The organism is Mycobacterium neglectum, from assembly GCF_002591975.1.
Taxonomy (GTDB): domain Bacteria; phylum Actinomycetota; class Actinomycetes; order Mycobacteriales; family Mycobacteriaceae; genus Mycobacterium; species Mycobacterium neglectum.
In genome coordinates this window covers 1-56,968 of sequence record NZ_NVQE01000013.1, presented here as the reverse complement: position 1 = coordinate 56,968, position 56,968 = coordinate 1, and the positions used below count along the sequence as shown (strand labels likewise).

51 protein-coding genes, 1 tRNA gene and 2 pseudogenes are annotated in these 56,968 nt (G+C 65.3%); 22 read left to right on the top strand and 32 right to left on the bottom strand.

Features of this window, described 5'->3' with window-relative positions:
- Positions 1 to 246: 246 nt before the first annotated feature.
- Entirely contained in the window at positions 247 to 654 is a 408-nt protein-coding gene (locus tag CSQ99_RS31350; RefSeq protein WP_245908884.1) for a hypothetical protein, read from the bottom strand.
- Here CSQ99_RS31350 and CSQ99_RS31345 point away from each other — a divergent pair.
- Entirely contained in the window at positions 647 to 1,621 is a 975-nt protein-coding gene (locus CSQ99_RS31345) for a hypothetical protein (RefSeq protein WP_245908883.1), read from the top strand. The two genes, CSQ99_RS31350 and CSQ99_RS31345, sit on opposite strands and share 8 nt — an antisense overlap.
- Before the next feature lie 33 nt (positions 1,622 to 1,654).
- Here the strand turns inward: CSQ99_RS31345 and CSQ99_RS12700 are convergent, their stop codons facing one another.
- The 5 genes from CSQ99_RS12700 to CSQ99_RS12680 are packed head-to-tail and all read right to left on the bottom strand — an operon-like array spanning position 1,655 to position 7,398.
- Positions 1,655 to 2,395, bottom strand: a complete 741-nt coding sequence (locus CSQ99_RS12700) for an SDR family NAD(P)-dependent oxidoreductase (RefSeq protein ID WP_099039390.1) — start codon at positions 2,393 to 2,395, stop codon at positions 1,655 to 1,657.
- Between the two features lie 32 nt (positions 2,396 to 2,427).
- Positions 2,428 to 4,035, bottom strand: coding sequence for a dipeptide ABC transporter ATP-binding protein (locus CSQ99_RS12695; RefSeq protein WP_099039389.1), 1,608 nt, complete (start codon positions 4,033 to 4,035; stop codon positions 2,428 to 2,430).
- Positions 4,032 to 4,910 carry an ABC transporter permease gene (locus CSQ99_RS12690; RefSeq protein WP_099039388.1) on the bottom strand — a complete coding sequence of 293 codons (879 nt, stop codon included), beginning with the start codon at positions 4,908 to 4,910 and terminating at the stop codon, positions 4,032 to 4,034. The genes CSQ99_RS12695 and CSQ99_RS12690 overlap by 4 nt, the downstream gene beginning before the upstream one ends.
- Positions 4,907 to 5,875: an ABC transporter permease gene (locus tag CSQ99_RS12685; protein WP_099039387.1), complete on the bottom strand. Its 969-nt coding sequence runs from the start codon at positions 5,873 to 5,875 to the stop codon at positions 4,907 to 4,909. The genes CSQ99_RS12690 and CSQ99_RS12685 overlap by 4 nt, the downstream gene beginning before the upstream one ends.
- A complete protein-coding gene (locus CSQ99_RS12680) occupies positions 5,872 to 7,398 on the bottom strand; it encodes an ABC transporter substrate-binding protein (RefSeq protein ID WP_099039463.1) in 1,527 nt (508 codons plus the stop codon). The genes CSQ99_RS12685 and CSQ99_RS12680 overlap by 4 nt, the downstream gene beginning before the upstream one ends.
- A 139-nt stretch (positions 7,399 to 7,537) precedes the next feature.
- Here CSQ99_RS12680 and CSQ99_RS12675 point away from each other — a divergent pair, with 139 nt between their 5' ends.
- The gene (locus CSQ99_RS12675; protein ID WP_245908882.1) at positions 7,538 to 8,074 is read left to right on the top strand and encodes a hypothetical protein; all 537 of its coding nucleotides are present in this window, start codon (positions 7,538 to 7,540) and stop codon (positions 8,072 to 8,074) included.
- Between the two features lie 57 nt (positions 8,075 to 8,131).
- Entirely contained in the window at positions 8,132 to 8,947 is an 816-nt protein-coding gene (locus CSQ99_RS12670; RefSeq protein WP_099039385.1) for a potassium channel family protein, read from the top strand.
- Between the two features lie 3 nt (positions 8,948 to 8,950).
- Here CSQ99_RS12670 and CSQ99_RS12665 read toward each other — a convergent pair whose 3' ends face one another.
- A complete protein-coding gene (locus tag CSQ99_RS12665) occupies positions 8,951 to 9,712 on the bottom strand; it encodes a 3-oxoacyl-ACP reductase family protein (RefSeq protein WP_099039384.1) in 762 nt (253 codons plus the stop codon).
- Between the two features lie 74 nt (positions 9,713 to 9,786).
- On the opposite strand from CSQ99_RS12665, the gene CSQ99_RS31340 reads away from it, so the two are divergent.
- Entirely contained in the window at positions 9,787 to 10,377 is a 591-nt protein-coding gene (locus CSQ99_RS31340; RefSeq protein WP_245908881.1) for a hypothetical protein, read from the top strand.
- Between the two features lie 64 nt (positions 10,378 to 10,441).
- Here CSQ99_RS31340 and CSQ99_RS12655 read toward each other — a convergent pair whose 3' ends face one another.
- On the bottom strand, positions 10,442 to 11,611 hold the full coding sequence (locus tag CSQ99_RS12655) for an IS3 family transposase (protein WP_082986323.1): 1,170 nt from the start codon (positions 11,609 to 11,611) through the stop codon (positions 10,442 to 10,444).
- Positions 11,612 to 11,675: 64 nt separating this feature from the next.
- Here CSQ99_RS12655 and CSQ99_RS12650 point away from each other — a divergent pair, with 64 nt between their 5' ends.
- The 3 genes from CSQ99_RS12650 (at position 11,676) to CSQ99_RS12640 (ending at position 16,341) form a co-directional block, all read left to right on the top strand.
- Positions 11,676 to 12,746, top strand: coding sequence for an NAD(P)H-dependent amine dehydrogenase family protein (locus tag CSQ99_RS12650; RefSeq protein ID WP_141562661.1), 1,071 nt, complete (start codon positions 11,676 to 11,678; stop codon positions 12,744 to 12,746).
- A gap of 64 nt (positions 12,747 to 12,810) precedes the next feature.
- A complete protein-coding gene (locus CSQ99_RS12645; protein ID WP_099039461.1) occupies positions 12,811 to 14,565 on the top strand; it encodes an Hsp70 family protein in 1,755 nt (584 codons plus the stop codon).
- A 27-nt stretch (positions 14,566 to 14,592) separates the two neighbouring features.
- Positions 14,593 to 16,341: an acyl-CoA dehydrogenase family protein gene (locus CSQ99_RS12640; RefSeq protein WP_099039382.1), complete on the top strand. Its 1,749-nt coding sequence runs from the start codon at positions 14,593 to 14,595 to the stop codon at positions 16,339 to 16,341.
- Here the strand turns inward: CSQ99_RS12640 and CSQ99_RS12635 are convergent.
- Positions 16,338 to 16,637, bottom strand: a complete 300-nt coding sequence (locus CSQ99_RS12635) for a hypothetical protein (protein ID WP_099039460.1) — start codon at positions 16,635 to 16,637, stop codon at positions 16,338 to 16,340. The genes CSQ99_RS12640 and CSQ99_RS12635 overlap by 4 nt on opposite strands.
- The gene (locus CSQ99_RS12630; protein ID WP_099039459.1) at positions 16,634 to 17,263 is read right to left on the bottom strand and encodes a DJ-1/PfpI family protein; all 630 of its coding nucleotides are present in this window, start codon (positions 17,261 to 17,263) and stop codon (positions 16,634 to 16,636) included. Before CSQ99_RS12630 ends, CSQ99_RS12635 begins: the two co-directional genes overlap by 4 nt.
- 93 nt (positions 17,264 to 17,356) lie before the next feature.
- Here CSQ99_RS12630 and CSQ99_RS12625 point away from each other — a divergent pair, with 93 nt between their 5' ends.
- Positions 17,357 to 18,319: a GlxA family transcriptional regulator gene (locus CSQ99_RS12625; RefSeq protein ID WP_099039381.1), complete on the top strand. Its 963-nt coding sequence runs from the start codon at positions 17,357 to 17,359 to the stop codon at positions 18,317 to 18,319.
- A 3-nt stretch (positions 18,320 to 18,322) separates the two neighbouring features.
- Here the strand turns inward: CSQ99_RS12625 and CSQ99_RS12620 are convergent, their stop codons facing one another.
- The gene (locus CSQ99_RS12620) at positions 18,323 to 19,411 is read right to left on the bottom strand and encodes a class I SAM-dependent methyltransferase (RefSeq protein WP_099039380.1); all 1,089 of its coding nucleotides are present in this window, start codon (positions 19,409 to 19,411) and stop codon (positions 18,323 to 18,325) included.
- Between the two features lie 60 nt (positions 19,412 to 19,471).
- The gene (locus CSQ99_RS12615) at positions 19,472 to 20,419 is read right to left on the bottom strand and encodes an SDR family oxidoreductase (RefSeq protein WP_099039458.1); all 948 of its coding nucleotides are present in this window, start codon (positions 20,417 to 20,419) and stop codon (positions 19,472 to 19,474) included.
- A gap of 92 nt (positions 20,420 to 20,511) precedes the next feature.
- On the opposite strand from CSQ99_RS12615, the gene CSQ99_RS12610 reads away from it, so the two are divergent.
- Together CSQ99_RS12610 and CSQ99_RS12605 are read left to right on the top strand one after the other, a co-directional pair.
- Positions 20,512 to 21,177, top strand: coding sequence for a TetR/AcrR family transcriptional regulator (locus CSQ99_RS12610; RefSeq protein WP_245908880.1), 666 nt, complete (start codon positions 20,512 to 20,514; stop codon positions 21,175 to 21,177).
- A gap of 42 nt (positions 21,178 to 21,219) precedes the next feature.
- A complete protein-coding gene (locus CSQ99_RS12605) occupies positions 21,220 to 21,951 on the top strand; it encodes an SHOCT domain-containing protein (protein WP_099039378.1) in 732 nt (243 codons plus the stop codon).
- A gap of 76 nt (positions 21,952 to 22,027) precedes the next feature.
- Here CSQ99_RS12605 and CSQ99_RS12600 read toward each other — a convergent pair whose 3' ends face one another.
- Both CSQ99_RS12600 and CSQ99_RS12595 read right to left on the bottom strand, forming a co-directional pair.
- The gene (locus CSQ99_RS12600) at positions 22,028 to 22,654 is read right to left on the bottom strand and encodes an MBL fold metallo-hydrolase (RefSeq protein WP_099039377.1); all 627 of its coding nucleotides are present in this window, start codon (positions 22,652 to 22,654) and stop codon (positions 22,028 to 22,030) included.
- The gene (locus CSQ99_RS12595; RefSeq protein WP_099039376.1) at positions 22,651 to 23,736 is read right to left on the bottom strand and encodes an S-(hydroxymethyl)mycothiol dehydrogenase; all 1,086 of its coding nucleotides are present in this window, start codon (positions 23,734 to 23,736) and stop codon (positions 22,651 to 22,653) included. The genes CSQ99_RS12600 and CSQ99_RS12595 overlap by 4 nt, the downstream gene beginning before the upstream one ends.
- A gap of 242 nt (positions 23,737 to 23,978) precedes the next feature.
- On the opposite strand from CSQ99_RS12595, the gene CSQ99_RS12590 reads away from it, so the two are divergent.
- The 6 genes from CSQ99_RS12590 to CSQ99_RS12565 all read left to right on the top strand — a co-directional run bounded on the left by CSQ99_RS12590 (position 23,979) and on the right by CSQ99_RS12565 (position 29,718).
- Positions 23,979 to 25,052 carry a class I SAM-dependent methyltransferase gene (locus CSQ99_RS12590; protein WP_099039457.1) on the top strand — a complete coding sequence of 358 codons (1,074 nt, stop codon included), beginning with the start codon at positions 23,979 to 23,981 and terminating at the stop codon, positions 25,050 to 25,052.
- A gap of 84 nt (positions 25,053 to 25,136) precedes the next feature.
- Positions 25,137 to 26,771 (top strand): LuxR family transcriptional regulator, encoded by a 1,635-nt coding sequence (locus CSQ99_RS12585; RefSeq protein WP_099039375.1) that lies wholly within the window; start codon positions 25,137 to 25,139, stop codon positions 26,769 to 26,771.
- 123 nt (positions 26,772 to 26,894) lie between these two features.
- A complete protein-coding gene (locus tag CSQ99_RS12580) occupies positions 26,895 to 27,863 on the top strand; it encodes a homocysteine S-methyltransferase family protein (protein ID WP_099039374.1) in 969 nt (322 codons plus the stop codon).
- Positions 27,864 to 27,873: 10 nt separating this feature from the next.
- Positions 27,874 to 28,698: a serine hydrolase domain-containing protein gene (locus tag CSQ99_RS12575; RefSeq protein ID WP_099039373.1), complete on the top strand. Its 825-nt coding sequence runs from the start codon at positions 27,874 to 27,876 to the stop codon at positions 28,696 to 28,698.
- A gap of 108 nt (positions 28,699 to 28,806) precedes the next feature.
- Positions 28,807 to 29,319, top strand: coding sequence for a DUF3145 domain-containing protein (locus CSQ99_RS12570; RefSeq protein ID WP_099039456.1), 513 nt, complete (start codon positions 28,807 to 28,809; stop codon positions 29,317 to 29,319).
- 102 nt (positions 29,320 to 29,421) lie between these two features.
- Positions 29,422 to 29,718, top strand: coding sequence for a DUF732 domain-containing protein (locus CSQ99_RS12565; protein ID WP_099039372.1), 297 nt, complete (start codon positions 29,422 to 29,424; stop codon positions 29,716 to 29,718).
- Here the strand turns inward: CSQ99_RS12565 and CSQ99_RS12560 are convergent.
- Both CSQ99_RS12560 and CSQ99_RS12555 read right to left on the bottom strand, forming a co-directional pair.
- The gene (locus CSQ99_RS12560) at positions 29,687 to 30,580 is read right to left on the bottom strand and encodes a diacylglycerol kinase (protein WP_342746696.1); all 894 of its coding nucleotides are present in this window, start codon (positions 30,578 to 30,580) and stop codon (positions 29,687 to 29,689) included. The genes CSQ99_RS12565 and CSQ99_RS12560 overlap by 32 nt on opposite strands.
- A 20-nt stretch (positions 30,581 to 30,600) precedes the next feature.
- The gene (locus CSQ99_RS12555) at positions 30,601 to 32,199 is read right to left on the bottom strand and encodes an FAD-binding oxidoreductase (RefSeq protein WP_099039455.1); all 1,599 of its coding nucleotides are present in this window, start codon (positions 32,197 to 32,199) and stop codon (positions 30,601 to 30,603) included.
- Between the two features lie 59 nt (positions 32,200 to 32,258).
- Between CSQ99_RS12555 and CSQ99_RS12550 the strand changes: the two genes are divergently transcribed.
- Both CSQ99_RS12550 and CSQ99_RS12545 read left to right on the top strand, forming a co-directional pair.
- A complete protein-coding gene (locus CSQ99_RS12550) occupies positions 32,259 to 32,840 on the top strand; it encodes a TetR/AcrR family transcriptional regulator (protein ID WP_099039370.1) in 582 nt (193 codons plus the stop codon).
- A complete protein-coding gene (locus CSQ99_RS12545; RefSeq protein ID WP_176560999.1) occupies positions 32,837 to 34,366 on the top strand; it encodes a glycerol-3-phosphate dehydrogenase/oxidase in 1,530 nt (509 codons plus the stop codon). The genes CSQ99_RS12550 and CSQ99_RS12545 overlap by 4 nt, the downstream gene beginning before the upstream one ends.
- Positions 34,367 to 34,442: 76 nt before the next feature.
- Here the strand turns inward: CSQ99_RS12545 and CSQ99_RS12540 are convergent, their stop codons facing one another.
- From CSQ99_RS12540 to aceE, 7 genes are all read right to left on the bottom strand, one after another.
- Entirely contained in the window at positions 34,443 to 35,864 is a 1,422-nt protein-coding gene (locus CSQ99_RS12540) for an acyl-CoA carboxylase subunit beta (protein ID WP_099039369.1), read from the bottom strand.
- Positions 35,865 to 35,893: 29 nt separating this feature from the next.
- The gene (kasB, locus tag CSQ99_RS12535) at positions 35,894 to 37,156 is read right to left on the bottom strand and encodes a 3-oxoacyl-ACP synthase KasB (RefSeq protein ID WP_176560998.1); all 1,263 of its coding nucleotides are present in this window, start codon (positions 37,154 to 37,156) and stop codon (positions 35,894 to 35,896) included.
- Between the two features lie 27 nt (positions 37,157 to 37,183).
- Positions 37,184 to 38,434, bottom strand: a complete 1,251-nt coding sequence (gene kasA, locus CSQ99_RS12530; RefSeq protein WP_099039368.1) for a 3-oxoacyl-ACP synthase KasA — start codon at positions 38,432 to 38,434, stop codon at positions 37,184 to 37,186.
- On the bottom strand, positions 38,431 to 38,733 hold the full coding sequence (gene acpM, locus CSQ99_RS12525) for a meromycolate extension acyl carrier protein AcpM (RefSeq protein WP_099039367.1): 303 nt from the start codon (positions 38,731 to 38,733) through the stop codon (positions 38,431 to 38,433). The genes kasA and acpM overlap by 4 nt, the downstream gene beginning before the upstream one ends.
- 83 nt (positions 38,734 to 38,816) lie before the next feature.
- Positions 38,817 to 39,740, bottom strand: a complete 924-nt coding sequence (locus CSQ99_RS12520; RefSeq protein ID WP_099039366.1) for an ACP S-malonyltransferase — start codon at positions 39,738 to 39,740, stop codon at positions 38,817 to 38,819.
- Positions 39,741 to 39,944: 204 nt separating this feature from the next.
- Entirely contained in the window at positions 39,945 to 41,153 is a 1,209-nt protein-coding gene (locus tag CSQ99_RS12515; protein ID WP_176560997.1) for a PucR family transcriptional regulator, read from the bottom strand.
- A 44-nt stretch (positions 41,154 to 41,197) separates the two neighbouring features.
- On the bottom strand, positions 41,198 to 43,987 hold the full coding sequence (gene aceE, locus CSQ99_RS12510) for a pyruvate dehydrogenase (acetyl-transferring), homodimeric type (RefSeq protein WP_099039365.1): 2,790 nt from the start codon (positions 43,985 to 43,987) through the stop codon (positions 41,198 to 41,200).
- 165 nt (positions 43,988 to 44,152) lie between these two features.
- Between aceE and CSQ99_RS12505 the strand changes: the two genes are divergently transcribed.
- The 4 genes from CSQ99_RS12505 to CSQ99_RS12490 all read left to right on the top strand — a co-directional run bounded on the left by CSQ99_RS12505 (position 44,153) and on the right by CSQ99_RS12490 (position 45,861).
- A complete protein-coding gene (locus CSQ99_RS12505; protein WP_176560996.1) occupies positions 44,153 to 44,728 on the top strand; it encodes a hypothetical protein in 576 nt (191 codons plus the stop codon).
- A 107-nt stretch (positions 44,729 to 44,835) separates the two neighbouring features.
- Complete coding sequence (locus CSQ99_RS12500) at positions 44,836 to 45,264, top strand: DUF3052 domain-containing protein (RefSeq protein ID WP_099039364.1); 429 nt, start codon at positions 44,836 to 44,838, stop codon at positions 45,262 to 45,264.
- 16 nt (positions 45,265 to 45,280) lie between these two features.
- A complete protein-coding gene (locus CSQ99_RS12495) occupies positions 45,281 to 45,745 on the top strand; it encodes a peroxiredoxin (RefSeq protein WP_099039363.1) in 465 nt (154 codons plus the stop codon).
- A 44-nt stretch (positions 45,746 to 45,789) separates the two neighbouring features.
- Positions 45,790 to 45,861, top strand: a tRNA-Val gene (locus CSQ99_RS12490).
- A 410-nt stretch (positions 45,862 to 46,271) separates the two neighbouring features.
- Here the strand turns inward: CSQ99_RS12490 and CSQ99_RS31875 are convergent.
- The 9 genes and pseudogenes from CSQ99_RS31875 to CSQ99_RS12440 all read right to left on the bottom strand — a co-directional run.
- Positions 46,272 to 46,542: pseudogene (locus CSQ99_RS31875) on the bottom strand (hypothetical protein).
- Between the two features lie 799 nt (positions 46,543 to 47,341).
- Complete coding sequence (locus CSQ99_RS12480; protein ID WP_099039362.1) at positions 47,342 to 49,627, bottom strand: heavy metal translocating P-type ATPase; 2,286 nt, start codon at positions 49,625 to 49,627, stop codon at positions 47,342 to 47,344.
- Between the two features lie 48 nt (positions 49,628 to 49,675).
- On the bottom strand, positions 49,676 to 50,686 hold the full coding sequence (locus CSQ99_RS12475) for a hypothetical protein (protein WP_099039361.1): 1,011 nt from the start codon (positions 50,684 to 50,686) through the stop codon (positions 49,676 to 49,678).
- The gene (locus CSQ99_RS12470) at positions 50,683 to 50,919 is read right to left on the bottom strand and encodes a heavy-metal-associated domain-containing protein (protein WP_099039451.1); all 237 of its coding nucleotides are present in this window, start codon (positions 50,917 to 50,919) and stop codon (positions 50,683 to 50,685) included. The genes CSQ99_RS12475 and CSQ99_RS12470 overlap by 4 nt, the downstream gene beginning before the upstream one ends.
- Before the next feature lie 2,297 nt (positions 50,920 to 53,216).
- A pseudogene (locus CSQ99_RS31870) lies at positions 53,217 to 53,330 on the bottom strand (hypothetical protein); the annotation flags it as partial.
- Positions 53,327 to 54,436: a PLP-dependent cysteine synthase family protein gene (locus tag CSQ99_RS12455; protein ID WP_099039360.1), complete on the bottom strand. Its 1,110-nt coding sequence runs from the start codon at positions 54,434 to 54,436 to the stop codon at positions 53,327 to 53,329. The pseudogene CSQ99_RS31870 and the gene CSQ99_RS12455, both read right to left, overlap by 4 nt.
- A gap of 106 nt (positions 54,437 to 54,542) precedes the next feature.
- A complete protein-coding gene (gene lpqS / locus CSQ99_RS12450; RefSeq protein ID WP_099039359.1) occupies positions 54,543 to 54,956 on the bottom strand; it encodes a putative copper homeostasis (lipo)protein LpqS in 414 nt (137 codons plus the stop codon).
- 579 nt (positions 54,957 to 55,535) lie between these two features.
- Positions 55,536 to 55,682: a hypothetical protein gene (locus tag CSQ99_RS30970; protein WP_176560995.1), complete on the bottom strand. Its 147-nt coding sequence runs from the start codon at positions 55,680 to 55,682 to the stop codon at positions 55,536 to 55,538.
- A 454-nt stretch (positions 55,683 to 56,136) separates the two neighbouring features.
- Positions 56,137 to 56,968: L,D-transpeptidase (locus tag CSQ99_RS12440; RefSeq protein WP_141562660.1), on the bottom strand; the 832-nt coding region annotated here is incomplete at its 5' end.

Genomic DNA, 56,968 nt, shown 5'->3' with positions numbered 1-56,968 from the left:
CGTGGGTGCACCCCTCGAATTTTGCTCGAAGCGAGGCGTCGTTGCTGTTCTGGCATCGGGCATCGTTATCTCACTGACCGCCCTTACTGGGGGAATAGCCCCTGCTCTTGCGCAACCCGGTGATGACAGCGCGACCACCACAGTGGTTGCTCCCGCGCCGGAAGCGTCGACTCCCGAGCCCGTGGAGGCGGCCCCGCAGGCCCCCGCCGAGGCACCGGCGCCGACCGTGACCCAAGCTCCTCAGACTCAGCAGGCGCCCGCGCCGGCCGAGGTCGAGACGGCGCCCGAGACGCAGGCACCGGTGCAAGCACCGTCGACGACTGTCGCTCCTCCGGTGACGACCGTCACGCCGGCTGAGCCCAGTGAGGCTGACGTGACGACGGCCTCGCAGGCGCCCATCACGACCGCGCCGGGCACCACCGCTGCGCCGACGCCAGAAACGTCGGCCGAGGCCACCACCGCGAGCGAGTCGGCGGAGTCGTCGGCGACGTCCACACCGTCGTCGGATGCCCTCGAGCCGAGCGCGGCGACCAGCGCGACCAGCGCAACGTCGTCGCCCAGCAGCTCCGCGACGTCGACGAGCGAGTCGGCCGAGACGAGCACCAGCGAATCCGAGACGAGCAGCAACGAGTCCGAGACTCCGACGGTGTCCATCACACAGGCGGCTCAGGAGATCGAGACAGTCGAGCCTCAGACGCTGGTTGCTCCCGAGGAGGACGTCCAACTCGCCAGCAAGGCTGCGCCTGTCGACGAAGAGATTCCGGCGCCCGCGCCGGAGCCGGAACTTGCGTCGTTCTCGAACGAGATCCAGACGAGCCTGAAGCTGCCCGGCCTCGACGTGAACACGAGCGCGTCGACGAACTTCGCCGTGGATCCGCCGGTCGAGCTGATCAGCCCGGTGAAGCAATGGCGCCCGGAGTGGGTGCAGTACGACGAGTACTACCGGCCGATCATCATGAACCCGTATCGCGATCCGGTGCGCATCGTCTACATGTACGAGATGACGCCGCGAATCATGGTCGTCCCGCCGCTGGGCAGGATGGTCTTCGAGGCCGCCCAGTACGCGGCGTACAGCTTCACCGCCGCGCTGCTGTCCCCGGTCATCGCGGCTGCCAACGTCGCACAAGCCGTGTCCAACATCGCGGTGGGCAGCTTCTTCGGCGGCGGCTACTACCCAGGTGTCGGGATGGCTCCTCCGCCGCCCCCGCCGCCGGTGATGCGTTACGACAACGTGCCGGTGTTCGTGAACTACAGCAACGCTCGGTACGAGCCGTTCCGGGTCAACCGGATCGTCGACGTCGGAGACGACGCCCAGTTCGGTGAGCGCAAGGTGCTGCTCGACGGTGTCACGCCCGCGTGGGGTGTCTGGAACGAGTCACCTTCCGGCGAAAGGCAATTCGAGGTGCACCGGACCCAGCAGTTCCCGGGTCTTGAGGCGCCCGCCGAGGGTCCGCTGCCGGGTGACTACCGATTGAGGTTGGCGTCCGACGACACGTCGACGGGCGGCTTGTCCGGTCGGGACATCTTCCTGATGGTGTCCGCCGGTGTCATCGGGACGCTGGGCTTCGGCGCAATCGGACTGGCCTTCTTCCTCGGCCGCAGGCGCAACCAGGGGATCTGAGTCCGCTCGCTGACCCGGCGCCGCGGCGCCGGGTCAGCCAGCCCCCTTGCCGTTGTCCACGCGGTACACCGCACCGTGGATCGCGGCAGCGTCGTCGCTGGCAAGGAACGCGATCGCCTTGGCGACGTCGTCTGGCTCCATGAATCCGCGCGGGGATGCGATACGCATGATCAGATCCCAGTCGGCATTCTCGGGTGCGGTGAACTCGGTGGCCTGCGGGGTCGGCATGCCACCCGGGCAGATGGCGTTGACCCGGATCTTCTCCTTGGTGTACTCGACCGCCAGCGCGCGGGTCAGTCCGACCAGCCCGTGCTTGGCGGCGCAGTAGCCGGCGGAATAGACCTCGCCTTCCACACCCGCGATGGACGTGACGTTGACGATGTTGCCGCTGCTCTCCAGGAGATGGGGCAGCGCGGCGCGGCAGAGGTAGAACGGCCCGTTGAGGTTCACCGCGAGATCGCGATCCCACTCCTCGTCGGTCATCGACGTCGTATGACGCATCTGGTGAAAGCCTGCGACGTTCACCAGCACGTCGAGCCGGCCGAACGCCTCGACGGTGTGGGCCACGGCATCACGGCACGCCTCGGACGTACTGATGTCCACCGACGCGTACTTGCCGTCGGGCACCGTCTCGAACACCGCCGCCAGCTCGTCGGCCCTGCGGGCGATTCCGAAAACTTTCGCACCACGGTCGGCGAAGACCTGCGCCACGTGGGCGCCCAATCCTGACGATGCGCCGGTGATCAATGCGACCTTGCCGCTGAGCTGAGTCATGGCGACACCTTCTCATGCGGCGCGTTGAGCGCCTACGTCGAGACCCGTGGTCGCTCCGGCGGAACGGCGGCCAGCAGTGCGCGCGTGTACTCGTCCCGTGGTGCGGCGAACAACTCCGCTGCGGGCCGGTATTCGACCGCCTCGCCGTCGCGCATGACCAGCACGTCGTGGCTCACCTGCTGCACGACGGCGAGGTCGTGCGCGATGAACAGATACGTCAACCCCATGTCGCGCTGCAGCGTCGCGAGCAGGTCGAGCACCCGCGCCTGCACCGAAACATCCAACGACGCAGTCGCTTCGTCGAGGATCAGCAGCTCGGGCTCTCCCGCCAGGGCCCGCGCGATGCTGACCCGCTGGCGCTCACCGCCGGACAGCTCATGCGGGTACCGGGACGCGAACGACGTTGGCAGACCGACGAGTTCGAGCAGCTCGTCGACCCGTGCCCTGCGGGCGCCCTTACCGTCCACCACCCGATGCACGCGCAACGGTTCGTCGATGGCCGCGCCGATTCGAGCGCGGGGATTGAGGGTGGAGAACGGATCCTGGAACACCAGGCTGATTCGCCTGCGCAGGATCTTCTCCGCGGACCCGCGCACACCGATGACGTCGGAGGTCCCCAAGGTCGCGGCGCCGGCGTCGGGTTTGACGAGGCCGGTGAGAGCGGCGGCCACTGTCGACTTGCCCGACCCCGACTCGCCGACGAGGCCGAGCGTGGTGCCACGCCTGATCCGAAACGACAGATTCTTGACGGCGTGCACGACCGTCTTGCCGACCGGGGTGTTCACGTCGAACCGCACATCGAGGCCGTCGACGTCGAGCAGAGTCTCGGCGTCGGCCCCGGGCGCCGGGGGACCGGTGGCACCCACGAGCGGACGAGCCGTCAACAGTTCGCGGGTGTAGGCGTGCTGCGGGCGATCGAAGACATCGACGACGGGCGCCTGCTCCACGGCGTCACCGCGCTGCAGCACCGTCACGTCGTCTGCGACCTGGCCGATGACGCCGAGGTCGTGGCTGATCCATACCACCGCGGTGCCGAAGTCGCGCTGCAGATCTGAGACCAGCTCGATGATCTGCGCCTGGGTCGTCACGTCCAGCGCCGTGGTCGGCTCGTCGGCGACCAACAGCTCTGGGTCGCACGCCATCGCGATGGCGATCATCACGCGCTGCTTCTGCCCGCCGGACAGCTGATGGGGGTATGCGTGCAGACGCGTCGCCGCATCCGGTAGCCCGACCGCCTGCAACAACTCCAGCGCCCGGCTCCGCGCCTGCCTGCGTGTCATATGACGATGCGTCTCAAGGGATTCGGTGATTTGTCGATCGAGGGTCAGCAGTGGATTGAGCGATGTTCCCGGATCCTGGAAGACGAACCCGATCCGGCCGCCGTGCACGCTGCGCAGGAGTCGGCCCGACGCGCCGACGAGTTGAACGCCGCCGGAAAGAGTGCTGGTGCCTGCAACCGAGGCGCCCGGGGCATCCAGCAGGCCGGTGGCTGCCAGCACCGTCATCGACTTGCCGGATCCCGACTCGCCCACGATGCCCAGCGTCTGTTCCGGTGCCACGTCGAACGAGATGCCCTGCACGATCTCGCGTTTACCGATGCGTACCCGCAGATCGCGCACACTCAGGGTGGGATCGCTCACCGTTGTCTCCGCGCCTCGATCATCGTGCGCTGCTTGGGATCCAGCACGTCACGTAGTCCGTCGCCCAACAGGTTGAACGCGAGCACGGTCACGAAGATCGCGGCGCCGGGGAACACCGCCATCCACCACGCCATCGTGACGAAGCCCTGGGAGTCGAAGATCATCCGGCCCAGCGATGGCTGCGGCGGCTGAATGCCCAGCCCGAGGAACGACAGCGCCGCTTCGGCCAGGATCGCGAAGGCCAGCGACAGCGAGGTCTGCACCACCAGCGGCCCTGCGATGTTCGGCACGATGTGCCGGCCGAGGATGTAAAGGTGGCCGGTGCCCATGCTGCGTGACACCGAAACATACGGCTCGACACGCACACTCAGCGTGCTCGCGCGTGCGACGCGGGCGAAGATCGGCGTGTAGACGATGCCGATCGCGAGGATCGTCGTCGTCATACCGGGTCCGAGGATGGCGACCACTGCGAGCGCGAGCAGGAGCACGGGGAACGCGAACATGACATCGACGACCCGCATGAAGACCGTGTCCAGCCACCCGCCGCGATAACCGGAGACCACTCCGATCGTCACGCCGACGACGACGGCGAACGCCACGCTGATGACAGCCACCCGAAGCGATGCCTGCGTCGCGACCAGCACGCGGGAGAACACGTCGCGGCCCAACTCATCGGTGCCGAACCAGTGTGCGCCGCTGGGGCCCTGCAGCGCGTCGGGCACGTTGACGTCGTTCACCCCAAACGGCGCGATCCAATTCGCGGTCAGCGCGACGATCGTGACGACGACCAGGATCCCTCCGCTGACCGCCGTGACCGGATTCCCCAGCAGCAGACGCCACGAGGACACCCGGGCGTTCGTATCGGCGGTGGTCATGACAGCCGGATCCTCGGGTCGACGACGGCGTACAGCGCATCCACGATCAGGTTGATGAGGAGGAACAGTGCGGCGATGAGCAGCACCGCGCCCTGGATCACCGCGTAATCCCTTGCGGCCACTGCGTTGTAGACAAGGCGGCCAAGACCCGGCCACGCGAACACCACCTCGACCACGATGACGCCGCCCAGGATCGTCGCCAGTTGGATGCCGGTGATGGTCAGCACCGGGATCAACGCGTTGCGCACGGTGTGGCGGAACGTCACCACTCGCGGTGACAGTCCCTTCGAACGGGCGGTGCGCACGTACCCCATCGAGGCGACCTCCAGCACCGCCGAGCGCACATACCGCGTCATGATCGCCCCCGCGACCAGGCCCACCGTCAACGCGGGCAACACGATGTGGCGTAGCCATCCACCCGGATTGTCCAGCAAGGGTTGATATCCCGACGTCGGAAGCCAGCCGAGCGTCGTCGAAAACAATGCGATCAGCAGGATGCCCATCCAGAAGTCCGGCACCGACACCCCGAACTGGCTGGCGACCCGGATGATCGCGTCGCTGACCCGGCCCTCGTGCAGCGCCGACCAGATGCCCGCAGGCAGAGCGATCAGCAGGGCGATGACGATGCCGACCACGGCCAGCGACACCGTTGCGGGCAGTCGCTCCAGCAGGATCACCGTGACCGGATCGCCGTTACGGAAACTGACGCCGAGATCGCCGGTCAGCGCCGAACCGATATAGCTGAAGAACTGTTCGACGATCGGCTTGTCGAGCCCACTTGCCGACCGCAATGCGTCGTACGCCTGCGGGGTGTAGCGCGTACCCAACGCGATGCGTACGGGATCACCCGGCACAAGGTGCACCAAAGCGAACACCACGATGAGCACACCGATCAGGACGACCGCCGAGTAAGCCAGCCTGCGCGCCAAGAAGCGCGCGATCGGGTGAGTCACCAACCGGGTCACTGTGTCTGGCCTTGCTCGAGCGTCGCGGTGCGGAATCGGACGGCGCCGTCGCGACGCGACTCGAAGCCGGACAGGCCCGTCGTCCACGCCTGGATCACCGACGGGTTGTAGAGGTAGATGTAGCTCACCTGGTCGGCGATGATCGTCGCCGCCTGCGCGTAAAGGTCCGCGCGCGCTTGACGATTCGTCTCGACCCGGCCGGCGTCGAGGAGTTGATCGACGTCGGGGTTGGAGAACTTCTGCGCATTGCTGGTGCCGCCGGTGTGGTGCTGCGCGTAGTAGAAGTCGTCGGGGTCGATGTTGCCCAGCCAGCCCATCATGAGCATGTCGAAGTTGCCGGTGTTCTGCTCGTCCAGCCAGGTGGCGAAGTCGACGGTGCGGATGTTCACCGTGATCCCCAGCGGCGCGAGGTTGTCCGCGATGACCTGCGCGGCCGTCACCGTCTCCGGATATTCACTGGTGACCAGCATGTCGAGATCGGTGCCCGTCACCCCCGACTCCTGCAACAGACTTTTCGCCTTCTCGACGTCGTAGCCGTAGCGGTGGTAATCGGTGTACCAGGGATTGCCTTCGGGGATCGCGAGCTGATTCGTCGCGGCGGTGCCATAGCTCGTCGACGCGACGATCGCGTCGCGGTCGATGCCGTAGGCGATGGCCTGTCGCACCCGCACGTCGTCCCACGGCTGGCGTTCCTCGTTGAGCGCGAGATACCAGTAGTCGTTGCTCGCGGTGACGGCCAAGTCCATCGAGTCGTCGTCGCGCAGCTGTGCCACCCGCTGTGGGGGAATCGAGTCGGTCCAGTCGACCTCGCCTGCCTGCAGCGCCGACAGCGCCGTCGTCGGCTCGGAGATGAACCGGAACGTCACGCCCGAGACCTTCGGTGGGCCGCCCCAGTACGACGGATTGGCCTTGAGCGTGATGGAATCTCCGCTCTTCTGGCCGGCGAAGGAGAACGGCCCCGTGCCGATCGGGTGCGTGGTGATCTCACCGCTTTCGACGTTGCGGCGCTGCACGATCGCCATGCCCTTGAAGCCGCCGATGTTGGTCAACAGATTCGGCGTCGGTTGCGTGAGCCGGATCACGACGGTCATCGGGTCGGGCGCGCTGATGTCGGCGACGGCACTGAACTTGTCGCTGTTGGTCAGCTGCTCGTCGATGATGCGGCGATACGAGTACACGACGTCGTCTGCGGTGAAGGGGCTGCCGTCATGGAAGGTGACGCCCGGCCGCAGGCGGAAAGTCCAGTTGAGCTGATCTGGGCTGACGGTCCACGACTCGGCCAGTGCCGGCGTCATCTCGAGGTCGGCATCGGGCTCGACAAGAGTGTCGTAGACGTTCTCGAGCACTTCGAACGAGAAGTAGGCGCTGGTCTTGTGGGGGTCGAGTTGGTCGGGCTCACCGGCGATCGCGGCGATGAGATTGCCGGATGACTCGCCGCCGAGGTCGACCCCTTCGCCGGTTGAACAGGCGGTAAGGGCCGAAAAAACCGCGACGACAGCGACCAGCGCCGCCGCTCTTCTCATCGCCATCACCCCGAACGCCTCTACCCGCTGTCCGTGGTGCTTGAAACGCCGGGCGTGGTCAAAGGGGTGACGCACTCGCCTGCGCACTGGAATACTGCACGGGATTCGACGTCTGCTGCCAGGTGAAGGGGTGCATATCGTGAGGTTCTTCAAAGGGCTGGTACTGGCCCTCCTCGGGATTGCCACCGTGTTCGGCCTCTCCGGACCCAGTCATGCGCAGGGCCCGGCCGCCAGGGCGCCGGGGACGCCGGAAGGCGTTTATGACGTCAACATCGACGGGCAGGCTCAGAGCACATGGGAGATCTGGCCGATCTGCGTGCCCACCGTCGGAGATCTACGCGACCCGCTGTTGACACCGGTCGCGTGCATTCTGAAGGTGGGGCCATCCAATTTGGCCGGCCGTGACGCGCGCATGACTGACGGTCAGTGGCAATTCGTCTACAACGACGCCAAGCGCACCTGTCCCGACGGCAGCACAGCCCCTCAACAGATGATCTTCCGATTCGACGGTTATTCGTTGACCGGCCAGATGAAGGTTCTGCACGGCGACGAGTGCGGCGACGCACCCGCGATGGTCGTTGCTCCCCTCACCATGAAGTTCAACCGGCCGCTGGCGATTCCCGTCACTCAGTACCCGCTGCAATGCGAGCCGGGCGGTCTGCGCCGCTGCTTCTGAGTTGCCACGAGGTCGGCCAAGTTAGCTCGCCGGCCCGGGCGGGTATGGGAAGCGGTGATGCCGCCCCATCCCGCCGATCCCTCTTACCACGTACCCAACCGCCGGCTGGATCGGTGGGAGCATCGCGCCGAGTGGCCTCTGGCCGGCATTGCCGTGGTCTTCCTGGCGGTGTACTCGGTCCAGGTGCTGGCCCGTCCGCCCGAACACGTAAATCGATTGCTCGATTCGGTCAACGCTGGGTTGTATCTGGCGTTCGTCGTCGACTACCTGGTCCGCCTGTGTCTGGCAAAGCAACGCGTCCGGTGGTTTTTCGGACACCTCGTCGACCTGGCGATCGTTGTGCTTCCGTTCCTGCGGCCCCTACGTCTGTTGCGACTGGTCGTGCTCTTCAAGGTGCTGCAACGAGCGGTCGGAGATGCCATTCGCGGCCGCGTCATCATCTACACGGCGTCTAGTGCGATCCTGCTGATCTACGTAGCGTCGCTGGCGGTCCTCGAGGCTGAACGGCAGGATCCGCGATCCGATATCACCTCGCTGGGCCAGGCGGTGTGGTGGGCGATTACTACCGTCACCACGGTCGGATATGGCGATCTGTCGCCCGTCACCGTCACGGGTCGAGTGATTGCGGCTCTGCTCATGATCGGCGGCATCAGCCTGCTTGGTGTCGTCACCGCGACGCTGGCATCGTGGATCGTGCAGCGGGTGGCCGAAGAAGATGAGGCGAATCAAGCCGCGACCTCGGCGCAGATCGAGGACCTGCGCGCGGAGATCAAACAGCTCAGCGACGCCATCCAAAACAATGGCCGCGCGAGGGGTCCCCGCTCTGCCTACAGCGAGCACACTGGTTGGTCGGGCGGTCGGGGCCGGACCTAGCGGCTAGACGGTGAACCCGCCGTCGACGTTCCAGTGGGCACCGGTGATGTATCCGGTATCCGGGCCCGCCAGATAGCTGACCACGCCCGCGATGTCGCTCGGCTGCCCATACCGTCCGCCGGCCATGACTTTCTTTGCCATTTCGGCGAATTCGCCTTGGTCGGGGTTCATGTCGGTGTTGATGGGGCCGGGCTGAATGTTGTTGACCGTGATCCCGCTGGGCCCGAGGTCGCGGGCCAGGCCACGGGTCAATCCCGCGACGGCCGCTTTCGTCATCGCGTACACCGCGAGTCCGGGACCCGGAACCTTGTCGGCGTTGACGCTGCCGATGTTGATGATGCGTCCGCCCTCGCCGAGATGTGCGAGTGCGGCCTGGATCGCGACGAACACCCCGCGGATGTTGACCGCGACCATCTTCTCGAATTGCTCGGGTGCGAATGTCGCTGCGTCGCCCAGAATTGCGATGCCCGCATTGTTGACCAGGATGTCGAGCCCGCCGAGCTTGGCGACGGTCTCCTCGACCGACCGGGTCACCTGTTCGGGGTCGGCGGCGTCGGCCTGGATCGCCACGACCGTCGCACCGTCGGCGGCGACCTCGGCGACGAGTTTCTCGGCCTCGACCGTGGACGCGCCGTAGGTGAATGCGACTGCGGCACCGTCAGCAGCCAATCGCCGCACGATCTCCGCCCCGATTCCGCGCGACGCGCCGGTGACCAGTGCCCGTCGTCCTGCGAGTGGTTTGACGCTTCCGCTTGCTGATGTCATGGCGTGGATAATGCCGCAGAAGCGGTAAACATTCCTGGCGTCGGTTGTCATAGGGGCCAGGCACGCTCTCCCGCATGGACAGTGAGGACGAAACCGCGTCATCAATTGATGACGGCGCTGAGTCGGGTCGTGTCTGGGGTGGGGTCGGGCCGAAGCCGTGGTGGTTCGATGATCCGGAGTTGGCGGCCGCCCGCCAGCGGGTGGTCGACGAGTTTGGAGGCGATGAGCCCGATGCGCCCGTGTCTGACCAGCCGGAGGCGGCGGTATGCGACGAAACCGCGTCATCAATTGATGACGGCGCTGAGTCCGGTCGTGTCTGGGGTGGGGTCGGGCCGAAGCCGTGGTGGTTCGATGATCCGGAGTTGGCGGCCGCCCGCCAGCGGGTGGTCGACGAGTTTGGAGGCGATGAGCCCGACAGGCCGGATTACACCGAGCCCGACCCAGTGCTCAACGACATGCTCTCCGGTGCGAGCGTGCGTGAACTTGGCCAGGCACGCGATGACCTCGCCCGCGCACAGACGCGCTACGCCGAGGCGATTCGTTCAGCCCGCCACTGCGGGCTCTCGTGGGGCGAAATCGGCACCCTGCTCGGTGTTCCGAGGCAGCTTCTGCACCGTCGGTTCGCCCGGCGGCTAGGGTCTGGGCGGGGGGCGATTGAAAGGTAATGGATACCGCGTGATTGTTGACTCTCAGAAGAAGCTGATCTGTACCCGCCGTTTCGAGCCGTGATCATGCGAGTAGAGGGATCGAATAGGTGGACGTCCAGAGCGTTTCGAACTCTGCAGGGCTGATGTTACCGAGGTAGCTGTGTCGGCGTTCGACGTTGTAGAAGTTGTCGATGTAATCGGCCATGGCGGCGGCCAATTCGATGGTTGTTGCCCATATGCGGGTGTTGAGCAACTCGACCTGCAGCCTGGCCCAGAATGACTCCATCGCGGCGTTATCGAAGCAGTCACCCACGGTCCCGAACGAGCCGAGTAAGCCCCATCGCTGCATGTTCTCCCCGAAACTCCACGAAGTGAATTGGGTACCGTGATCGGCATGTAGAATCGTTGGGCCCCAACGGTTCCTGTTGGCGACAGCCATGTTAACTGCGTTGTTGACCAGTGCGGTATCAGCCGACGTCGCGAACGTGCGGGCCACGATCATGCGCGAGAAGCAGTCCAGGATCGCACAGCAGTACACCTTGCCATCACGAGCGGGGTGCTCGGTGATGTCGGTGCACCACAGTTGGTTGGGCATCTCGGCGTTGAAGCGCCGATTCACCAGGTCAACAGGGGTGTCAACTCCGATCAGATTCGGTTTTCGCCGCCCTTGGCGGGGCAGCCCATACAGATCGCGTTCGGACATTATCGAGTTGACCAGCTTGTGGTTGACGTTCATCTCGTAGTCAGCGAGCAGCGCGGCGCGGACCCTTTTGCGCCCGTAGGTGCCGCGAGAACGTAGGTGGATCTCGGTGATCGTGTCGGCCACAATCAGCCGGCGCACCTCACGGTCCGGAACCGGGCGGCGCCGGTGATATTGCAGCAAGGACCGCGCCAATCCTGTTATCCGACAGGCAGAGCGAGCTGAGTGTCCTCGCGCGATCAGCCCTTCAGCGATCGCGCGTCGGCGTTTTGGGGGCACCACCGCCTGCTCATCGAACAATTCGCACGCATCGCGGGTCAAGGTCAGCTCAGCCTCGAGCTGCCTGATGCGCTTGTGCGCCGCGGCGAGTTCGTCGGCCTCCACGCTCGGGGTGCCCTCGATGACTCCCGCGTCGACCAAGGCTTGATGTTTCCATCGGAACAGGGTCGCCTGACAAATCCCGGTCTCGACCGCAACGGCGGCCACCGGCTCACCCGATCGCAGCCGTGCAACGATTTGCCGGCGCACTGACGAAGAGTACTGACGGGGCATGTGACCTCCTGCTGATCACTCTTCCCTCGACTCTCATAACAGTGGACCTACGACACGGGTACAGATCAAGCGGATCGTCATCTGGGGCACCGGCTTCGTCGGCAAGATGGTGATCGCCGAGATCATCAAGCACCCGTTGTTCGAATTGGTCGGCGTTGGAGTGAGCAATCCCGACAAAGTGGGCCGGGACGTCGGTGAGATCTGCGAACTCGGCACCACCCTGGGAATCACGGCCACTGACGACATCGACGCCCTCATCGCGCTCAAGCCCGACGCGCTGGTGCACTACGGACCGACGGCCGCGCACGCCGAGGAGAACATCGCCCTGATCACCCGGTTCCTGCGGGCCGGGATCGACGTCAGCTCGACGGCCATGACGCCGTGGGTGTGGCCGACGATGCACCTCAACCCGCCGAACTGGATCGAACCCATCACCGAGGCCTGTGAGCTGGGCGAGGCGTCGTGCTTCACCACGGGCATCGACCCCGGCTTCGCCAACGATCTGTTCCCGTTGACGCTGATGGGCCTGTGCTCGGAGGTCCGCACCGTTCGAGCATCCGAACTGCTGGACTACACCAATTACACCGGCGACTACGAGCGTGAGATGGGCATCGGCAGGCCGCCCGAGAAAAAGGCAATGCTCGAAACCCCGGACATCCTGGTGTTCGCCTGGGGCGGAACAGTTCCGATGATCGCGCATGCGGCGGGCATCATGCTCGACGAGATCACCACCACATACGACAAGTGGGTGACACCCAACGAGCGCAAGTCCGCCAAGGGCGTCATCCCCGCAGGACACGTCGCGGCCGTCCGGTTCACCATCAACGGCCGGTACCAGGGCGAGACCCGGATCCAGCTCGAGCACGTCAACCGGATCGGCGACGACGCCGCCCCTGACTGGCCGACGGGCAACCAGAACGACGTCTACCGCGTCGACATCGAGGGCACGCCGAGCATCTTCCAGGAGACCGCGTTCAGATTCACCGACGGCTCGGGGCGCGACGCGGCCGCCGCCGGCTGCCTCTCCACCGGTCTGCGCGCGCTCAATGCGGTGCCTGCCATCAACGAGCTGTCGCCGGGCTGGGTCACCGCATTGGATCTACCACTGATTCCGGGGGTCGGGACCATCCGCTGAGTAACACTTCGGCCGTCGGATCAGATGGACATCTCCGATAGCTTTTAGATCTAGACGGGAAATGATGTCTGACGGGGTAGGGCTCTCGATAGGGGCCACACGCCTGGCCGCGGTAGCCGTCGGCCGGGCGGCCGTGACGCGCACCTCGGTGCTGACGCGCTTTCCCCACCGGCCGCCCGAGGTCGGCGTTCCGAGCGAGAATCCCAACCTCAACGAGCGCGGACTGATCCTCACCGACTTTGTCGATCGCGTCGGCGACCCGGTCGGCATCGTTGCCGCCGACGGCTCGATGCACCAGGCCGACGGAGTGCTCGCCGACGCGTTGCGCGCACTGCTCCTCACGCTCACGGGGGGCAGGCGGCCTGCCGAGCCGGTCGCGGTGTCATACCCGGCGCACTGGCCCCAGGCGGCCGTCGAGGGCCTGCGCAGCGCGTTGGCCGCGGTGCCGGAGTTCAGCGACCCAGGTCCCGTGACTCTGGTCTCCGATGCCACCGCGGCGTTGACGGCGTTGCGGGACGACCCGGGTGTGCCGACCCGCGGTGTCATCGCGCTATGTGACTTCGGCGGCAGCGGGACGAGCGTCACGCTCGTCGACGCCGACGCCGGTTACGCGCCGCTCGCCCCGACCGTTCGCCACACCGATCTCTCCGGCGATCTCGTCGACCAGGCATTGCTCACCCACGTGATCAACGACCTGTCCGCCGCCGGAAGCATCGACCTGTCCGGGACGTCGGCGATCGGATCGCTCACCGCGCTGCGGGGCCAGTGCCGCGGCGCCAAGGAGCGGTTGTCCACCGAGAGTGTCACCTCGCTGATGGCGGATGTCCCCGGGCATCGCGGCGAGGTGCGGCTGACTCGTAACGAGCTCGACGACGCGATCAGGCAACCTGTGGCCGACTTCGCGGGAGTACTTCAAGACACGTTGCAGCGCAATGGTGTTCGCGAGCTGGCGGTAGTGGCATCGGTGGGCGGGGGAGCGCGAATCCCGATCATCACGACGACGTTGTCCGAACGCTTCCGGGTACCGGTCATCACGAACGGCCAGCCAGAGTTGACCGCGGCGATCGGCGGCGGCGTGACGGCCGTGCGAGGAACGGTCGAGGACGGGCAGACCGCGATGGCCGCCGCGGCGTCTTCGGCTGCCGCGGCGACGGCGATGGCACCCGAACTGGCTGCGCCTGCCGACGAGGTGGCACCGTCGGGAAAGTTCGGCGCACTGGCATGGTCGGACGCGAACGACGTTCCAGACGTCGCGCAGGCCGATCCGTACGACTACGACCCGCCCGCCGACCCCGACGACCTCCGGCCGCAGATCGACTTCCAGCGTGACCCGCAGGACGACGAGCGCGCAGCGCGGTCGCTGCCGTGGTACCGCCGACCCCAGGTCGCCATGGCGGCAGGCGTACTCGTGGTGCTGATTGCACTGGCGGCGGCGCTGATGTTCGTCCTACGCTCCGGCGACACCCCGCCGGCTCCCGCGTCGACCACCGCCCCGCCGCCACCGACCACCAGCGCAGCGGAGCCTCCGCCGTCGGCACCGCAAGCTCCGCCACCGGAGACCGGCACGCAGGAGCCGCCCCCGGTGACCGAGACGGTCACGGCGCCACCGCCCGAGCCGCAGCCGACCACTCCGCCGCCGTCCGAACCGCCACCGACGAGTCCGCCCCCGCCGACCACCGAACCGCCACCGCCGACGACGACTGCGCCGCCGCCGAGCAGTGCGCCGCCGCCACCGACCATCCCGACGCTGCCCTACGAAACCATTCCGGGTCTGCCGTTCGTCCCGAACCCGATCCAACCGCCACAACCGGCGCCCTAGGTTCGGCGGCAGTCCTAGGCTGGCGCCATGACGACCCAGACCGACGGCTTGCTCTTCGACCCGAACACCTACGACCCAGCCCAGTTCGATGCCGAGACGCGCCGGTTACTGCGCGCGACCATCGATTGGTTCGAAGGTCAGGGCAAGAAGCGCATCCTCGACGACGATCTGGCCGCGCAATGGCCCGGCGATTTCGTCGACTTCGTCAAGCGCGAGAAGTTGTTCGCGACGTTCCTCACGCCTTCGGAGTTCGCCGCGGGCAATCCGGACAAGCGCTGGGACGCCGCACGCAACGCCGCCCTCTCGGAAATCCTCGGTTTTTATGGGTTGACGTACTGGTACACCGAACAGGTCACCATCCTCGGTCTGGGGCCCATCTGGCAGAGCGAGAACAAGGACGCCAAGCTGAGGGCCGCCGACGATCTGGAGGCCGGAGAAGTGATGGCCTTCGGGCTGTCCGAACGTACACGCGGCGCCGACGTCTACAACACCGACATGGTGCTGGCGCCGGCGAGCGAGGAGGACCGCGCCAACGGCATCCTCTACCGCGCGACGGGGGAGAAGTACTACATCGGCAACGGCAACGTCGCCAGCATGGTGTCGGTGTTCGGCCGGCGTGGGGACGTCCAGGGTCAGGACGCTTACATCTGGTTCGCCGCCGACAGCCGGCACGAGAACTACCACCTGATCGACAATGTCGTGCACATGCAGATCTACGTCAGCACCTTCCGGCTCGAGGATTATCCGGTGCGCGAGGAAGACATTCTGCACACCGGCGTGGAAGCCTTTGCCGCGGCACTGAATACGGTCAATGTCGGCAAGTTCAACCTGTGCTCCTGCTCGATCGGCATGACCGAGCACGCCTTCTACGAGGCGATCACCCACGCACAGAACCGCATCCTGTACGGCAACCCGGTCACCGAATTCACCCATGTACGAACCAACTTCGTCGACGCATACTCCCGGCTGATCGCGATGAAACTGTTCAGCCAGCGCTCGGTGGACTACTTCCGGGCCGCGAGCCTGGAGGACCGGCGCTACCTGCTGTTCAACCCGATGACCAAGGCCAAGGTCACCATGGAGGGCGAAACCGTGCTGCGGGCTCTGCACGACGTGATCGCCGCCAAGGGATACGAGAAGAACACGATGTTCCGCGAAGTCGCACAGTTCATCGGCACCCTGCCGCGACTCGAGGGCACGGTGCACGTGAACGTCGGATTGGTGTTGAAGTTCATGCCGAACTACATGCTCAATCCCAAGGAGTACCCCGAGATCCCGATGCGCAACGACGCCGCGGACGACACCTTCTTCTGGAATCAGGGACCGACCCGCGGTGCCGGCAAGGTGCAGTTCGCGGACTGGACGCCGGTCTATGAAGAGCATGCCGACGTCCCCAATGTCGCGGTGTTCTACGACCAGGCCAAGGCGTTCCGGGAGTTTCTTCTCACCGCAGCACCCGACGCCGACCAGCAGAAGGACCTGGACTTCCTGCTCAACGTCGGGCACCTGTTCTCACTGATCGTGTACGGGCAGCTGATTCTGGAGCAGGCCGCGCTGACGGGGCTGGATTCCGACATGGTCGACCAGATCTTCGACTTCCAGGTGCGCGACTTCAATATGTATGCCGTTGCGCTGCACGGTAAGCCGACGGCGACGACGGCCCAGCAGGACTGGGCGCTGGGCGCAATCCGCAATCCGCTGCCCGACGCCGAACGGTTCCACCGCGTCTGGGAACGTGTGAAGGCCTACGACGGCGCCTACGAGATGGCGCCCTAGCGACGGCGCTCGCCCGTCACCGCCGAGCGCGGCAGGCGGCCGGCACGGGAATGCCCGGTGAGCCGGTCGCCATCGACGACGACGTCGAAGTCGAGGTTGAGCCGCATCGGCTTGGCCACCGACTGGCGCCACGTGATCCGTTGCCCGTCAACGACGATGCCCTGTAGCGGTACGGTTTCGTCCTTACCGGTCGCCGATCCCGCGAGGGTGCCGTCCTGCTCGGTGAACGTATAGGCCACGGCCAGCGACCCGATCGGCGTCTTGATCGTGACGTCCCAGTCTCCGAGGATGCTCATCGCGTCCACACCGTTCCGCGCCGTTCGTAGGCGAACAGGTCCTCGACCGCGAGCGCGACGTGTGCGCCGTAGGTGCGTTCGAGGAGGTGCAGCCCGAGGTCCAGGCCGGATGTCACCGCCCCTGACGTCACGAGATCGCCGTCATCGACGACGCGCGCATTCACCGCGTTCACGCCGGTGGCCTCGAGTAGATCCATGCCGAGATGGTGGGTGACCGCGTTGCGGCCCTCCAGCAGACCCGCCATTGCCAGTGCGAGTGACCCACCGCAGACGGTGGCGACGGTGACGTCGGGATTCTCCATGGCCTTGCGCAGCAGGGGGATCGCCGCCGATTCGGCGAACCGCGCGAGCAGCACGGGAATGGTGTCGATCTCGTCGGGGTCACCCTCGATCGGACCCGAGGCGCCGGGCACGACGACGAAGCCGGGTTTGGCTGGGTCGAGTTGCGCGGTGGCGCGCAGCACCATGTGCAGGGTCCCGCTCACCACGTCCCTCGGCCCCTCGGCCGACACCAGTTCGACCTCGAGGTCGCCTCCGGCCGCATCGCTGCCCGCGGCGAGCACTTCGAACGGTGCGGTGGCATCGAGCGGGTCAAAGCCGTCGAACAACACGATTTGTGCGTACATACGGTCATCGTCGACAAGTCGTGAGCGGCAGAACAGTGGCAAGATCGCCACCTCACGCTGAAATATTGCCATCGGTCCTGTTATGGTCCCCGAATGCACGTCGTCGCGGTCCTGGCACTTCCCGACACCATCGCGTTCGACCTGGCGACACCGGTCGAGGCGTTCGGCAGGGCGCGGTTGCCCTCTGGTGCACCGGGATACCGCATCGTGGTGTGCGGAACGCAACCGGAGGTCTCGGCAGGTCCGTTCCGCATCGTCACCGCCCACGGCCTCGAGGCGCTGGCCGAGGCGGACACCATCGTCATCCCCGGCCGCAACGATCCCACCGTCGAAACCCCCGACGAGGTGCTGGCGGCATTGACGGCCGCCCACGCCCGCGGAGTGCGGATCGCGTCGATCTGCTCAGGTGCTTTCACCCTGGCCGACACCGGATTGCTGAACGGTAAGCGCGCAACGACACATTGGATCGCCGCCGAGTTGTTCCGTGCGCGCTTCCCCGCCGTCGATCTGGACGCCGACGTCCTCTACGTCGACGAGGGGCAGGTGCTGACATCGGCGGGCGCATCGGCCGGATTGGACCTCTGCCTGCACATGATCGTCCGCGATTACGGTGCGTCGGTGGCCGCCGACGCGGCACGCCTTGCCGTCGCGCCCCTGCACCGCAGTGGGGGACAGGCGCAGTTCATCCTCCGAAACCAGGCCGCTGTCAAGCACATTGCCGAGCGCACCGAACTCGACGACGTGCTCGCATGGATCGAACAGGAGGCACATCGGGACGTGACACTGCACGACATCGCCGCCCGTGCCTCGGTGAGCGCACGAACCCTGAACCGACGTTTCCAGGCCGAGACGGGGCAGACGCCGATGCAGTGGCTGACCGGCGTACGCGTCCGGCATGCGCAGCAGTTGCTCGAGAGCACCGGGTACGGCGTCGAAAAGATCGGTCGTGAGGTCGGATTCACCTCTCCGGCCAACTTCCGCGAACAGTTCCGCCGGCTGACCGGAGTTGCACCGCTGAACTATCGCAACACGTTTCGTGAGCGAATGGCGGGTTGATCGCTACGACTTCGATTGCTTCTTGACCAGCACCACATGCGCCATCGGGATCTGAGTCTGCTCCGGAGTGGCCGCCAACCGGCTGGCCACCCCGGCCTCGAGCTGATCGAAGAACGTCGCCCGGCGCGGGTCATCGTGGCCGCCGTCGAGCGCGCTCGCAAAGGTGGGGAATGCCGCAGCTCGGCAGAACATTGCCCACTGTGCACCGAAAGCGTCTGCATCCCTGTCGGTTTGGTACTGCTTGAAGAAGCGGTCTTCGGCGTTGAACAGCTCGAGTTGCTCGATCTCGAGACCCTCGAACCGCCCAGAGGGGGCGAAGCACGCACGGAAGTCGGCCGCGCTGCGTCCGGCGATCGGTAGGATCATCCGATGCTGTTCGTCCTCGGTGATCACGCCTGCCGCGGTGAGCTCACTCACCGCGTCGTACATGCTGTCCAGGAGCGGGTGGTACCCGAAATCGCCTGACTCGTCGACACCGGGCGTCATCACCACTATCCGCCCGCCTGGCGCCAACTCCCGGCCGCGAAACGCGACGAACTCATGCCAGTCGTGTGCGGCCTGACGTGCATATTCGGCGCGAACGCGTCCGTCGCTGCTATACGCGACGTGGATGTGATCGGGAATTGGTGCGGGTACGCGGCTGAGCCATTGGATCGCCCATGAACTCCAGCCCAGGTTGACACTGTTGGAGGGCAGGATCTGGGCGTAGAACGAGCGCCCAACGGCCGAGGCAAACGTTGCCGCATCTTTGCGAAGGTAACTGTCCGGGTCGTCGGTGAGTGTCTGAAACATCGCCGTGAAATCGTTGTCGGGCAGGTCGGTGTGTACGACCAGGATTGAATGGTCTTGCCGAGTTCGCTTGCGCAGCAACGTAATGGCGGCGCCCATCGGAAGCAGGGAGTTATGGCCGGTGGATGCCCCGTAATCAGCGATGACGATCGGTTGCGGCGGCTTCGGAAGCGGAACCGCGTCGGCTGCCTTCTCGAAAATCGCCATCGCCGCGGGGAGCCCGGCGGCCTGAAGCCGGGAGCTGGCCGTGTAGGAGCCGCTCTCCATCGGCTCGGGCCGCACGACGATGCTTGACTCAGGCATCGCGACCTCCGGGACGTGCGGGCAACGGCAGAAATATCGTCAGCTACGACGGTAGTCCCCTTACGCCGGATAGGTCACCGAAGTCAGCCGCTCTGAGATCTCCCATAGCCTGCGACCGTCGGCCTCGTTGCTCGCGCGGGCCAGGATCTTGGCGTCCGTGACGCCGCCACCTGCGAGCTCGAGGAATCCCCGCGGTCCGTAGAACGCAGCGCCGTTGGCCTCAGGGGCGGTCGCGCCATACAGCGTGGGCAGAATGCCTTCGTCGATGTCCTGCCACATGAACGGCACGGCCTGCCTGCTGGTCCGGTAGAAGCGCTCCAGCAGGGTTGGGCTCGCCTTGCCGTGTGAGGGGCCGCTCAGCTGCAAATTCGTCTTGCACAAACCGGGATGTGCGGCGTTCGAGAGGATGCCCCACCCCGCCTGCTTGCTCCTGCGGTCCAACTCGATCGCGAACATCAGGTTCGCGGACTTGGACTGCGCATAAGCCAGAGTGGCGTTGTACCGCTTCTCCCACTGCAGATCGTCGAACTTGATGCCGCCGAACCGCGCCGCGGAGCTGCTCAGTGTTGTCACCCGTGCACCGTCGGCTGCGCGCAGCAGCGGCAGAAGGTGCCCGGTCAGTGCGAAGTGACCGAGATGGTTACCGCCGAACTGCAACTCGAATCCGTCGGCGGTCGTTTCTCGCTGCGGCGGCTGCATGATGCCTGCATTGTTGATGAGGAGATCGATCGGTCGTCCCTCGGCATTGAGTTCCTCGCCGAGAGCTTTGACGCTGGCCAGCGACGACAGGTCGAGCGCCTTGATGGTCAGCTTCGCGTCGGGAACCGTTGCACGGATCTGCTCGACCGCCGCCTCGCCCTTCGCGCGGTTGCGGATCGCCATGATGACATCGGCGCCTGCGGCGGCCAAGCGGGTAGCGGTGCCGAGACCGAGGCCGGAATTGGCGCCCGTGACGACCGCGAGCCTTCCGGACTGATCGGGGATCGTCACTTCGCGGACGTTCACCATGAAATTCTCCTCTGAGTCGGGTGGATAACCGAACAATAACGAACCATTGGTCTGATAACAAGAGCCCGTTGGTCTGATACTGTCAAGGTTTTGTGACGTCGTTTCAGCGTGCCCGCCGTCCCGAGCAGATGGCGGCCCGGCGCCTGGCGATCATGAACGTGGCACGCGAAATGCTCGCCGAGAAGACGGTCGGCGACATCAGCCTGCGGGAGCTCTCGGATCGGGTGGGGCTGGCCAAGTCCAACGTCCTGCGGTATTTCGACAGCCGTGAGGCCATCTTCCTCGAGGTGCTCGACGAGGAATTCGCTATGTGGCTCAGCGACATTGAAGACCGTCTAGGCCGGCCCCGAGCCAGAAAGCCGGGCTACGCCAACGAGATCCGGGTCGCGACGGTGGTCGCCGATTCGGTGGTAACGCGCCCGCTATTGGGCGAGCTGCTCGGGTCGATGGCGTCGGTGCTGGAGCGCAATATCTCGCATGAGTTCGCCCGCGACTTCAAGGCGCGGGCGATGCAGCGGATCGCAGCGCTGGCCCAACTGGTGGACAGACATCTGCCCTGGCTGCCTACGGAGTTCACCGCATTCTTCGCCGAGGGGTCGCTCATGCTGACCGCTGGCGCGTATCCGTTCTCGGTACCCACCGAACCCGTGCGGGCCGCGATTGCGGAGATCGGGCTTCCCGATCCGGGCCAAAGATTCGGCGAAGGACTGCGATTTGGTCTGCAGACCTGGCTGATTGGCGCGGCGGCGCAAGCTTAGGCATACCAGACTTTCAGCCCGAGGCGTGACACACTTTCGGCCATGAAGCGCGCGCCACGGATCCTCATCGTGGTTTCCATTCTCACGTTGGTCGTGTCGGTTCTTGGCTTCGTCGCCACGCTCGTGCTGAACACCTTCGTACTCGACAAGTTCAACGCCTACGGTGAGCTTCCGATCCCCGGCTCGACCGCCCTGGAGCTCCCCGCGGGCGAGATGACCGTGAGTTTCCACACGGTGACCACGGGCAGGCCGACGAGTGGATTCCCGATCCCGGACCTGAGTTTCGGCATCAAGCCGACCGGCGGACTTTCAGAGCCCACGGTCACCGAAAACATCGGCGGGACAACGTCGGTCAACAGTGACATACGAGTGCGGATCTGGACGGTACAGATTCCGCAAGCAGGTACCTATGAGGTCGAGACCAACGGATCCGTCGACGGTTACATCGCACCGAGGTTGGCATTCGGACACGACAGCTCTCACGGATGGGTGCTGTGGATCTTCGGTGGTCTCTTCGTCTTCGCGCTGTTCGACCTTTTCGCCGCGTTGATCTGGTCGGCGCGGGTGGCCAAGAAGGCGCGACCTCTGGAACCGGACGAGCAGGTCACGAGTGACCCGCCGACCCGGAATCCCGAACCCACGGCCAGCTATACGCCGACCGATCAGGGCGTCCGGCTGGAACAGATCAGGCAGCTGGCCGCGCTGAGGGACTCCGGCGCGCTGACCGAGGACGAGTACACGGCCGAGAAGCGCCGCATCCTCGACGGGAACTAGCTCAGCTGCCCTGCTCGATTGGCAGCTCAGCTGCCCAGCTCGATTGGCAGCTCAGCTGCCCAGCTCGATTGGCAGCTCAGCTGCCGCGTTTGACCCAGTCGTCGTAGTTGACGATCTCATCGCCGATGGTCGTGGTGTCGCCGTGTCCGGTGTAGACCACGGTGTCGCCTGGCAGCTTTCCGAGCCGCTCGGAGATCGAGGACAGAATTGTGGGGAAGTCGGAGTATGACCGGCCGGTCGCGCCGGGGCCACCCTGGAACAGGGTGTCGCCACTGAAAACGGCGTTGAGTTCGGGTGCGTGCCAGCACACCGAACCCGGCGAGTGTCCGGGAGTATGCAGCGCATGCAGTTCGACGCCTGCGACCTGCAGCGTCTCACCGTCGTTGACAGTCCGGAAATCCTTGTCGGGGTGAGTCATTCGCCACAGCACGTCGTCGGCGGGGTGCAGCAGGATGGGTGCGTCCAGCGCCGCCGACAGTTCGGGGGCCACGGTGATGTGGTCGTTGTGCCCGTGCGTACACACCACCGCGACTACATTGCGGCCGCCGACGGCCATCACGATCGGGCCCGCGTCATGGGCGGCATCGAACACCACGACGTCGGTGTCATCTCCGACGAGCCAGATGTTGTTGTCGACTTCCCAGGACCCGCCGTCGAGTTCGAACGTGCCGGAAGTTACGACGCGTGAAATGTTCTCGCTCATAGGATCACCACTGAGCGCAGGACCTCGCCGGCGTGCATCTTGTGGAAGGCCGACTCAATATCCTCCAAGCCGATGCGTTCGGAGACAAAGCGCTCCAGCGGCAGCCGGCCCTGCAGGTAGAGGCTGATCAACGTGGGGAAGTCACGCTCGGGCAGGCAGTCGCCGTACCAGGAGCTCTTCAAGGATCCGCCGCGGGAGAAGAAGTCGATCAGCGGCATCTCCAACGTCATGTCCGGGGTCGGGACACCCACCAGGACAACGGTTCCGGCCAGATCCCGCGCGTAGAACGCCTGCTTCCAGGTCTCGGGGCGACCGACGGCGTCGATCACCACGTCCGCACCGAACCCGTCGGTCAAATCCTGGATGGTGGCCACCGGGTCGAGCTCACCGGCGTTGATGGTGTGGGTGGCGCCAAAGCCGCGCGCCCAGTCCAGCTTCTTGTTGTCGGTGTCCACCGCGATGATGCGCCGCGCACCGACCAGCGCCGCACCGGCGATCGCGGCGTCACCCACACCGCCGCAGCCGATCACCGCCACGGTGTCGTCACGGTTGATCGCGCCGGTGTTGATCGCCGCGCCGATACCGGCCATCACCCCGCACCCCAGCAGGCCGGCCACCGCCGGGTCGGCGGCCGGGTCGACCTTGGTGCACTGACCCTCATGCACCAGCGTCTTGTCGGCGAACGCGCCGATGCCCAACGCCGCAGTCAGCGCGGTGCCATCGGTCAACGTCATCGGCTGCTCGGCGTTATAGGTGTCAAAACACAGGTGCGGGCGCCCGCGCTTACACGCCCGGCACTGCCCGCACACCGCACGCCAGTTCAGGATCACGAAATCGCCGGGCTCCACATTCGTCACACCCGCACCCACCGATTCCACGGTGCCTGCGGCTTCATGACCGAGCAGAAAGGGAAACTCGTCGTTGATCCCGCCCTCGCGATACGTCAGATCGGTATGACACACCCCGCAGGCGATCACGTCGACCACCACCTCGCCCGGACCCGGATCGGGGATCACCACCTCCACCAACTCGACCGGCTCACCCTTCGCCCGCGAAATCACACCCCGCACCCTCTGACTCATGGGGACAACATAGCGTCCTCAATGCAAAGCCGGCACGGTGCTCCCGGACCCTCGCCACTACAGCGTTCACACCACGCGGCTGACGTGAGACACATCAAATTCCCGATATGCGGGCGGTGCGAGTGGACGTAGCGTTGCCCACGTCCAACGTCAAATGAATTCGGTTCGAACCGAGCAGGTTCATCGCCCGTTGTGGTATCGACAGCATCGCAGGAATTACTGACCTAGCAGGGACAATGCCAATGACAACCATCGACCATACAAACGCCGACACCACCGAGGACTTCGCCGACCGCATTGTGGGTGCGATTGACAGCGCCAGCCTGGCCATTCTGCTGTCGATCGGACATCAGACCAAGTTGTTCGACACACTTGCCGAGCTTCCGCCGGCGAGCAGTGCTCAGATCGCCGATGCCGCGGGTCTCAACGAGCGGTATGTCCGGGAGTGGCTCGGCGGGGTCGTAGCGGCGCGGGTCGTCGAATACGACCCAACGGCGCGGACGTACGCGCTGCCGCCGCATCGTGCCGCGGTGCTCACCCGCGCCGCGGGCCCCGACAACCTCTCGCGCGTCGCTCAATTCATTCCGCTGCTGGCCGAGGTCGAGCAGAAGGTGATCGGCTGCTTCCGCTCCGGCGGTGGGCTCTCCTACGGCGAGTATCCGCGCTTCCACACGCTGATGGCCGAGGAGAGCGGGGAGGTGTTCGACGCGGCGCTGGTCGATGTGATCCTCCCGATGGCCGACGGCCTTCCCGAACGGCTACGCGCAGGCGTGGACGTGGCCGACTTCGGCTGCGGCAGTGGACATGCCATCAATGTGATGGCGCAGGCCTTTCCGACCAGCCGGTTCACCGGAATCGACTTCTCCGACGAAGGCCTCGGCGTCGGTCGTGCCGAGGCTGCCCGGTCGGGCCTCACCAATGCGTCGTTCATTGCACGCGACGTCGCAGAATTCGACGGGGTCGACGAGTACGACGTCATCACCGCTTTCGACGCGATACATGACCAGGCCCACCCGGCGCGGGTGCTGGAGAACATCTTCCGCGCGTTGCGGCCCGGAGGGGTCTTCCTGATGGTTGATATCAAAGCGTCGAGCAACCTCGAGGACAACGTCGGCGTGCCTTTCGCCCCGTACCTCTACACCGTTTCGGCGATGCACTGCATGAGCGTGTCGTTGGGACTCGACGGCGATGGCCTCGGAACAGCGTGGGGTAAGCAACTCGCGACGACGATGCTCGCCGACGCCGGCTTCGGAGACGTTGCGGTCCGGGAGATCGAGTCGGATCCGATCAACAATTACTACATCGCGCGCAAGTGAAATGCGAGGTTCGCTCGCAGGGTCTCGAACCGGCGTGGCCAAAAGGCCGATGCCGCCCGCGAGGTGGCATAGCGTGCGATCAGGATGGAAACGCAACTCGACGGACACAACGCTCTGTTGCTGTCGGCGCGCGGCGCGCATCTCCGGCGCGATTGGGCGGCCAGCCATGAAGCCTTCGTCCGGGCAAGTCAGGCCGCCCCGCTCGGCACCGACGATCTCGACGCACTAGCCGCCGCAGCGTGGCGGATTGGCCGGTGCAAGGAATCGCTTCGATATTCGGAGCAGGTGTTCAAACAACTGTCCCGAAGCGATCCGATTGCGGCGGCGGCGAAGGCCGTCGACGTGGCGCTGGCCTGGCTCACCCGCGGCGATCTCAACGTAGGCCAGGGGTGGATGAACCGCGCGCGCCGCCTGCTTGAGGTTGCACCGGACAGCCCGACCGGCGGGTACCTGGCCTATCTCGACGCATACATCGCGACCTGCGTCGGAGACGCCGATGCGCTTGAACGGCAGGTCGAGACCCTGCGAGAGATGTCCGCGCGCCTCGACAGCCCCGCAATGGCATCTCTTTGCGCCGTGGTCGAGGCCCTCGCCGCGATTGGTGAAGCGAGGATGCCCGACGCGTTCGGGCATCTTGACGAGGCAATGCTGCCTGTGGTCGCCGAAGAGCTCCCAATTGAGTGGGCCGGTGACGTCTACTGCCTCGTCCTGCACCACTGCAACCGGGTTGCCGATCTTCCGCGAATGCGGGCATGGACGCAGTCGATGGAGCGATGGTGTGAGGACGTCGCTTCAGTGGTGTACGGCGGGGTATGCGAGATGCACCGTTTGCAGCTGTTGACCGCGACGGAGGATTACCGGTTGGTCGAAGACCGGTTGTTCGTGGCAAGCCGAAAGCTTCAGGACGTCAACCTGTTTGCCGCCGCTGAGGGTTTTTACGAACTCGGCGAGATACGCAGACTGCGTGGCGATGTCGACGGCGCGGTCGCGGCGTTCGCGCAGGCCCGATTGCTAGGCGTCGACCCCCAACCCGGAGAGGCACTGCTGCAGCACAGCCAAGGTGACAGCGAGTCCGCGTGGACCGCTTTACAGGCGTGTTTGGCGTGGCAGGACCGCGTCGGCCGGATGCGCTTGCTGCGCCCTGCGGTCCAGGTGGCATTGGACCGCGGCACCCTCGATGAAGCCGAGAAGCTGTGCCGCGAACTCGAAAGCGGAGCAGAGGCTTTCGGCACTCCCGGCTTCAAAGCCTGGGCGGCACACGCCCGCGGAGCGGTCCTGGTGCGGCGCGGCGACTACGGTCCGGCACTCGAAGTGCTCCAGGTGGCGTTGCGAGAATACCGAACGCAGCAGTGCCGCTATGAGACGGCTCAGGTGTACGAATACCTGGCGACTGTGCATAAAGCTCTGGGAGACAACGAGATTGCGGTGGCAGATGCAGCGACCGCGCAAAGTATCTACACCCAGCTCGGCCTCAAGGTCAGCACCGCCTCGGCTCCGGTGCCAGCCGGCCTGACTCGGCGCGAGATCGAGATTCTCACCGGCATCGCCAGCGGGGCGACCAACAGGCAAGTGGCCGAAGCGCTCTTCATAAGCGACAAGACGGTGGGTCGCCACCTGGCGAACATCTTCGCCAAGCTCGGTGTCTCGTCGCGCACGGCGGCGGTGTCATGGGCGTACGCCAACAACGTCGTGAACCATGTGGGCCGTCCCGCCGAATGACGTGACGGCCTACATGGTTTGCACCACGTTGGGCTCAGAAGACACATCGATCGCCCGATGAGGAGCGACGGCGCGGACGCATAGCGTGACCAGTACATATTGATTTCGGTTCAGGAGACAACCATGACCAGCATTGACACCGCCGAAACCGGTCGGCGAGCACGACTTCCCCAACTGACCGGCGACGCCCTGTTCGTGACGGACGGCGGGCTGGAGACCGAGTTGGTCTTCCACGACGGCATCGACCTTCCGGCCTTCGCCGCGTTCCCACTGCTCGACAACCCGGCGACCCGTGACCGGCTGCGTCGCTATTACGACGGATACCTGGCCATCGCACGCAGGCACGGCGCAGGTTTCGTCATCGAGACACCGACGTGGCGCGCCAATCCCGACTGGGCCGCGCAGCTCGGCTACTCACCAGAACAACTCGACGCGGTCAACCGCGCGGCGGTGGATCTCGCCGAGGAGGTCCGCGCTGCCGCGATGTCCGACGGCCTGACCGCGGTGGTGAGCGGCTGTGTGGGGCCACGCGGCGACGGCTATGACCCGCGAGACGCGATGACTGCTGAGGAGGCCGAGCGCTATCACGCGGTCCAGATCGGGACCTTCGCCGATACGACTGCCGACCAGGTCACCGCAATCACGATGACCAACGCGGCAGAGGGGATCGGTGTCGTGCGGGCCGCGGCCGCGGCAGGCATTCCCGCCGCGGTTTCGTTCACCGTCGAGACCGATGGCCGGCTGCCGACAGGACAGCCGCTACGTGAGGCTATCGAGCAGGTGGACGCCGAAACAAAGAGCGGCGCAGCATATTTCATGGTCAATTGTGCGCATCCGACACATTTTGCGGAGGCGCTCGACCACGACGGTGCTTGGCGGACGCGGCTCGTCGGGCTGCGCGCCAATGCCTCGTCGAGGAGTCACGCCGAACTTGATGAATCCACCGACCTCGACGAGGGCGATCCTGACGACCTCGCGGCCCGGCACGCCGGTCTGCGACACCGATTACCGGCCGTGACGGTGCTCGGTGGATGCTGCGGCACCGATGCCCGCCATGTGGCTGCGATCTGCGCGGCATGGAGCGCCGAATAGGCTGCAATGCGTGGCAGCGCTTGATGCGATCGAAGAGTGGCCGGTCTCAACCGTCGCCGCCGCGGTAATTGGTCCGTCCGGCATTCTGGCTCGGCACGGCGACCTGGAGCACCGGTTCGAGTTGGCGTCGGTGACCAAGCCGCTGGTGGCCAGGGCCGCGCAGGTCGCGGTAGAGGAGGGCGCCGTCGAACTCGACACTGAAGCGGGCCCGCCCGGATCGACCGTGCGCCATCTGCTCGCGCACGCGTCGGGGTACGCGATGCACTCGGCGGACCTGATGGCCGAACCCGGCAAGCGTCGGGTGTATTCGAACTACGGATTCGGGGTCTTGGCCGCGGAGATCGAGCGGGCGTCGGGCATCGAGTTCGCGCGATACCTGACCGAGGCGATCTGCGAGCCGCTCGGCATGTCGGACACCACGCTGGCCGGCGGGGCTGAGGCGGCGGGCTACGGCGCGACGTCGACCGTCGCCGACCTGGTCGCCTTCGCCGGGGACCTGCTGCGGCCCGCGACGGTCTCCCAGCAGATGCACACCGAGGCCACCGAAGTGCAGTTCCCGGGCCTGTCGGGGGTCTTACCCGGATTCGGAACGCAGCGACCGAATGACTGGGGCCTTGGTTTCGAGATCAGGAACGGCAAGTCGCCGCACTGGACGGGCTCGGCGAACTCGGGCGGCACCTACGGGCATTTTGGCCAGTCAGGGACGTTTTTGTGGGTTGATCCGCAGGCGGAACTGGCGCTCGTGGCGCTCACGGACCGCAATTTCGGCGACTGGGCGTATTCGCGCTGGCCCGCGCTCTCTGATGGAGTCCTGAGAGAATTCGACGCAGACTAGCGCAACAGGCGCCTCACAGGGCACAATAGACACGCACGACACAGCTGTAATTCGGAACCGCCAGGTCGCTTGGGGAAGACGTCCCTCGTGGAGCCGAAGGAGCAGCAAATGCGTGCAGCGAACCAATTCGCCGAGGCGGCGACTGGCGTGGTGTACATCCATGCTTCTCCCGCTGCGGTGTCCCCGCATGTCGAGTGGGCGTTGTCGTCGACCCTGTCTGCGCGGGCAAACCTGAAGTGGACGCCGCAGCCCGCCATGCCGGGGCAACTGCGCGCCGTCACCAACTGGATCGGCCCGGTCGGTACCGGGGCCGCCCTGGCCAATGCGCTGCGTTCGTGGTCGGTGCTGCGATTCGAAGTCACCGAGGACCCCAGCGCAGGGGTCGACGGTCACCGCTGGTGCCATACCCCCCAGCTCGGAATGTGGAGCGGCACGATGAGCGCCAACGGCGACGTGATGGTCGGCGAGATGCGGCTGCGGACGCTGATGTCGTCGGGTGCCGACACCCTGGCCGTCGAGCTCGATACGGTGCTGGGCACTGCGTGGGACGAGGCGCTCGAGCCGTATCGCGACGGCGGTGACTCCGCCGAGGTGAGCTGGCTGACCCGCGGAGTCGGGTAGCCGACGCTCGCGCCACAGAAGTTCGCGCGAGAAATTTGCTGATTTGCGCCGTCGGCGCGCAATTGCGGTGAGACTGTCGTCATCCTCAGGAGGCGAGACGACATGATCACGATCCGTATTCTCACCGCAACGGCCTTCGCTGCCGGCGCACTGCTCACCGCTTCAACCGCATCGGCATCACCGGCCACCGATGCTCTTCTGAGCGCTCTGGACGGGCTCGGGCTGCCGATATCGCCGGAAACCGCGATCACGGCAGGCAATCTGGCCTGCGACTCATCGACCAGTGGGCTCGCCCGCGACCTGATCGCGGCGCGGATTGCCGGTGAGTTCGGATTGGATCCGGCGCAGGCGAGCTCGTTCGTCGGTATCAGCCTCGCGGTGTATTGCCCGCTGCGGTAAGGATCTTCAGGGCCCCGGGTACCGCCGACACTTCGGCCGGAAGCGCGCACGCGTACTCACCGTCGGCGTAGGCGTTGATGCCCGGTGAGTCGACGGTGATCGTGCGAGCACGCTCGGTGCGCACTTCATCGAGGTCGATGTGCGTGCCCTTGAACACGGTGGGGAACAACCGGATCAGCTTCGTGCGCGACGCCGACGCCACCATCGTGACGTCGAGCATTCCATCGGTGGGATCCGCGTCCGGACAGATCAGCATGCCGCCGCCATAGCTCTTGGTGTTGCCGAAGGCGGCCAGCGTCAATTCCGTGTCCAGCTCGCGACCGTCGAATGTCAGGCTGAAGGGCAGCAGTCGCAACTTGGACAGCTCGGCGACCATCGCGACGTTGTAGCGCATCCGGCCGTGCGGCCACCGCATCCGGTTGGTCCGGTCGGTGACCAACGAGTCGAACCCTGCGGCCATCACGGTGCCGAACCACTTGTCGGTGCCGTCGACCCCCCTGATGCGCCCCAGGTCGACGGTCTTCACGACGCCGTCGACGATGATGTCGGCGGCCGCCTCGGGATCCTTTGCGGGGATACCGAATTCGCGTGCATGGTCGTTACCGGTGCCCGACGGGATGATGCCGAGCGGGATGTCGGTCTGCGCGAGCACCTGCAGTGCGAGCGAGATGATGCCGTCACCGCCGACAACGACCAGAGCGTCCATGCCGCGCTCGAGGGCGCCGTCGACGAGTCGTCTCGCATGCTCGGCGTCGGTGCCCGCGATGGCGACGACGTCGATGCCGCGCTTGTGTAGCCGCGTGACGGCGCGCTCGGCGGCGTGTGGGGCACTCCCGTGCCCCGATGCCGGATTAGTCAGCATCGTGACGCGGCCGAGCTCTGTCACGGAATCAGCTTGCCGGGGTTGAGAATTCCGGCCGGGTCCAGCGTCGTCTTGACGGCCCGCAACACCTCAACGCCGAGATCGCCGATCTCGTCGCGCATCCACGGACGGTGATCGGCGCCGACGGCGTGGTGGTGGGTGATCGTCGCGCCCGTGCGCATCATGGCCTCCGATGCGGCCGTCTTCGCCTTGTGCCACTGCTCTATCGGATTCCCGCGCTGCCCGGCGACGACGGTGAAGTACAACGAGGCTCCGGTCGGATACACATGCGAAATGTGGCACAGCACCAGTGCCGGTGTGCCGGATTCGCCGAGAGACTTCGTCAGTGCCTCGGTGACCGCCGCCTTGAGTGCGGGAACGTTGGACCAGTTCGTCGCGGTCTCCAGCGTCTCGCACAGCGCACCCGCGGCGAGCAGTGAGTCACGAAGATACGGCGCGTTGAACCGGCCGTGCTCCCAGGCGCGGGCCGGGGCCTCGCCGAGCGAAGTGCCACCGGCGGCCTGCATCACCGCGCGCGTTTCGGCATGACGACTCTCGACATGGGCCTGGCTGCCCTCGAACGCCGTGATCGCCAGGCAGCCGCCAGTGATCTGCTGTTCGCCGATGCGCTCGGTGGTGGCCAGGTTCACCCCGGTCTCGGCCTCGTCGGACAACCGGATGACCGTCGGCCCGGCGCCGGTCTGCACGACGGCGCGCAGCGCGTCGGCCCCGGTCGCGAAGTCGGGGAACGACCACGCCTCATAGCTGGTGGCCGCGGGGACCGGGTGCACCTTCACCCGCACGCGGGTGATGATGCCGAACACGCCCTCCGAGCCGATCATCAACTGCCGCAGGTCAGGGCCGGCGGCCGACTCCGGGGCGCGACCGAGGTCGAGTACGCCCGCCGGAGTGACCGTTCGCAGGCCGCGCACCATGTCATTGAAGCGGCCGTAACCCGCCGAGTCCTGGCCGGAGGACCGGGTGGCGGCGAATCCGCCGATGGTCGCGAACTGGAAACTCTGCGGGAAGTGGCCGAGGGAGAAGCCGCGTTCGGCGAGCAGGCGTTCGGCCTCTGGGCCGGTGAGCCCGGCGCCGAGTTCGGCCTCGCCGGAGACCTCGTCGAGTGAATGCAGCTCCGTCAGGCGGCGCAGATCCAGGGAGACCACCGCGCTGAAATCGCCGCGGATCGGGTCAAGGCCGCCGACCACACTCGTTCCGCCACCGAACGGGACGATCGCGATACCCCCTTCACGTCGGCCGGCACTGTCAGAGCAGTACCGCAGGATCGCGGCGATCTCGTCGTCGCTGCCAGGCAGGAGTACCGCGTCGGGCGCATCTTGGACACCGGAATCCTTGCGGCGCAACAGGTCCAGCGTCGATTTGCCGCCGGCGCGGAGCAGTCGGGCCTGGTCGTCGACACGGCAGTACGCGGCTCCGACGATCTGGGCCAGCCTGTCGGAGTGGGCGTCCGTCAGCGCAGAAGGACGAAGCTCGACGTCCTGCGCCTCGAGGTCCGGTGTGGTCGCGCCGTCGACGCCGAGCGCCTGCTTCAGCAGGGCCCGAATCCCGTCGGACAGCGGTGTCGCCGCCGCGGGATCACCCCATGCATTCCACTTCATCGGGGGCAGCATTGCGGTCTGTTGGTCATCCGGACGCGTCATGCGTTACAGTATTACATATGCTGTCAATCAGTAACGATTCACCGCCGACGATCGGGGACCGTATCCTCACCGCGGCGGCCGACTGCGTGCTGGCCTTCGGTGTGGACCGGGTGACGCTGGCCGAGATCGCCCGCCGCGCCCAGGTCAGCAGGCCGACGGTGTATCGGCGATGGCCCGATACGCGTTCGGTGCTGGCGGCGCTGCTGACCTCGCGGATCATCGGCGTGCTCGACGACGTGCCCAGTCAGGGGACCGGCCGCGAGGCGCTGGTCGAGCGAATCGTGACGATCGCCGAGCGGTTGCGTCGCGACGACGTGGTCATGTCGGTGCTGCGCAGCGCGCCCGACCTGGCGATGATCTACATCGCCGAACGGCTGGGGACCAGCCAGCAGGTCCTCCTCGACGCGGTCGCCTCCGATATCAAGCTCGCGCAGGAAGAAGGCAGCGTTCGCTCCGGCGATCCCCGACAGCTCGCGGCGATGTGCCTGCTGATCAGCCAGTCGACGATCCAGTCCGGACAGATCGTCGCGCCCATCCTCGATGCCGACGCACTCGCCGTCGAGCTCGCCCACTCATTGAACGGATACCTCAAACGGTGACCACCTCAACCGCACTCAACGACGCCCGTCGCACCTCCGAACTCGCGGCGCTGGCCGACGGTGACACCATCGACATCGTCGTGATCGGCGGCGGCATCACCGGCGTCGGCATTGCGTTGGACGCCGCGACGCGTGGGCTCAGCGTTGCCCTGGTCGAGAAGCGCGACCTGGCCTTCGGCACCAGCCGATGGAGCAGCAAGCTGGTACACGGCGGCCTGCGATATCTCGCGACGGGCAACGTCGGCATCGCCCGGCGCAGCGCGGTCGAACGCGGAATCCTGATGACGCGCAACGCCCCTCACCTCGTCAAGGCAATGCCCCAGCTGGTTCCGCTGCTGCCGTCGATGAACACCGCCTCGCGGGCGCTGGTGCGGTTCGGATTCGTAGCCGGTGATGGGCTGCGCAAGCTCGCGGGCACTCCGTCGTCGACGCTGCCGCGGTCACGGCGGATCGACGCGCGCCGCGCCGTCGACCTCGCGCCAACGGTGCGGCGCGACGGACTGGCCGGCGGCCTGCTCGCTTATGACGGTCAGCTGATCGATGATGCACGCCTGGTCGCCGCGGTGGCCCGCACCGCCGCCCAGCACGGCGCCAAGATCCTGACGCACGTTGCAGCATCCAACGCGACGGGCACCTCGGTGACGTTGACCGATCAGCGATCCGGGGAGTCGTTCGAGGTGTCCGCCCGCGCCGTGGTCAACGCCAGCGGTGTGTGGGCGGGGGAGGTGGACCCCTCGGTGCGCCTGCGACCCAGCCGGGGAACGCATCTCGTGTTCGATGCCGCGGCATTCGGTAACCCGGTCGCCGCACTGACGATCCCGATTCCGGGGGAGATCAATCGCTTCGTGTTCGCGATGCCCGAACAGCTGGGTCGGGTGTACCTCGGTCTCACCGACGAAGATGCGCCGGGCCCGATACCCGATGTGCCGCAACCTACTGCGGAGGAGACCTCGTTCCTGTTGGACACGGTCAACACCGCGCTGGATGTCGCGCTCGGCCCCGACGACGTGATCGGCGCATACGCGGGGTTGCGCCCGCTGATCGACGCAGGTGAGGGGCGCACCGCGGACGTGTCACGCGAGCATAGGGTTGTCGAGTCGCCGTCCGGCGTGCTCAGTGTCATCGGCGGCAAGCTGACCGAATACCGTTTCATGGCAGAGGATGTCCTCGACCGGGCCGTCGCATTGCGCGGCCTGACGGCCGCAGGCTGCCGCACCCGAAACCTGCCGCTGGTGGGCGCACCCTCGAATCCCGTTGCGACGCTGCGTTCCCCGGTCGAACTGCTCGGCTCGCTGGTCGCGCGCTATGGCGCGGAGGCGCCGAACGTGATCGCCGCCGCGAGCTGCGAACGGCCCAGGGAGCCGGTGGCCGACGGGATCGACGTCATACGCGCGGAATTCGAGTACGCCGTGTCACACGAAGGCGCGCTGACCGTCGACGACATCGTGGACCGTCGCACCCGCATCGGGCTGGTCGCCGCCGATCGCGACCGAGTGATCGATGTGGCCAAGGAATTTGTGAACTGAACGACGAATGGCCACTTATGGAACAGCATTGACGAAAATGCGTGCGATAAGTGGCCACTCGGCCAACTGAAGCCGGTTACAGCGGGATGTTCTTGTGCCGACCGCGGCGCGCGGGCGCCTCGGCCAGTGCCTGCGTCAGCTTGCTGCGCGTGTGGGCCGGATCGATCTTCTCGTCCACCACGCCGATCTCGATGGCGGAATCGACGCCACCGGCGATCCGCTCGTGCTCGGCGGCCAGTTCTTCGTGCAGCGCCTCGCGCTCGTCGTCGGATGCGGCGGCCAGCTTCTTCTTGTGCAGGATGCCGACCGCGGCCTTGGCGCCCATCACGGCGACCTCGGCCTCGGGCCAGGCAAACACCTTGGTGGCGTTCAGCGATCGCGAGTTCATCGCGATGTAGGCGCCGCCGTAGATCTTGCGGGTGACCAGCGTGACGCGCGGGACCGAGGACTCGCCGAACGCGTGCAGCAGCTTCGCGCCGCGCCGCACCACGCCGCCCCACTCCTGGTCGACACCGGGCAGGTAGCCGGGCACGTCGACGAGGACGACGAGCGGGATGCCGAAGGCGTCGCACAGTCGCACGAAACGCGCTGCCTTCTCGGCGCTTTCGGAGTTCAGACAGCCACCGAGGCGCAGCGGATTGTTGGCGATCACGCCGACGGTCCGGCCGGCCAGCCGGCTCAGACCGATCACGATCGAGGGCGCCCACTTACCCTGCAGCTCCTCGAAGGGCACACCCTCGTCGAGCAGCGCCTCGACGAGCGGGTGCACGTCGTAGGCACGGCGGGCCGACTCGGGCAGCAGGGCCTTGAGGTCGGTGTCGCCGGCTTCGGCTTTGGTGCGGTCGAAATGACCCTGCTGGCAGAACAATCCGACCAGACGGCGGCCGCGCTCGTAGGCGTCGACCTCGTCGTCGGCGACGATGTGGCACACGCCGGATTTCTTGTGGTGGGCGTCTGGACCGCCGAGCGACACCATGTCGACGTCCTCACCGGTGACGCTGCGCACGACGTCGGGGCCAGTGACGAAGACCTTGCTGTCCGGCGCCATCACGATGATGTCGGTCAGGGCCGGACCATAGGCAGCCCCGCCCGCGGCGAAGCCCACGACGATCGAGATCTGCGGGATGTACCCGGACGCCCGGATCTGGGCCTCAAACGTCAAACCGACCGCGTGCAGGGCCTTGACGCCTTCTGCCAGCCGCGCGCCACCCGAGTGCCAGATTCCGATGATCGGGCTCTGTTCCTCGATGGCGATGTCGTAGGCGTTGACGATGTGTGCGCAGCCCTCCACACCCATGGCGCCGCCCATGACCGTGCCGTCGGTGCAGAACGCGATCGTGCGCACACCGTTGACGGTGCCGGCTGCGGCCAGCACACCGGAGCGGTCTCGCTCGTGGAGAAGCTCGACGCTGTTGTCGTCGAAGAAGGTGCGCAGGCGCAGCAGCGGATCTCGTGGATCGAGCGATTCACCGACGGTTTCGGGGGCCATGATGGTCATTGAGTCCTCCTGTAGCGCTTGGATTTCGGTCAGTACTTACCGAATGCGAGCGCGACGTTGTGCCCACCGAATCCGAACGAATTGTTGATCGCGTATTGATAGTTGCCGGGTCGCGGCGAGCCGGCAACGACATCGAGGTCGATCTCCGGATCCAGGTTCTTCAGGTTGAGCGTCGGCGGGATGACCCCGTTCTTCAACGCCAACACGGTGAGGATGGACTCGACGGCGCCGACTGCGCCGACCGAGTGGCCCAGCGCCCCCTTCGGGGCGTAGACCGCGGCCTTGTGAGCGCCCAAGGCATTGTCGATGGCCTTTCCTTCGGCCACATCGCCCACCGAGGTGCCGGTGGCGTGCGCATTGATGTGGTCGATGTCCGTGGGGGAAAGGCCCGCAAGCTGGATGGCCCGCGTCATCGCGTGACCTGCCTGCTCACCGTTGGGGTCGGGCGCGACAATGTGGAACCCGTCAGACGTGATGCTGGCGCCCATCAGCCGCGCATGGATGGTGGCACCGCGAGCCCTGGCGTGTTCCTCGGTCTCGATCACCATCAACCCGGCACCTTCGCCGAAGACGAAACCGTTGCGGTCCTTGTCAAATGGGCGACAAGCTCCAGCCGGATCGTCGTTGGTGGTGGACAACACGATGCGCATCTGTGCGAAGCCGGCGATCGGCACCGCTTCGATCTTGGTTTCGACGCCACCGCAGATCGCCACATCGGCTTCGCCGAGCACGATCTGCCGCCACGCCTGCGCAATGCCCTCAGAACCTGAGGCGCAGGCCGAGATCGGGGTGCTCACCCCGGCCTTGGCCTTGCGCTCGAGGCCGACCGCGGCGGCCGCCGCGTTCGGCATGTACATCTGCACGGCGAGCGGGGACACCGCGCGAAGACCCTTTGAGCGCAGCGCTTCGTATGCGTAGAGAAGTTCCTCGGTCGAGCCCATGCCGGTGCCGATCGACACCATCAGGCGCCGAGGATCGACGTCCGGCGTACCGGCGTGGTCCCACGCGCGGCGGCTCAGCACCGTGGACATCCGCTGTAGGTACGACAGCCGACGCAGTTCGACCCGCGTCAATTCGCTTTCGAAGTCCTCCAACAGGTGCCCGCCGATTCGGACCGGCAGGTTGTACTGCTCGACGAAGGGGTCGTCGAGCAGTCGGATGCCGCTCTGACCATCCAGCAGTCGCTGCCAGGTGGTGTCCGCGTCGGTCGCCAAAGCCGTCGTCATCGCGAAACCGGTGACGACTACGTTGGGGAGGCCTGCCCCCGTCGAAAGCTGGGTCAACGCTGCCATTACTGCTCTGGAAGTTCCTTCCGTAACTCAGTAACGCCCAAACGTCAGGGCGACATTGTGTCCACCGAAGCCGAACGAGTTGTTGATGGCGTACTGGTAGTCGCCATATCGTGGCTCGCCCGCAACGACATCGAGATCGATCTCGGGATCCGGGGTCTCGTAATTCAGTGTCGGCGGAATCACGCCATCGCGCAGCGCGAGCACGGTCAAGATCGACTCCAGGGCCCCGACCGCTCCGATGGAGTGGCCGAGCGCCGACTTCGGCGCATACACCGCGGCATGCTCCACGCCGGCGACGCGGATGGCGTTGGCCTCCGCGGTGTCGCCGATCGGGGTGGCCGTGGCGTGTGCGTTGACGTGGCTGATGTCCTTGGGCTCCAGCCCTGCACTCTCCATCGCGCGCTTCATGGCGTGACCGGCGCGCAAGCCATCCGGCGACGGGGCGACCATGTGATAGGCGTCCGACGTGATGCCGGCTCCCATCAACCTCGCCAGCGGCTTGGCACCGCGCGCCTTGGCGTGCTCCTCGGTCTCGATGACCATGAGCGCACCGGCCTCACCGAAGACGAAACCGTCGCGGTTCTTGTCGAACGGCCGCGAGGCACCCTCGGGGTTCTCGTTGTTGGTCGACATCGCGCGCATCATCGAGAACGCCGCGATGGGCAGCGCCTCGATACCGCCTTCGACGCCACCGCAAACAGCGATGTCGGCGTCACCCATGACGATCTGGCGCCACGCGTGGGCGATGCCCTCCGAACCCGACGAGCAGGCCGAAACCGGCGTGATGACTCCGGCGCGGGCGCCGAGCTCGAGCCCCACGACCGCAGCCGCACCGTTGGGCATGACCATCTGAACGGCGAGCGGTGACACCTTGCGGGGGCCGCCCTCGTTCATCGCGTCATACATTTCGACGATCTTCTCGCCGCCACCGAGCCCGGTGCCGATCACGACCGAGAACCGGTCGGGATCGACCTCCGGACGTCCGATGCTGTCCCACAGCTGGTTGCCGAGATACTTCGACATCCGCTGGACGTACGACATCCGCCGCAGTTCCAACCGCGTCATCAATGGGTCAAGGGGCTCCTTGAGGTGCCCGCCGATACGCACGGGCAGATCCCACTTGGTGACGAAATCGTCTTCGAGAACGTGGATGCCGCTTTCTCCTGCAAGCAGGCCCTTCCACGTGCTCTCGATGTCAGGCGCGAGCGAAGTCGTCGCCGTGACGGCGGTCACCACAACGCTGGGGAAACCGCCGTTAGCAGTGGAAGGTTTGGTCACTTGTCGCCCGAGCCCATCTGCGCACGGATCGCAGCGGCAGCCTCGGGGTTCTCTTCCTCGAGCTTCTGGATGTATGAGACGACGTCACCGACGGTGCGCAGGCCCGCGAGGTCCTCGTCGGGGATCTTCACGCCGTACTTGTCCTCGGTCTGCACAGCGATCTCAACCATCGACAGCGAGTCGATGTCCAGGTCGTCGACGAACGACTTCTCCGGGGTGACCTCAGAGGGCTCGATACCGGTGACCTCTTCGATGATCTCGGCGATGCCGGCGATGATTTCGTCCTGGGTGGTTGCCACGATGGCTCCTTCTTATTGGTTGTTACTGCCAACTGACGTTGGTATGTGTTTGTTGTTTCCCGGAAAGCCGGGAATCATTCCCTTCAGAGCTCGGCGAGCCCGTCCAGGTCAGCGGGGGATTTGACGGCGTGCGTCGGCACCCCCCGAAGTTCACGTTTGGCGATTCCGGCGAGTGCCCCGGCGGGCGGGAACTCGACGAGCGCCGTCACATTCTGTTGACGCATGGTTTCGGTACACAGATCCCAACGCACCGGCTTGGTCATTTGGCTCACCAGCTTGGCCATGGCGTCCGCGGCCGAGGCCACTGCTTGACCATCGGCGTTCGACAGGAGCGTCGCTGTCGGCTCGGCTGTCGTTACAGACTCGGCGGCGGCCGCGTACCCCTCGGCTGCGGTCGCCATGTAATGAGTGTGGAACGCGCCGGCGGTGGCGAGCTTGCGTACTCGCGCCTTCTCCGGCGGATCCTCGGCCAGCTTGTCCAGGGCGGCCAGGCTGCCTGCGGCCACGATCTGACCGGCGGCGTTGCGGTTGGCGGGGACCAGGTCGAGTGCCTCGAGGCGAGCCAGCACCTCGGCCTCATCGCCGCCGAGCACCGCAGACATTCCGGTGGGCTCCAGCGCACATGCCTTGGCCATCTCGGCACCGCGGGTCGCGGCCAGCTTGACTGCGTCGTCCGCGGAGATCACGCCCGCGATCGCATACGCGGCAATCTCACCGACCGAGTGGCCGGCCACCAGAGTGTTCTTGCCGTCCAGCGCGCCGCGACGGGTCAGTTCCTCATGGGCAAGCAGGGTGGCGGCCACGACCAACGGCTGGGTGACCGCGGTGTCGGTGATCTCCTCAGCGGTCGCGGTGGTTCCGAGCCGGGTCAGGTCCAGCCCACTGATCTGCGACCAGGTGGCCAAGCGGTCAGCCGCACCCGACAGCTCTAGCCATGGGGCGAGCATGCCGGGAGTCTGGGAGCCCTGTCCGGGCGCAAGCAACGCAAGCGCAGGTTTAAGAGGCACGTGTTTAAGAGAACACTGTGAAAGCCGTTTTGTGCGGTGTAAGAGATTATGAACCTCGTCTTAAGTTTTTGTAGATATCCCACAAAACGGCATGTGATGCGACTCCATCGATACCGGTCCGCGACCTATTGGCCCGTCTGATCTTGAACGATAGCGGCGCAGTGACCTCCGTCACCCACGTTCCAGTGGCATTTCGCGTGCTGGCTAGGTGCGTTGCCGGCTGAGTCGGCCCAGGCTCGCGGCGACGCGGAGGACATACGCATCGCGTGGAACCGTGGGATCGCGGCCCGTGAAATCGGTGATCCGTTTGAGTCGGTAGCGCACGGTGTTTGGATGAACGAACAATTTGCGAGCGCACGCTTCGATCGCGCCGCCCGAGTCGAGATAGGCGTCGAGGGTCTCGGCCAGCGCCGGATCCGCGTCGCCAAGGGGCCGCATGACCTCGACCTCTAACGCGGCGATCGCGGAGCTATCACCGAGTAACGCCCTTTCGGGAAGCAACTCCCGTGCTGCCACCGGCCTGGGCGCACCTGTCCAGCCGGCGACGGCGTTCATGCCTGCGATCGCCTCTGTCGCACTGCGATGCGCGGCCGCCAAAGTTGACGCGGTCGGGCCGATCACCACGGGTCCTTCGGCGAATACCTTCATCAGTTCGGTGAGGAACCGGTCGGTGGCAGACAGCGAGCCCGACACGATTGCTACCAGCCAGGTGCCGTGTACGTCAGATAGTGCGGCGCGGCCGTGGCGAAGGGCGACCTCGTGGACATCGTCGCCGGTGACGTCGTTCCGATCGGGATGCGGCAGACCCACGATCACAGTGGCCGGTGCGGTGGCATCCCAATTCAAGGCGGCCGCCTGCGATTGCAGTTCGGGCCCGGTGTCCCCGCGCACGACGGCGTCGATGACGTTGGCCTCCATCCGGGTGTCCCATGCGCCGCGGGCCTCGGCCTGGTCGGCATAGGCGGTCGCGGCGGCGAACGCGAGGTCACGGCTGTAGCGCAGGATTCCGGCCGTCAGCGCGGTCAATTGCTCATCGGAGCGGGCCAGCAGTGGCACCACTTCTTCGCAGTACTCCATGGTGACGCGAACCATCTCGACCGACTGCCGCAGGGCGATCTTGCGCCGGAGATCCTGCGGGACGACCTCGAACGCCTGGGCGGTGTAGCTGACGTTGCTCTGCGGATTGCGCATCCACTCGACGAAGTTGACCACGGCGGCCTGCACCACCAACTGCACGCTGGCCCGCTGTGACGCTTCGAGTTCGGCGAAGAACGGCAGCCGCTGCTCCAGGGCCCGTACCGCCTCGGTGGCCAGTCGGCCGGAGTATTGCTTCAGCCGCCGCAACACGACGTCGGGCACCGTTTCGAGCACCTCGACCGTGGACTTCGGCGGAACGAACCGATTGTCGGCCATTGATAAAGGCTACGCCATGTTTCTGGAGGAATCCTCCAACACAGCTAGGCGACTCCGGGGTCCGACGTTTGCTCGGGCGCTGCGAGGACATCGTCGATCTGGTACTTGTTCGCCGCATCGACGGCGACGGACTGATCGAGATTGCCGTCGCGTGCCAGTCCCTCCAGCACCGCGACCGCAATCGACTCGGCATCGGTGTTGTAGTAGCGCCGCGCAGCGGGCCGGGTGTCGGAGAAGCCGAAGCCGTCGGTTCCCAGCGTGACGTAGGTGCCGGGCACCCAGGGCCGGATCTGCTCGGGAACCGCGCGCATCCAGTCCGAGACCGCGATGACGGGGCCCACCGCGTCCTGCAGTGCGGTGGTGATGAACGCCGTGCCCGCGGGGCGTTCGGGGTGGCGCAGCCGCTGCTTCTCGATTTCCACGCCGTCGCGGTTCAGCTCGTTCCAGCTGGTCACCGACCAGACATCGGCGGCGACGTCCCATTCGTCGGCCAGCAGCTGCGCGGCCCGCAACGCTTCGGGCATCGCCACGCCGGACGCCAGGATCTGTGCGGTGTGCGTCCGCTTTTCCGGCGCGGGTCGGAACCGGTAGATGCCGCGCAGCAGCGCGTCGACGTCGACCCCCTCCGGCTCGGCAGGCTGCTTGTAAGGCTCGTTGTAGATGGTGATGTAGAAGTAGACGTTCTCCGGATCCTCGCCGTACATCCTGGCCAGCCCGCTCTCCACGATGTAGGCGATCTCGTAGGCGAACGCCGGGTCGTAGGCCACCACGGCCGGGTTGGTCGAGGCGAGCAGCAACGAATGCCCGTCGGCGTGCTGCAGGCCCTCGCCGACCAGCGTGGTGCGTCCTGCGGTGGCGCCCAGCACGAAACCGCGGGCCATCTGGTCGGCGGCGGCCCAGAAGCCGTCGCCGGTGCGCTGGAAGCCGAACATCGAGTAGAAGATGTAGAGCGGGATCATCGGCTCGTTGTGGGTGGAGTATGACGTGCCGACCGCGGTGAACGATGCCGTCGAACCGGCCTCGTTGATGCCCTCGTGCAGGATCTGACCGATTTCACTTTCTTTGTACGCCAACATCAATTCGGCGTCCACGGCGGTGTACAGCTGGCCGTTGCGGTTGTAGATCTTCAGGCTCGGGAACCACGAGTCCATGCCGAACGTGCGCGCCTCGTCGGGAATGATGGGGACGATCCGCTTCCCAATTTCCTTGTCGCGCAACAGTTCCTTGAACGTCCGCACCGTCGCCATGGTGGTGGCGACCTCCTGGTTGCCCGACCCCTTCTTCAACGCCTTGTACGTGTCGCGTCCGGGCAGTGTCAGAACCTTGGAATGCGTGCGGCGCTCAGGCAGGAATCCACCCAACGCCCGCCGCCGCTCCAGCATGTAGCGGATCTCGGGCGCCTCGGGGCCGGGGTGGTAGTACGGCGGGAGGTAGGGGTTTTCCTCGAGCTGTTCGTCGCTGATCGGGATGCGCTGTGCATCGCGGAAGTACTTGAGGTCTGCCAGCGCAAGCTTTTTCATCTGGTGCGTGGCGTTGCGGCCCTGGAAATGCGCACCAAGCGAGTAGCCCTTGATGGTCTTGGCCAGGATGACCGTCGGCTGGCCCTTGTGATCGATCGCCGCACGGTAGGCGGCGTAGACCTTGCGGTAGTCGTGGCCGCCGCGCTTGAGGCTCCAGATCTCGGCGTCGGTCATCGGCTCGACGAGGGCCTTGGTGCGCGGGTCGCGACCGAAGAAGTGGTCGCGGACGTAGGCACCGTCGTTGGCCTTGTAGGTCTGGTAGTCGCCGTCCGGCGTGGTGTTCATCAGGTTCACCAGTGCACCGTCGCGGTCGGCGTGCAGCAGTGTGTCCCATTCGCGGCCCCACACCACCTTGATCACATTCCAGCCGGCGCCGCGGAAGAACGACTCCAGCTCCTGAATGATCTTGCCGTTGCCGCGTACCGGCCCGTCGAGGCGCTGCAGATTGCAGTTGATCACGAACGTCAGGTTGTCCAACGCTTCGTTGGCCGCCACCTGAATCAGTCCGCGGCTCTCGGGTTCGTCCATCTCGCCGTCGCCGAGAAACGCCCACACGTGCTGGTCGGAGGTGTCCTTGATGCCGCGGTCGTCGAGGTAGTGGTTGAACCGGGCCTGATAGATCGCGTTCATCGGGCCCAGGCCCATCGACACGGTGGGGAATTCCCAGAAGTCCGGCATCAGGCGGGGGTGTGGATACGACGGAAGCCCGCCGCCGGGGTGGCTGTGTTCCTGCCGGAAGCCATCGAGGTCGTCGGCGGTCAGCCGGCCCTCGAGGAATGCGCGCGCGTAGATACCGGGCGACGCATGGCCCTGGATGTAGATCTGGTCGCCGCCACCGGGGTGGGCCTTGCCGCGGAAGAAATGGTTGAACCCGACCTCGTAGAGCGCCGCGGACGACGCATACGTCGAGATATGCCCTCCGACACCGACTCCCGGGCGCTGCGCGCGGTGCACCATGATCGCGGCGTTCCACCGGATCCAGGTCCGGTAGCGGCGTTCGACGTCCTCGTCGCCGGGGAACCACGGCTCCAGTTCGGTCGGGATCGTGTTCACGTAGTCGGTGGACGTCAGCGCAGGGATGGCCACCCGCTGCTCGCCTGCACGTTCCAGCAGCCGCAACATCAGATACCGCGCCCTGGCGGGCCCGGAGCGCTCGAGCAGGTTGTCGAACGATTCCAGCCATTCGCTGGTCTCTTCGGTGTCGATATCGGGCAGATACGATGCGACACCCTCGCGGATCACCCGGACCCGGTCGGGTTCGGCTGCACTGCTGGAGTTTTGGGCCAGGTCCTGGCGCGCGAACTCGGTGGTCAAATTCCGCTCCTTGTTAGGCGGTCTACGTGCACTGGTGATCGGCGCGGAGGTTTTCCGAGCTGACCACCCCTCTATCCTTCTCCAATCCTGCCCCACATGCACCGGTGGGGGTCCGGACTGAATGAACCCGCGATCGCGGATCGGACCCGGTAACGTCTGCAGACCGTGCTGACCGGTTGGCTGTGTCGGAGACGCCTGCGGATCGCCGCTCTCGTGGTCGGCAGTGTGGCCGCCACGGCGATGATCATCGTGGGCTGCAGCAATGTCACCGAGGGCACGGCATCGGTCGACTCAGCGGATGCACCCGTCTACAAGGCGTCGGTGTCTGCGTCCATCGCGGAGTCGGCCGCCAGCTCGAGTGCGCGCGAGTCCGAGCGGCAGGAGTCGCTCACCAAGGAGGCGGTGCACACCTCGTGTGAGTCGCTGAGCACCAGCAGTGTGGACGCGATCACCGCGGTCAACGCCTACGTCGACGCCTTCAACCGCAGCGCTGCCGACGCCGACGCCATGGCGGGGCCGGCGATCGACGCGCTCAACCACAGCGCCGACCTGGTCGCCCGCAGCGTGTCCGATCCGCTGACGCAGGAGCTGAAGGACGCGATGAATTCCTGGGTCGACGCGGCAAGGGGCCTGGCAGTGGCGATCGCGGGCAACTACGGATCCGACGAATTCAACGCCGCAATCAGCACCCTGAATGACACTAAGACCACGGCGTTGAATCTCTGCGATGCGGCATATTGAACCCGGATCGACCAAAACCTGCCCGCCAGTGGGTGGCTGGAGCACCTGGTCGTGCGACGATAGGGCTGGACGCACAATGCGCCGAGCTGGCTGAAGGAGGACCGACGGTGGTCGCGGCGGACGACGACGCCCCGAGCTACGCCCTCAGACTGGGCATCCAAAAAGATCAGGTTGTGCAGGAGTTGGGCTGGGACGAAGACTCCGACGACGACATCCGGGCCGACATCGAGGACGCATGCGGTTCTGAGCTGCTCGACGAAGACGCCGACGAGGTGATCGACGTCGTGCTGTTGTGGTGGCGCGATGACGACGGCGATCTTGTCGACCGTCTGATGGACGCCATCACGCCGCTGGCCGACGATGGCGTGATCTGGGTGGTCACCCCCAAGACGGGCAAGCCGGGACATGTGCAGCCTGCTGAGATTGCCGAGTCTGCACCGACCGCGGGGTTGATGCAGACCTCGTCGGCGAATCTCGGTGGGTGGATCGCAAGTCGGCTGGTACAGCCGAAATCGAAAGCGGCAGGCAGGCACTGATGAGCCCAGGGCAACGATGATCGACGTCGGAACCGAGGCGCCGGACTTCACCCTGAAAGACCAGAACGGCCAGCCGGTCACCTTGAGCGACTTTCGTGGCGTCAAGGACGTGCTGCTGGTGTTCTTCCCGTTGGCGTTCACCGGGATCTGTCAGGGCGAGCTCGACGAGATCCGTGATCATCTGCCGAACTACGAGAACGACGACACCGCAACGTTGGCGATCTCGGTGGGGCCGCCGCCGACCCATAAGGTCTGGGCCACCGAAAGCGGCTTCCTGTTTCCGGTGCTCTCGGACTTTTGGCCGCACGGCGGCGTGGCGCAGGCCTATGACGTGTTCAACGCCGACGCCGGGTTCGCCAACCGCGGGACTTTCGTGGTGGACCGCACCGGCATCGTCCGATTCGCCGAGATGAAGCAGCCGGGTGAGCCACGCGACCAGGCCGCGTGGACGGACGCGTTGGCGGCGCTTCGGTCGGACTGACGGATTTCCTGTCTGACCTCGTCGGCGTGTAATTTGCCCTGCGAGGGCGCGTAGCTCAGTGGTAGAGCTCTGGTTTTACACACCAGCGGTCGGCGGTTCGATACCGTCCGCGCCCACCGATGTTTTCCCAGACAAATGGGTGTGTGCCGTTAACGGGTAAACCCCCCGCTGTGCCAATAATGTGCCAACGGGTCAGCCAGCTGCCCGCCGCCGCAACTGTCGCGCGAGGCCCTGGTTGATGCGTCGCTACTTCATCAGACGAAACGGGATGCTTAGCTGGTAAGCAGCAGATGAAAACTTGGATTGAGTACCTATCGGAGATCGAGGACATGCGACGTCGCTGCGCCGCCCACGACGCATGGATGCGAGCACACCCTAATGCAGTCGCGCGTAGTGAGGCCTGGGGAGATCACAATCTCGCCGAGCTTGCGGAGCGTTGAGCTGCACACCGCACCACCTTGCAATGGCACTCCCAGATCGGCAAGAACCACATCGGGGAGCGGGGTGGAACGGCATGAATCTGTGTCTAGCGATCGAGTGCCCGTACTAGCAAGTCTTTTATCTCGGCAACGTTCTCTTCAAGAGATCTCTGACCAGTTTTCAGTTCCGCCTGTCCACGCTCAAGTTCGGCAAGGTCGCGGCTGTAGTCGGAAAGCGTCGCCGTATGCGCGCGATGTAATGACCAACTCGCGGTGGCTGACGCGGACGGCATTGACCGCCGCTAGCACCGCCCGGTAGTCGGGGTGCGACGCTTCTAATGCTGCAATGCGAGCCTCGAGATCTTCAAGCGTCGCCACCCAATGATGGTAGCGGCGCCAGCAGTGGGGGGCTGCTGGCGGCGTGAATGACGCTGTGGCTTGCCGACAGCTCGACGCGACAGATAGATGAGTCAATGGCCAAGCGAGATGGGTGCGCGCCACTGCGTGATCGTCAACGTGACAATTGGCGGCCGTTTCGCAACCCCTCGTCGCTGAGCTTTCTCGACTCAATTAGATGTTTAGCGGCTCGTGCAAGGCGTTTCTCGGCCGGCCGGTTCGCCTAGGCGTGTCAGCGTGCGGACATTACGTCGGCGCGTGTCGGCAGAACGTCGGCATCCCGTTATCGGTTAAACGGTGCCTTCCAAGAACATTGCCTCCCAACAGCTTTCGCCGTCACAGGCGTGTCGTGTGATGGTTTGGGGTAGAGTAGACGATGAGTCATCTGACAATAATGGTCGGCTTTTCTTTCTCATGGATAACGAATGTTATCCACGATTCCGTAAAACTCAGGCGTTCTCATTGACCGTGAACATGCGTGCATGGCGAGGGTGATTTTGGGCGCCGACGTCATCAGATACTCGCAAGCTCCCACGGTCGACCATCACCGTGGCGAATCAACTGCACCTGTCGCGGTTGCACCGTTACATAATTAGCCATTATCGTCGTCGTCGTCGTCGTCGTCGTCGTACGACGGAGGAGGATGATGATGATGACACTGACGCGTACGGGGGCCGGGCGCGCTGCAGGTGAGTGGGGAACCGTTAGCCCTGTTCTGACTTAGGGCAGGCGAATGGTGTTGTGGCTGAGCGCCATTGACCAACCCCAACACCATTCCGCTTTACCCGGCTGCGGTGGGCTGTCCGAATCGTGAACGGAACCGTCGCAGTCGCAGGCTGTTGCTGACGACGAACACTGAGCTGAATGCCATTGCAGCTCCGGCGAGCATCGGGTTGAGCAGTCCCGCTGCTGCCAGGGGCAGGGCGGCCACGTTGTAGGCGAACGCCCAAAACAGGTTGCTCTTGATGGTGCGCAATGTTCGTCGAGACAGTCGGATCGCATCCGCAGCGGCACGCAAGTCTCCGCGCACCAACGTGATGTCGGAGGCTTCGATCGCCACGTCGGTTCCGGTGCCCATGGCCATCCCGAGGTCGGCCTGAGCAAGCGCGGCAGCGTCGTTGACGCCGTCACCGACCATCGCCACCGTCTTGCCCTCTTTCTGTAGGCGGGCAATGACGTCGACCTTGCCCTTGGGCATCACCTCGGCGATCACCTCATCGATGCCCACCTGGTCGGCGACCGACCGGGCGACGGTGGCGTTGTCGCCGGTCAGCAGAATCGGCGTCAAACCCAGTCCGCGCAGCTGGCTGATCGCCTCGGCGGAGGTGGGCTTGACGGCATCGGCGACGACGAGAATTCCGCGGGCGGCGCCGTCCCAGCCGACGGCAATCGCTGTCTTGCCTTCCGATTCCGCTGCATGCATTGCCTCGGTCAGCTCGGCCGGCAGATGCTGGGCCCAGTCGGCGAGCAGGCTGGGGCGCCCCACGATGACGGCGCGCCCATCGACGACGCCCTGAACGCCGAGCCCTTCGACATTGGTGAACCCTTCCACCGCTGGCAGCTCACCGAATTCGGCCCTTGCGGCTTTGGCGACCGCTTGCGCGATTGGGTGCTCTGAGGCGTTCTCCAGTGCCCCGGCGAGCCGCAGCAGTTCATTGCGATCTTGCCCGGAGGCCGCGATCACCTCGATCAGTGTCATCTGTCCGGCGGTCACGGTGCCGGTCTTGTCCAGCACGATGGTGTCGATCTTGCGGGTGTTCTCCAGGACTTCGGGGCCCTTGATCAGGATGCCGAGCTGAGCGCCGCGACCGGTACCGACCATCAGGGCCGTCGGGGTGGCCAGGCCCAGCGCGCAGGGGCAGGCGATGATCAGCACGGCCACCGCCGCGGTGAACGCCGCCGCCAGCCCGTTGCCGGTCCCGACCCAATAGCCGAGGGTAGCGGCCGCCAGAAGGATCACAATCGGCACGAAGATCCCCGAGATGCGGTCGGCGAGGCGCTGTGCTTGGGCTTTGCCGTTCTGCGCGTCTTCGACCAGCCGGGCCATTTGCGCCAATTGGGTGTCGGAGCCGACGCGGGTGGCGCGGACCAGCAGGCGACCGCCGGCGTTGACGGTTGCGCCGACGACGGTGTCACCGGCGCCCACCTCGACCGGCATGGATTCACCGGTGAGCATGGACGCGTCGACCGCGGAGCTGCCCGACACAATGACTCCGTCGGTGGCGATCTTTTCGCCAGGGCGCACCACGAATTCGTCACCGACGGCGAGCTGATCGATCGGGATCCGTTGTTCGCGACCGTCTTTGACGACGGTGACGTCCTTAACGCCGAGCTCGAGCAGGGCCCGCAGCGCCGCGCCGGCTTTGCGCTTGGACCGGGCCTCGAAATACCGGCCGGCGAGAATGAAGGTGGTGACCCCGGCAGCTGCTTCCAGATAGATGTTGCCCGCGCCGTCGCTTCGCGCGAGGGTCAGCTCGAACGGATGGGTCATCCCCGCTACTCCGGCGGTGCCGAAGAACAGGGCATACAGTGACCATCCCAGTGCCGCAAGGGTTCCCATGGAGATCAGGGTGTCCATCGTGGACGTGGCGTGGCGTAGGTTGGTCCAGGCGGCCTGGTGGAAGGGCCATGCGCCCCATACCACCACGGGTGCCGCCAAGGTCAGCGACAGCCACTGCCAGTTGGTGAACTGCAGGGCCGGCACCATCGCCATCGCGATGACCGGTACCGACAGCACCAGCGAGACGATCAGCCGCTGCCGCAGCGCCCGAGTGGGATCGTCGGAGTCGGAGTCGGCCTCGGCTGCCGGCGCATCAGCGGCGCGGGGCAGCTCGGCGGTGTATCCGGCGTCCTCGACCGCGGCCACCAGCGCTTGAGTGTCGACGGTGTCGTCGTAGCTGACCTTGGCCTTCTCGGTGGCGTAATTGACTGTGGCGCTGACACCGTCGAGCTTGTTGAGCTTGCGCTCGATCCGGTTGGCGCAGGAGGCACAGGTCATTCCGCCGATGGACAGCTCGATCTGGTGATCGCCGGCCGTGACCCTGTTGTCTTCGTGGATCGATGTCATTGCAGTCTCCTTAAAAACGAATCGCTGGTGAGGACGGCGAGGCCGTAGCTAGTGGTGGCCGCCGGGCTGGGCGCCGGCCGTGGGCGGCGGTGTCGCTTCGGTCGGGCTGGGCCGGAAATCCGTGGCGGTTGCGGTGAATTCCGCGGTGCGCACGACGCCGTTGTGCTGGAAGTCCAGGAACATCCGGTAGGTGCCCGTCGACGGCGTTGTCGCGTAGAAGGTGACGTCGGGGCCCGGCTTGGTGACGCCGTCACCCGGCGCTCCTTCTGGATGCACGTGCAGGTAGGCCAGGTCGTCGGATCGCAGCACCACCAAGTGGCCGTAGGCGGCCAGATACGGTTGCAGGTCGGTGACCGGTGCGCCTCCGCGCGACACCGACAGCGTCAGCTTCGATGAGTTGCCCGCGGACAAGTCTCCGGTCAGGGTGACGGTGTAGTCGTCGACCGTCGTGGTCTTCGACGGCGCCGGCAGAGGCTGCGGATGGTAGTCGTCGGCCACCGACACATCGGTGCCCAGCGTGAGGTCGTCTGCGCCGGCAGGTTTGAAGTCGGCGAACAACCGCCACGGCCCCGGCGACAAGTCCAGCTGGGTGTGCCAGACGCCGGACGCCTCGAGATTGGGGTGGCCGTGCTGGAAGCCGGCCATGTCGCGACGGACGGCAATCAAATGCAGGTCTTTGTCATGTGTCGTCTCGTATTTGGTGACCGGCCGGCCGTCGAGTCCCATGATCCGGAACGTCACGCCTACGTTCTCGCCGGATGGCAAGGACGTTGCTTCAGGCAGGAATGTGTAGCCGCTGTCGGTGGCGGTCAGTCCGGTTGGACTGGTATCGGCCATCGTCGTCGCAGGCTCGCTATCGCTGGACGCGAGTGGGGCGTCTGCCGCACCGGACGCTGCAAGCGCGCTGGTGGATGTGGCTGACGTTGCGCCGTGGGCGTTGTGCTCGACGCGCTCAGTGCGGGGCACCCATGAGCCGGTGGCGTTGCCGACCGCGACCGCACCGCCGAACACGACCGCGAGTACCACGGCGAAACCGCCGAGCTTCATCGGGATATTCATGAGGTCTTCTCCTTCGTTGCGGTGTCGGAGCCGGCGACGGTGTAGCCGGCCGACTCGACAGCAGCGCGAAATGCGGACGGATCCGCGGGGCCGTCGCTGGTCACCGCGACCTGACCGCTGGCTAGATCGACAGCAACGTCGAGAATCGCGTCGACTCCGCTGAGTTCCCCGGTGACCTTGCGGACACAGCCTCCGCAGCTCATCCCTTCGACGGTGAAAGTCGTCGTGCTCATCACGATCTCCTCAGTCAATCCATCGACCGCCACGGTTGTACCGATCGCTCGCGGAACGCCCGCACACCTCATGTTGATACCATACCCCCCTAGGGTATGCAAGCTGTTCTTGAGTGGTGATTTTCGGCAACCTCTCGAAACGGGCGATGCCACCGTGAAAGGCCTGGTGAGCCTGAAGTCCGCCGTGCTTGATCTGGGCAGCGAGCGGCGATTCGATGCGGCGTCCGCTTGACGTCGCAGGCGCTGCCCGCGGGGCCGACCGCTGTGCCGGTCGACCCGGGAGAAGAGGTGTCGCTTTACATCATTTTCCGCCCGGGTGCAGGTTCTCGAACTACGTGGCGAATTCTCGCCCGCGTCGACGGCCGCGGCCGCGAGTTGCTCAGAACTCGATGGGCTGGACACCGACGAAGGCCGCGAGCTCACGTGCGTCTCGATGCGTATCGAAGCTACGGAGCAGCTCGATGTAGTGCCGCTGATCGAGGCCCAGTTGTACTGGAACTCAGTAGGATCCTGGGCGGTGATGAGCACAAGATCGGCAAGGAGCCAGGTGGTGCGGCCATTTTCGTCGTTGAACGGGTGTGCCCGCACAGTTTCAGCGTGTGTTGTGCGCCCAGCTCGCGGGCTGTCCAGCCGTCGGTGTGCTCCCACCGATATCGGATGTTGTCGCGTGCGCTGCGGAGTTCGACGGCGACCTGTGTTGGGTCAAACTCAATGTTGACGTCGCGTTTCGCCACCGCCCGGCCCAGCTCCAGATAGCGTCATAGAGGCTTTCGTGGAGATCGCGGAGGAAGTAGTCGGTCAGCAGTTCGTCGAGCGACGATGAGCGTTGAACGCGGCGGTCAGGAGGTCCTCGAACACCTGCTCCTGCATCGCTTGTTCGAGGTCTTAGACCGCAGCCCTGCTGACGGGCGTTTCGAGGATTTCGACGACATGCGCGAGCAGCGCGGTCAGCTCGTCGTGTGGGAGTGGAGTTTCGCCGTATCCCGGCGTGAGCGGCATCAGTGCTGGCGTGTTTGCCGCTCTGCGAGGAGCCGTTTCGCAGAAGCCGGGCGAACGTAGCCAGCGGGGACCGCGCGATTCTCAAGCTTCGCGGATGCCTTGGTGGCCCGGGCGGCGACCTTCTTGACGACCGCCTTCTTAACCGTTCGCCGTTCCATGGCCACACCTCGTTCGGGCATCGCTCTGAATTTATGGCTAGAGGTGCTCAGTCGTCCGGGGAGCCGCCGGGTCCGGTTGCGGTCATCGCCGGCCTCGGTGGGCGATGAAGTAGCACCTCTCGCGACGGGTCGACTAAAGCCGCGTTGTCTCAACGAAATGGCGGATCGCCGCCATCTCTCGCCCTCTCGCCTGAGATTTCGCAACAAACTTTGCGACCGACAGCTTTGGGTTTCTTCGATCCTGAGTGTGGCTCTAACTAACCACGCAGTTGGGTAAGTACTGTGGTGTACCGCAAGTGGCGTTGGTGCGAACGGTCGAATAGCGGGCGCCTGCAAGTTTTCTGATCGAGTTTGCGGTTTTCCCACGCTCCATCTCGTCGGTCAGCAGCCGTCCGGAGTAGATGCTGGCCCTCAGTAAGGTCGTCAGGGCAAGGTTCATCCGCTGACTGCTGCCGTATCGCGACTCGACGGAGGCTCAGCAGTTCGCGTCAACGTAAACAGTCGTGTACTTGACTCTCTCGACTCTTCGATCCTGGTTATCCCGCCTATTGAGCTGTAGTTGTTCGTACACTGTCTGTCCTTGTCGTACACGTCCGACAGTGCATTGATCCAGAGGGGCGTGACCGACCTTGTTCACGAACACCTTGAAGCCTTGTGCTTCGAGCGAGGCAACCGTATCCGTTACCGACCGGGGGCCGCTGGGCGCAGCCGACGCGGCAGCAGAACCCACCATCATCGTCGCGCTCAAGGCGAAAGCAAGAGCTAGTAGGGATGTCTTCATTATTGCTCCGATCTGTTGGCGTACGAAATAGCTACGGTGCATATACGTACGTAGCTACCCAGTATATCTACAAAGGGTAGCTGAAGTGAGTGCTTCACGGCCACACTGCGGTCCCGTTCGGGTGTCGTCTTAGTAACGGTATTATGTTGTGCTGCAACCGCATACGCCATCATCGAATTTCGATGCGCGGGTCGTCTACGGGTTCCTTCACTTAGCGTCTTGTTCACCGCCGGCACTGCGCCAGGGATGGCCAGCAAGGCCGCTCGGCCGCCAACTGGTCTCGCGGTCAAGTGGTCGGCACTGTGTTGTCCGCGATCAGGCGACGTGAGTTGGTGTGCTGGGTAATGCGGGTACTAGGCGTATCCCGCGAGGTAGGGCATCAGCATGTAGAAACCGAGGTTGATGCCGAACTGGTTGATCATCAACATCCGGCTGGGCCAGCGGAAGCTGCGAAATTGCGCGGTGAAGCTCATCGCGAGACCACCGTCGGATCTGTGATTGATGACGTTCGTGTCCAGGACGTGACGACGTGATCGCGTGGATCGGTGATGAGTACTGGATCCCGTGGCGGACTGCCGGCAAGCAGACCGTTGAGGCCGCAGTAGTCGTCGTTATAGACGGTGTCGAAGTAGCGTTGTGGCCCATCGGGGAAGACCGCCGCGATAGTTGCGTTCGACGGACTCGTCCTCGCGACCCAACCGGCTACCAGGGCGACGGCGCCAACACTCCAGCCACCTGTGGCGTAGTGGGTAGCCGCCAGCGTGCGGCATGCCCACACGGCCTCCCTGGGAGCGACCCAGTGAACTTCATTGAAGGCGGCGTAGTCCACATTGCGAGGGTAAATACTCGACCCCAGCCCTCGCATCAACCGGGGCCGTGCAGGCTGACCAAAAATGGTTGAGCCGATGGTGTCGACCCCGATGAGCCGCAAATCAGGATTGGTTTCGCGTAGCACGCGCGCGATCCCGGCCGAATGGCCTCCCGTGCCGACAGAGCAGACGAGGATGTCGATCGCGCCTAGTTGCGCTGACAACTCTTCTGCAAGACCCCGATAGGCGTCAACGTTATCGGGATTGTTGTATTGATCCGGGTACCACGCTTGGGGGTCTGATTCGAGGATCTCCATCACCCGATTGCGTCGCGCCTGCTGCCACCCGCCTTCAGGATGCGGTTCGGTGACGACATCGACGTCAGCACCGTATGCGGTCAACATCCGCGAGATGATCGGCTCCAGTCCGGGATCTGTGACCAGAGTTACTGGGTGGCCATACACGGTGCCGGCCAATGCTAGCCCCAGTCCCAATGTGCCGCTCGTTGATTCGACGATGCGACTGCCTGGACGTAGGTCGCCGCGGGCGCGGCCCCGTTCGACCATGTGTAGGGCGGGGCGGTCCTTCATTCCGCCGGGGTTGAACCCTTCGAGTTTGGCCCAAAACCCGCGTTTGTCATCGGTGAACGGTGCCCCAATTCTCAGAACAGGCGTATTTCCTACCATCGTGCCGGGCTCATCGAAGCGGCGCAGGCGTTGGTGATGGACGGCGTGGTGGTGTGGTGAGTGAACGGACAGAGCATCGCTCATGAACGTGGGTCACTTTCGGTGATGCCACGACGTTCTTTGCCGCGGCGACTGACATGGGTAGCGGTCACCGACTCGCGCGAAGGGACGCGAATCTGGCGCTACCGAATCAGCGGCGCGCGATGCAGAGCCGAAGCAGCAGCTGCTGCCCGGCGTCGACATAACCAGCCCATCTCGGGGGGCCTCGGATCACAGATGACGCACCTGTCGCCCAGTACGCGAAGGCAACGCCGATTACGGCGACGAGGCCGAGTGCAGCCAGCAGCGTCACCGTACGCGGCAGGGCCGCTTCGGCGAACGCGTCAGGAGCCACGGTGACCGGACCGTCCTGCACATGCGGGTGCTCGGCGACTGCAGCAAAGTCATTCAAGGAGTGGGACGGCAGTGCGTGCGGACCATGATGCGCCCGGGGGTTGTGCTCGGTGAGCTTCCATCCCGTGCCCGCGACCAGCACGACGAGCACGACCAGGAGCGCGATGACGGCGGGCCGTCGCGCACTAGCGGAAGCGTCGTGGTACCGCATAATGCAGCCGACTGTAGCAGCGGATCGAGCTCGTTTTGGGGACCCGTTGATTCGACGCCATGTTGTGATCGTGCCGCGATGACCGCGTGTTGGTGGTCAACCGCGATTGGCAGTCAGTTCGGTATGCAGCCGAGTGTAATTGATTGATAATGCTTTTGACGAAATCTTTATCTTTCGCGCACAGGCATTCATGCTGCTTATCTACGGTTTCACTCCGTAGATGGGCGATACTTACCGAATCGACACTTACTGTGTATGTGATCGCTCCGGATGGTCGCCGTGCCTTCTGCTCGCCCGGCGGCGCAACCTCGCATGGCCGTGTTGTGATGGAAATCACAGTGAGACAGCCGCAGTATTCAACCTGTTACAGACAGCGGGCCAGCCATGCAGAAGTTCCGCGAGCACGTCTTCCCCGACACCGACCGACATGTCATGGCACAAGCCCCCAAGAACGAGGCCAACGCCATCTACTGGTTTGAACACGAGCTACGCCAATACCTGCCAGTCGGGCTCGACCTCAACACCCTCACTGGTCGCGGGGACCCGGATCCTGCTAACCGTGGGCCGGGAAGCACATGGTTATCCGGCCCATGAGGTGATCCCGGTCCTGGGCGCAAGCTTGGCCGCGACGTCATCGAGCTGCCCGGCGGTCATGTCGGTGCCCTGGCGCATCCAGCCGAGTTCGCACACGAACTCACCCAGGCTCTTACGCAGATGCCGGCGCACTGACAGAGCCACCGTAGGGTCTGGCGCCGCGGGCTGAACCCGCGCACCGGCGCCGACATGAGCAGTAGCACGAGGCCGGTTATCTAGGAACATGATTGGAAGGCGTGTCAAGGGTCGAATCCGCGCATTTTGTCCCCACGGTGGACCGGGCGCGGCGGCTCCGACGAGCGGAAGTCTGACAGCAAGGCTCCAATCATCGAGCGGGTCGCTGCGGTGGCCCAGGGGGTGTCCGTACGACAGACGCGGCGTGACTTGATGCCGCTATGGATGCCTGGATTGTGCCCGCGCGGCCGAGCCGGTGTGCGGCGCACGTAAATCTCGACCGCCACACCTTCATTTCCTCGGGCCCGGAACTGTATTGGCGCCGACAACGGCACGGCGGCCGTCACGGTCCAAGAGCATTGGCACCCCAGACTGCTGGAACGCGGACAGAGGTGACGACGCGGAAGCCGGCTCAGAAGATCTGCCAGTCCGACGCGCCGTCGGGCTGGTTGTAGATCCCTGTGGAGTTCTTGATCACGACCGCATCGCCGCTGCCGAAGTTATCGAAGAACCACTGCGCGTTGGATGGACTGAGGTTGATGCACCCATGGCTGACGTTGCTCTCACCCTGGCTCCCCACCGACCACGGCGCACTGTGTACAAAGACGCCGCTGTTGTCGATGCGGACGGCGTCCTGGACCTTGAGCTTGTAGCCCTCCGCCGAGTTGACCGGCACGCCGTACGTCGAGGAATCCATCACGATGTCAGCGAACTTCTCGAGTACGTAGTAGGTGCCGTTCTTTGTGTCGTACCCCTTTTTACCCAGCGACACCGGGAACGTCTTCTCCAGCTTCCCGTTGCGCATGATCTCCATCTGGAGCGACTTGTTGTCGATGGTGGCCACGAGCTGCTCGGGGACGGTGAAGCTGGACTTGGTGCCGCCCGCATCGATGTTCACGACCGTGCCGGCCGGCCAGAAGTCCTGGGGCCGCCAACGCACCTGGGTATCGGTCGTCCAGTAGAACCGGCCGGGCACGGGCGGGTTGGACGAGATGTGGATGGCCTGTTCCGCTATGGCCCGGTCGGCAATGGGGCGCTGAAAGTTGATGTAGATGGGCTTGGCGGCGCCGGCAATCGACCCGTTGCTCGGGTTGAAACTCGGCGGCGCGAACACCGGCTGCCCGACATAGGGCGTCGGGTTCTGTCCGGCTGGCGTGCCCTGGGGAATCGGCTGCTGTTGAGCCAGCGGATTCGCGGGCGGGAAGAACGGGTTCGGCGGTGGCGGGGGCGGCGCGCCCGGAGGG

Bases quoted from the DNA above. Each gene is read 5' to 3' on its own strand.
- CSQ99_RS12640 (WP_099039382.1), top strand. From the start codon at position 14,593: ATGACGACCCAGACCGACGGCTTGCTCTTCGACCCGAACACCTACGAC.
- CSQ99_RS12480 (WP_099039362.1), bottom strand. From the start codon at position 49,627: ATGACATCGATCCACGAAGACAACAGGGTCACGGCCGGCGATCACCAG.
- CSQ99_RS12645 (WP_099039461.1), top strand. From the start codon at position 12,811: ATGTCTGACGGGGTAGGGCTCTCGATAGGGGCCACACGCCTGGCCGCG.
- CSQ99_RS12605 (WP_099039378.1), top strand. From the start codon at position 21,220: ATGAAGCGCGCGCCACGGATCCTCATCGTGGTTTCCATTCTCACGTTG.
- CSQ99_RS12470 (WP_099039451.1), bottom strand. From the start codon at position 50,919: ATGAGCACGACGACTTTCACCGTCGAAGGGATGAGCTGCGGAGGCTGT.
- CSQ99_RS12455 (WP_099039360.1), bottom strand. From the start codon at position 54,436: ATGAGCGATGCTCTGTCCGTTCACTCACCACACCACCACGCCGTCCAT.
- CSQ99_RS12475 (WP_099039361.1), bottom strand. From the start codon at position 50,686: ATGAATATCCCGATGAAGCTCGGCGGTTTCGCCGTGGTACTCGCGGTC.
- CSQ99_RS12630 (WP_099039459.1), bottom strand. From the start codon at position 17,263: ATGTACGCACAAATCGTGTTGTTCGACGGCTTTGACCCGCTCGATGCC.
- CSQ99_RS12565 (WP_099039372.1), top strand. From the start codon at position 29,422: ATGATCACGATCCGTATTCTCACCGCAACGGCCTTCGCTGCCGGCGCA.
- CSQ99_RS31340 (WP_245908881.1), top strand. From the start codon at position 9,787: ATGGACAGTGAGGACGAAACCGCGTCATCAATTGATGACGGCGCTGAG.
- CSQ99_RS12600 (WP_099039377.1), bottom strand. From the start codon at position 22,654: ATGAGCGAGAACATTTCACGCGTCGTAACTTCCGGCACGTTCGAACTC.
- CSQ99_RS12590 (WP_099039457.1), top strand. From the start codon at position 23,979: ATGACAACCATCGACCATACAAACGCCGACACCACCGAGGACTTCGCC.
- CSQ99_RS12495 (WP_099039363.1), top strand. From the start codon at position 45,281: ATGATCGACGTCGGAACCGAGGCGCCGGACTTCACCCTGAAAGACCAG.
- CSQ99_RS12700 (WP_099039390.1), bottom strand. From the start codon at position 2,395: ATGACTCAGCTCAGCGGCAAGGTCGCATTGATCACCGGCGCATCGTCA.
- CSQ99_RS12690 (WP_099039388.1), bottom strand. From the start codon at position 4,910: ATGACCACCGCCGATACGAACGCCCGGGTGTCCTCGTGGCGTCTGCTG.
- CSQ99_RS12680 (WP_099039463.1), bottom strand. From the start codon at position 7,398: ATGAGAAGAGCGGCGGCGCTGGTCGCTGTCGTCGCGGTTTTTTCGGCC.
- CSQ99_RS12635 (WP_099039460.1), bottom strand. From the start codon at position 16,637: ATGAGCATCCTCGGAGACTGGGACGTCACGATCAAGACGCCGATCGGG.
- CSQ99_RS12555 (WP_099039455.1), bottom strand. From the start codon at position 32,199: ATGAAGTGGAATGCATGGGGTGATCCCGCGGCGGCGACACCGCTGTCC.
- CSQ99_RS12665 (WP_099039384.1), bottom strand. From the start codon at position 9,712: ATGACATCAGCAAGCGGAAGCGTCAAACCACTCGCAGGACGACGGGCA.
- CSQ99_RS12595 (WP_099039376.1), bottom strand. From the start codon at position 23,736: ATGAGTCAGAGGGTGCGGGGTGTGATTTCGCGGGCGAAGGGTGAGCCG.
- CSQ99_RS12625 (WP_099039381.1), top strand. From the start codon at position 17,357: ATGCACGTCGTCGCGGTCCTGGCACTTCCCGACACCATCGCGTTCGAC.
- CSQ99_RS12540 (WP_099039369.1), bottom strand. From the start codon at position 35,864: ATGACCATCATGGCCCCCGAAACCGTCGGTGAATCGCTCGATCCACGA.
- CSQ99_RS12655 (WP_082986323.1), bottom strand. From the start codon at position 11,611: ATGCCCCGTCAGTACTCTTCGTCAGTGCGCCGGCAAATCGTTGCACGG.
- CSQ99_RS12670 (WP_099039385.1), top strand. From the start codon at position 8,132: ATGCCGCCCCATCCCGCCGATCCCTCTTACCACGTACCCAACCGCCGG.
- CSQ99_RS12620 (WP_099039380.1), bottom strand. From the start codon at position 19,411: ATGCCTGAGTCAAGCATCGTCGTGCGGCCCGAGCCGATGGAGAGCGGC.
- kasB (WP_176560998.1), bottom strand. From the start codon at position 37,156: ATGGCAGCGTTGACCCAGCTTTCGACGGGGGCAGGCCTCCCCAACGTA.
- CSQ99_RS12580 (WP_099039374.1), top strand. From the start codon at position 26,895: ATGACCAGCATTGACACCGCCGAAACCGGTCGGCGAGCACGACTTCCC.
- CSQ99_RS12550 (WP_099039370.1), top strand. From the start codon at position 32,259: ATGCTGTCAATCAGTAACGATTCACCGCCGACGATCGGGGACCGTATC.
- CSQ99_RS31350 (WP_245908884.1), bottom strand. From the start codon at position 654: ATGGACACCGTCGGAGTCTCGGACTCGTTGCTGCTCGTCTCGGATTCG.
- lpqS (WP_099039359.1), bottom strand. From the start codon at position 54,956: ATGCGGTACCACGACGCTTCCGCTAGTGCGCGACGGCCCGCCGTCATC.
- CSQ99_RS12585 (WP_099039375.1), top strand. From the start codon at position 25,137: ATGGAAACGCAACTCGACGGACACAACGCTCTGTTGCTGTCGGCGCGC.
- CSQ99_RS12570 (WP_099039456.1), top strand. From the start codon at position 28,807: ATGCGTGCAGCGAACCAATTCGCCGAGGCGGCGACTGGCGTGGTGTAC.
- CSQ99_RS12515 (WP_176560997.1), bottom strand. From the start codon at position 41,153: ATGGCCGACAATCGGTTCGTTCCGCCGAAGTCCACGGTCGAGGTGCTC.
- CSQ99_RS12615 (WP_099039458.1), bottom strand. From the start codon at position 20,419: ATGGTGAACGTCCGCGAAGTGACGATCCCCGATCAGTCCGGAAGGCTC.
- CSQ99_RS12560 (WP_342746696.1), bottom strand. From the start codon at position 30,580: ATGCTGACTAATCCGGCATCGGGGCACGGGAGTGCCCCACACGCCGCC.